General features: G+C 33.8%; 45 protein-coding genes and 1 tRNA gene (1 of these 46 cut by a window edge). 25 read left to right on the top strand and 21 right to left on the bottom strand.

The genetic code is table 11. From position 1 onward, the window contains the following. Positions 1-299 precede the first annotated feature (299 nt). Positions 300-671: a tetratricopeptide repeat protein gene (locus AAGV28_RS07545; protein ID WP_373406208.1), complete on the top strand. Its 372-nt coding sequence runs from the start codon at positions 300-302 to the stop codon at positions 669-671. 463 nt (positions 672-1,134) lie between these two features. Here AAGV28_RS07545 and AAGV28_RS07540 read toward each other — a convergent pair whose 3' ends face one another. From AAGV28_RS07540 to pyrR, 6 genes are all read right to left on the bottom strand, one after another. Continuing rightward, the gene (locus tag AAGV28_RS07540; protein ID WP_373406207.1) at positions 1,135-1,641 is read right to left on the bottom strand and encodes a CAP domain-containing protein; all 507 of its coding nucleotides are present in this window, start codon (positions 1,639-1,641) and stop codon (positions 1,135-1,137) included. A 160-nt stretch (positions 1,642-1,801) separates the two neighbouring features. Next, positions 1,802-2,446, bottom strand: coding sequence for a pyridoxamine 5'-phosphate oxidase (gene pdxH / locus AAGV28_RS07535; RefSeq protein ID WP_373406206.1), 645 nt, complete (start codon positions 2,444-2,446; stop codon positions 1,802-1,804). Positions 2,447-2,479: 33 nt separating this feature from the next. Beyond that, positions 2,480-3,385, bottom strand: a complete 906-nt coding sequence (locus AAGV28_RS07530; RefSeq protein WP_373406205.1) for a ribonuclease Z — start codon at positions 3,383-3,385, stop codon at positions 2,480-2,482. Positions 3,386-3,471: 86 nt separating this feature from the next. Beyond that, positions 3,472-3,807: a ribonuclease Z gene (locus AAGV28_RS07525; protein WP_373406204.1), complete on the bottom strand. Its 336-nt coding sequence runs from the start codon at positions 3,805-3,807 to the stop codon at positions 3,472-3,474. 51 nt (positions 3,808-3,858) lie between these two features. Further along, positions 3,859-4,785 (bottom strand): aspartate carbamoyltransferase catalytic subunit, encoded by a 927-nt coding sequence (locus AAGV28_RS07520; RefSeq protein ID WP_373406203.1) that lies wholly within the window; start codon positions 4,783-4,785, stop codon positions 3,859-3,861. 86 nt (positions 4,786-4,871) lie between these two features. Continuing rightward, positions 4,872-5,411 (bottom strand): bifunctional pyr operon transcriptional regulator/uracil phosphoribosyltransferase PyrR, encoded by a 540-nt coding sequence (pyrR, locus tag AAGV28_RS07515; RefSeq protein WP_373406202.1) that lies wholly within the window; start codon positions 5,409-5,411, stop codon positions 4,872-4,874. Positions 5,412-5,612: 201 nt separating this feature from the next. On the opposite strand from pyrR, the gene AAGV28_RS07510 reads away from it, so the two are divergent. Continuing rightward, a complete protein-coding gene (locus AAGV28_RS07510; protein ID WP_373406201.1) occupies positions 5,613-5,786 on the top strand; it encodes a hypothetical protein in 174 nt (57 codons plus the stop codon). A gap of 76 nt (positions 5,787-5,862) precedes the next feature. On the opposite strand, the gene AAGV28_RS07505 is transcribed toward AAGV28_RS07510, so the two are convergent. The 3 genes from AAGV28_RS07505 to dnaK all read right to left on the bottom strand — a co-directional run bounded on the left by AAGV28_RS07505 (position 5,863) and on the right by dnaK (position 9,444). After that, entirely contained in the window at positions 5,863-6,300 is a 438-nt protein-coding gene (locus tag AAGV28_RS07505; protein ID WP_373406200.1) for a hypothetical protein, read from the bottom strand. Further along, entirely contained in the window at positions 6,290-7,420 is a 1,131-nt protein-coding gene (locus AAGV28_RS07500) for an AAA family ATPase (protein ID WP_373406199.1), read from the bottom strand. The genes AAGV28_RS07505 and AAGV28_RS07500 overlap by 11 nt, the downstream gene beginning before the upstream one ends. 146 nt (positions 7,421-7,566) lie before the next feature. After that, positions 7,567-9,444: a molecular chaperone DnaK gene (dnaK, locus tag AAGV28_RS07495; protein WP_373395341.1), complete on the bottom strand. Its 1,878-nt coding sequence runs from the start codon at positions 9,442-9,444 to the stop codon at positions 7,567-7,569. A gap of 485 nt (positions 9,445-9,929) precedes the next feature. Here dnaK and AAGV28_RS07490 point away from each other — a divergent pair, with 485 nt between their 5' ends. From AAGV28_RS07490 to AAGV28_RS07475, 4 genes are all read left to right on the top strand, one after another. After that, positions 9,930-10,319 (top strand): DUF1398 domain-containing protein, encoded by a 390-nt coding sequence (locus AAGV28_RS07490; protein WP_373406198.1) that lies wholly within the window; start codon positions 9,930-9,932, stop codon positions 10,317-10,319. A gap of 156 nt (positions 10,320-10,475) precedes the next feature. Then, on the top strand, positions 10,476-10,718 hold the full coding sequence (locus AAGV28_RS07485) for a hypothetical protein (RefSeq protein WP_373390573.1): 243 nt from the start codon (positions 10,476-10,478) through the stop codon (positions 10,716-10,718). Beyond that, complete coding sequence (locus AAGV28_RS07480) at positions 10,700-11,008, top strand: type II toxin-antitoxin system RelE/ParE family toxin (protein ID WP_373406197.1); 309 nt, start codon at positions 10,700-10,702, stop codon at positions 11,006-11,008. Before AAGV28_RS07485 ends, AAGV28_RS07480 begins: the two co-directional genes overlap by 19 nt. Before the next feature lie 146 nt (positions 11,009-11,154). Then, positions 11,155-12,438 carry a serine hydrolase domain-containing protein gene (locus tag AAGV28_RS07475; RefSeq protein ID WP_373406196.1) on the top strand — a complete coding sequence of 428 codons (1,284 nt, stop codon included), beginning with the start codon at positions 11,155-11,157 and terminating at the stop codon, positions 12,436-12,438. A 24-nt stretch (positions 12,439-12,462) separates the two neighbouring features. Here AAGV28_RS07475 and AAGV28_RS07470 read toward each other — a convergent pair whose 3' ends face one another. Further along, positions 12,463-13,305: a transglutaminase-like domain-containing protein gene (locus tag AAGV28_RS07470; RefSeq protein ID WP_373406195.1), complete on the bottom strand. Its 843-nt coding sequence runs from the start codon at positions 13,303-13,305 to the stop codon at positions 12,463-12,465. A gap of 391 nt (positions 13,306-13,696) precedes the next feature. Here AAGV28_RS07470 and AAGV28_RS07465 point away from each other — a divergent pair, with 391 nt between their 5' ends. Beyond that, positions 13,697-14,134 carry an acyl-CoA thioesterase gene (locus tag AAGV28_RS07465; protein ID WP_373406194.1) on the top strand — a complete coding sequence of 146 codons (438 nt, stop codon included), beginning with the start codon at positions 13,697-13,699 and terminating at the stop codon, positions 14,132-14,134. Positions 14,135-14,174: 40 nt separating this feature from the next. Further along, entirely contained in the window at positions 14,175-14,945 is a 771-nt protein-coding gene (locus AAGV28_RS07460; protein WP_373406193.1) for a patatin-like phospholipase family protein, read from the top strand. A 158-nt stretch (positions 14,946-15,103) separates the two neighbouring features. Here AAGV28_RS07460 and AAGV28_RS07455 read toward each other — a convergent pair. Further along, positions 15,104-15,178 (bottom strand) — tRNA-Val (locus AAGV28_RS07455). A 210-nt stretch (positions 15,179-15,388) separates the two neighbouring features. Between AAGV28_RS07455 and AAGV28_RS07450 the strand changes: the two genes are divergently transcribed. Then, the gene (locus AAGV28_RS07450) at positions 15,389-17,176 is read left to right on the top strand and encodes an ABC transporter ATP-binding protein (protein WP_373406192.1); all 1,788 of its coding nucleotides are present in this window, start codon (positions 15,389-15,391) and stop codon (positions 17,174-17,176) included. A gap of 70 nt (positions 17,177-17,246) precedes the next feature. On the opposite strand, the gene ettA is transcribed toward AAGV28_RS07450, so the two are convergent. Genes ettA through holA form a run of 4 tightly spaced genes read right to left on the bottom strand, consistent with a single transcriptional unit; the run spans position 17,247 to position 20,667 of the window. Next, entirely contained in the window at positions 17,247-18,941 is a 1,695-nt protein-coding gene (gene ettA, locus AAGV28_RS07445) for an energy-dependent translational throttle protein EttA (protein ID WP_373406191.1), read from the bottom strand. A gap of 60 nt (positions 18,942-19,001) precedes the next feature. Beyond that, entirely contained in the window at positions 19,002-19,394 is a 393-nt protein-coding gene (locus AAGV28_RS07440; protein WP_373406190.1) for a four helix bundle protein, read from the bottom strand. 36 nt (positions 19,395-19,430) lie between these two features. Continuing rightward, the gene (locus AAGV28_RS07435; RefSeq protein WP_373406189.1) at positions 19,431-19,613 is read right to left on the bottom strand and encodes a CAL67264 family membrane protein; all 183 of its coding nucleotides are present in this window, start codon (positions 19,611-19,613) and stop codon (positions 19,431-19,433) included. A 49-nt stretch (positions 19,614-19,662) separates the two neighbouring features. Next, positions 19,663-20,667, bottom strand: a complete 1,005-nt coding sequence (gene holA, locus AAGV28_RS07430) for a DNA polymerase III subunit delta (protein WP_373406188.1) — start codon at positions 20,665-20,667, stop codon at positions 19,663-19,665. A gap of 145 nt (positions 20,668-20,812) precedes the next feature. On the opposite strand from holA, the gene AAGV28_RS07425 reads away from it, so the two are divergent. The 10 genes from AAGV28_RS07425 to AAGV28_RS07380 all read left to right on the top strand — a co-directional run bounded on the left by AAGV28_RS07425 (position 20,813) and on the right by AAGV28_RS07380 (position 30,843). Continuing rightward, positions 20,813-21,277 (top strand): type I restriction enzyme HsdR N-terminal domain-containing protein, encoded by a 465-nt coding sequence (locus tag AAGV28_RS07425; protein ID WP_373406187.1) that lies wholly within the window; start codon positions 20,813-20,815, stop codon positions 21,275-21,277. Continuing rightward, on the top strand, positions 21,274-22,263 hold the full coding sequence (locus AAGV28_RS07420; RefSeq protein ID WP_373406186.1) for a glycosyltransferase family 2 protein: 990 nt from the start codon (positions 21,274-21,276) through the stop codon (positions 22,261-22,263). The genes AAGV28_RS07425 and AAGV28_RS07420 overlap by 4 nt, the downstream gene beginning before the upstream one ends. A gap of 73 nt (positions 22,264-22,336) precedes the next feature. Further along, positions 22,337-23,167, top strand: coding sequence for an OmpA/MotB family protein (locus tag AAGV28_RS07415; RefSeq protein ID WP_373406185.1), 831 nt, complete (start codon positions 22,337-22,339; stop codon positions 23,165-23,167). 242 nt (positions 23,168-23,409) lie between these two features. Then, on the top strand, positions 23,410-23,607 hold the full coding sequence (locus AAGV28_RS07410; protein WP_373406184.1) for a bile acid:sodium symporter: 198 nt from the start codon (positions 23,410-23,412) through the stop codon (positions 23,605-23,607). A gap of 868 nt (positions 23,608-24,475) precedes the next feature. After that, entirely contained in the window at positions 24,476-25,873 is a 1,398-nt protein-coding gene (locus AAGV28_RS07405; protein ID WP_373406183.1) for a Gfo/Idh/MocA family protein, read from the top strand. 11 nt (positions 25,874-25,884) lie between these two features. Continuing rightward, on the top strand, positions 25,885-27,435 hold the full coding sequence (locus AAGV28_RS07400) for a glycoside hydrolase family 43 protein (RefSeq protein ID WP_373406182.1): 1,551 nt from the start codon (positions 25,885-25,887) through the stop codon (positions 27,433-27,435). A gap of 50 nt (positions 27,436-27,485) precedes the next feature. Next, on the top strand, positions 27,486-28,844 hold the full coding sequence (locus AAGV28_RS07395; RefSeq protein ID WP_373406181.1) for a glycoside hydrolase family 28 protein: 1,359 nt from the start codon (positions 27,486-27,488) through the stop codon (positions 28,842-28,844). Between the two features lie 61 nt (positions 28,845-28,905). Further along, on the top strand, positions 28,906-29,241 hold the full coding sequence (locus AAGV28_RS07390) for a cupin domain-containing protein (RefSeq protein ID WP_373406180.1): 336 nt from the start codon (positions 28,906-28,908) through the stop codon (positions 29,239-29,241). A 36-nt stretch (positions 29,242-29,277) separates the two neighbouring features. Further along, positions 29,278-29,949, top strand: coding sequence for a 3-keto-disaccharide hydrolase (locus AAGV28_RS07385; protein WP_373406179.1), 672 nt, complete (start codon positions 29,278-29,280; stop codon positions 29,947-29,949). Between the two features lie 90 nt (positions 29,950-30,039). Next, positions 30,040-30,843, top strand: coding sequence for an O-methyltransferase (locus AAGV28_RS07380; RefSeq protein WP_373406211.1), 804 nt, complete (start codon positions 30,040-30,042; stop codon positions 30,841-30,843). A 64-nt stretch (positions 30,844-30,907) separates the two neighbouring features. Here the strand turns inward: AAGV28_RS07380 and AAGV28_RS07375 are convergent, their stop codons facing one another. After that, positions 30,908-31,573 (bottom strand): hypothetical protein, encoded by a 666-nt coding sequence (locus tag AAGV28_RS07375; RefSeq protein ID WP_373406178.1) that lies wholly within the window; start codon positions 31,571-31,573, stop codon positions 30,908-30,910. 274 nt (positions 31,574-31,847) lie between these two features. Here AAGV28_RS07375 and AAGV28_RS07370 point away from each other — a divergent pair, with 274 nt between their 5' ends. The 4 genes from AAGV28_RS07370 to secA all read left to right on the top strand — a co-directional run bounded on the left by AAGV28_RS07370 (position 31,848) and on the right by secA (position 37,022). Further along, a complete protein-coding gene (locus AAGV28_RS07370) occupies positions 31,848-32,534 on the top strand; it encodes an ABC transporter ATP-binding protein (RefSeq protein WP_373406177.1) in 687 nt (228 codons plus the stop codon). A gap of 107 nt (positions 32,535-32,641) precedes the next feature. After that, a complete protein-coding gene (locus tag AAGV28_RS07365) occupies positions 32,642-33,211 on the top strand; it encodes a cob(I)yrinic acid a,c-diamide adenosyltransferase (protein WP_373406176.1) in 570 nt (189 codons plus the stop codon). 161 nt (positions 33,212-33,372) lie between these two features. Beyond that, positions 33,373-33,594 carry a DUF2795 domain-containing protein gene (locus tag AAGV28_RS07360; RefSeq protein ID WP_007138072.1) on the top strand — a complete coding sequence of 74 codons (222 nt, stop codon included), beginning with the start codon at positions 33,373-33,375 and terminating at the stop codon, positions 33,592-33,594. Positions 33,595-33,674: 80 nt separating this feature from the next. Then, positions 33,675-37,022, top strand: a complete 3,348-nt coding sequence (gene secA / locus AAGV28_RS07355) for a preprotein translocase subunit SecA (RefSeq protein WP_373406175.1) — start codon at positions 33,675-33,677, stop codon at positions 37,020-37,022. Positions 37,023-37,480: 458 nt separating this feature from the next. Here the strand turns inward: secA and ytxJ are convergent, their stop codons facing one another. Next, entirely contained in the window at positions 37,481-37,870 is a 390-nt protein-coding gene (gene ytxJ / locus AAGV28_RS07350) for a bacillithiol system redox-active protein YtxJ (RefSeq protein ID WP_373406174.1), read from the bottom strand. A gap of 147 nt (positions 37,871-38,017) precedes the next feature. On the opposite strand from ytxJ, the gene clpB reads away from it, so the two are divergent. After that, a complete protein-coding gene (gene clpB / locus AAGV28_RS07345) occupies positions 38,018-40,636 on the top strand; it encodes an ATP-dependent chaperone ClpB (protein ID WP_373406173.1) in 2,619 nt (872 codons plus the stop codon). A 787-nt stretch (positions 40,637-41,423) separates the two neighbouring features. Here the strand turns inward: clpB and AAGV28_RS07340 are convergent. Then, positions 41,424-41,672, bottom strand: coding sequence for a hypothetical protein (locus AAGV28_RS07340; RefSeq protein ID WP_373406172.1), 249 nt, complete (start codon positions 41,670-41,672; stop codon positions 41,424-41,426). A gap of 1,241 nt (positions 41,673-42,913) precedes the next feature. Further along, positions 42,914-43,117 carry a hypothetical protein gene (locus tag AAGV28_RS07335; RefSeq protein ID WP_373406171.1) on the bottom strand — a complete coding sequence of 68 codons (204 nt, stop codon included), beginning with the start codon at positions 43,115-43,117 and terminating at the stop codon, positions 42,914-42,916. 102 nt (positions 43,118-43,219) lie between these two features. Here AAGV28_RS07335 and AAGV28_RS07330 point away from each other — a divergent pair, with 102 nt between their 5' ends. Beyond that, the gene (locus AAGV28_RS07330) at positions 43,220-43,408 is read left to right on the top strand and encodes a hypothetical protein (RefSeq protein ID WP_373406170.1); all 189 of its coding nucleotides are present in this window, start codon (positions 43,220-43,222) and stop codon (positions 43,406-43,408) included. Between the two features lie 669 nt (positions 43,409-44,077). Here the strand turns inward: AAGV28_RS07330 and AAGV28_RS07325 are convergent. Together AAGV28_RS07325 and AAGV28_RS07320 are read right to left on the bottom strand one after the other, a co-directional pair. Beyond that, on the bottom strand, positions 44,078-45,802 hold the full coding sequence (locus AAGV28_RS07325) for a sodium:solute symporter family protein (RefSeq protein ID WP_373406169.1): 1,725 nt from the start codon (positions 45,800-45,802) through the stop codon (positions 44,078-44,080). Positions 45,803-45,937: 135 nt separating this feature from the next. Continuing rightward, positions 45,938-46,645, bottom strand: the end of a protein-coding gene (locus AAGV28_RS07320; RefSeq protein ID WP_373406168.1) for a PIG-L family deacetylase. Its footprint extends 1,803 nt past the window's final position; only the last 708 of its 2,511 coding nucleotides appear in the window; the start codon falls outside the window, past its right edge — the gene reads right to left on this strand; its stop codon occupies positions 45,938-45,940.

The following is a 46,645-nucleotide window of genomic DNA, read 5'->3' as shown; positions in this document are numbered from 1 at the left end:
CCCTAACTATAATTTCTAAAATTAACAAACCTCGAATGTTTATTCTTTCGAGGTTTTTTTTATACAGATAAGTTTCGATATTAAAACTAAACAATCATACTTTTTCCAAATTCTACTTATCGATTGAAAACAGACCGCAAAATCTTATAAAAACAACAACTATTACACATTTAGACTAAAAAAGAGCTTACTTTATATAGTTTTTAAAAATTTAATTTAAATTTATCATACATTATTTTTTTATTACTTGTAAAAATTAACAATTAATAAACCAAATAAGACTCTACTAAATTTATAATATGAAAGTAACCCCAATCTTTTTTTTTGTTTTTGCAAGTCTATCATCATATAATGGTTTTTCCCAAAATTCAAAAACAAGTACTACTACTAAAGTTGGCGAAAAATACGCTTATGTAAATGTCATTAAAACCTATGAAAGAGTGGCTGAAAAAGGATACAAATCAATTGATCTATTCGAAACATTAGGAAACGCATTCTATGCCGATATGAATATGGAAAAAGCGGCAAAATGGTATGGAGAATTATTTGCTATTACTTCAGATGTAAAAACAATACATTACGATCAATATGCAAAATCTTTGTACGCTATTGGTGAAGTTGAAAAAGCCAATGGCATTATAGAGAAATTAAACAAAAAGTTAAATAAGTAAGTCGAAAGTTTTAAAGTCGTAAAGTCAAAAGAGGCTATATTGACTTAAACAGCTACAAGTTAATATTTTAAACAACATTGTATCGTTTCAAAATACGACATTATATAGTTTTTACTACTCACTAGTACAACAAACAAGTAATAATCTTATCTTTTTTTTTAATATCAAAATAATACCAATTAGATATATAAAAAAGTTGGATTGTTTTTTGTCACATTGAACGCAGTCCAGATGCAATAATCGTTCTCGACTGCGCTCAAACTGACAATTGAGACCGATTTATATTTCTAAACGGTATAAAATGAATAAAAGAATTTGATAAAAAACACACACTGACTATTTTGACCATATTGCAAAAAAAAGAGTCTATAATTGGGGGATTATAAACTCTTTTTTATTTAATACTTTAGAGAATAGATTTGGGGCAAATACTCTCCTTTGTACTTATTTAAAAACCAAAAAACTAATCAATTCTTGCAAAAATATTAGTGTAATATTTTTTACCATCTGCATTTTTTCTAATTGAAATTCCAAAATGAGTATAATTACCTTCAATATTTTTCTTGTGAGCTGGGCTATTTAACCAAGCTGTAACAGCTCCTTGAGCATTATTATAATTGTAAGCAACATTCTCTCCTACAGTTTTAGCATCAAGTAATTTCATGATATTATTTGAACGTTCTACAAAACCATCATGACTTGGTACTTTTTTATCAATCATATAATAATCATGCTCTTCTGATTTATAAGAGATGTGATTAATCTTTTCTAATGGATTTAAACCAATACTTACTCGGTACTCATTAATCAATTTCATAGTTTCTAACTCATCCTCACTATATGAATAATTCTCAACAATTAAAGAACTTGTAGAATTTGCAGTTATTTCTTCAGAAGAATCAGAAGAGCAGGAATTCATTGTAAATATTACTGTCAAAAGCAACATTAAATTGAGTAAATTTACTTTCATAAGCTTGTAGTTTAAGTTTAAAGTAGATTGGGGACAAACTCTTTAAAAGGTGTTAATTTTTGTTTTTTTGCTTATTCAAACATACAACACTTTACCGTTAAACTACAAAAAAAATCGACGAACTACATCATTTTGTTTTAAAAAGAACAATTATCTTACATTAAGGAGACAATCTATCTATTTTCCAAGTAAAATCATTTAGAATAAAATAACGAATTCTATCGTGTAATCGATTTGTTCTTCCTTGCCAAAATTCTACTTCTACAGGACGAACGAGGTATCCACCCCAATGTTTAGGTCTTGGAATTGACTTATTATCAAAAACAGCCTCAAGCACTTTTAAATTTTCATCTAAAAACTCTCTAGACGGTATTATTTCACTTTGGTTAGAAACAATAGCACCTAACTTACTTCCATCAGGTCTGGAATCAAAATAATTATCCGAAATGGTTTCGTCCGTTTTTTCGGCTATTCCTTTAATAATAACTTGACGTTCGGCTGAATGCCAAAAAAAGGAAAGACACACATTGGGATTTTGTTCGATGGCTTTTCCTTTCTCCGAATTATAATTAGTATAAAAGATAAAACCTTCATCATTGTATTTTTTTAATAACACAACTCTGGACTTTGGAAAACCATCCAAACCTAAAGTTGAAACGGTCATGGCGTTTACCTCATCATTTCCTCCAAAATCTTCTACTTCGTGAAACCAACGATGAAAAAGATTAATTGGGTCTTCGGGAATATTAGATTCTAATAATTCACTTTTTTCATAAGATCTTCTGTAATTACTTAAATCTTCCATGGTATTTAAAATTATAAAATAGTTATGTAAAAACTAAAAATCAAAACTTTTCCCATCATCTGCTAACAGCACATTCGGAAAAACAGTTTCAGCTTCTTCTTTAAACAAAGAAATGGCATCATAGCGCGTTGAATAATGTCCTAAGATCAGTTTACCTACTTGAGCTTTTTTAGCAATGGTAGCCGCCTCTATGGCTGTAGAATGCATAGTTTTAGTTGCCAAGCTTGCTTCCGATTGTAAAAAAGTAGCTTCGTGATACAACACATCTACATTTTCTATTAATGTAATGATAGCTTCGTTATAAATAGTATCTGAACAAAAAGCATAACTTTTGGGTTTTTCAGGATCAAATGTTAATTTTTCATTGGAAATCAAAGTTCCATCATCCAGAAAAATATCTTTTCCATTTTTTATGTTTTGGAAATAACATTTCTCAATTTGATATTCTCGAACAGCATCTACGTTTAACTTTCGTTCGGCAATTTTTTCTTCAAATAAAAATCCATTGGTATACACACGATGTTTTAACGGAATGGTTTTCACAATGACTTTATCGTCTTCAAAAATTAACTCGCTTTGGTTTGAAGTTAATTCGTGAAAATGCAAACCAAAATTGGGCCATGAATTAGACAATCGCAATTGTAATAAAATAATTTCTTTTATTCCTTTTGGACCATAAACAGCCAAATCGTTATTTCTATTCAATAACGAAAAAGTAGAAATCAAACCAATTAATCCATAAAAATGATCTCCGTGTAAGTGCGAGATAAAAATATGATTGATCTTAGAAAATTTGATTTTGTTTTTGCGCAGTTGTACTTGTGTTCCTTCGCCACAATCAACAAGAAAAAGTCGGTTTTTTATTTCTAATAACTGCGAAGTAGGATTTGTAAATGTACGTGGAGTGGCCGCATAACAGCCCAGAATAGTTAATTTCAAAGTGTATTTTGTTAACTGGTTATTTGTTTAATCGTTATATAAAAATCATTCGATTAAACTTTTAAACGAATAAACAATTAAACGTTCTAAAATCCTAAGTCTCTTTCTATTTCTTCCATCTCAATAATATCATGAGCTTCTAATAAAGACGGAACTACAGTAAATTTTTCAGGCAAAGCATTATAATCAAAATCAGCCACTACAACAATAAATGATTGCTTTGCTTTTTTATGTTTTTTAGACATAGGTAAAAACAGTTTTAAATCGCTTACAGGTAATTCTTCTTTATACCCTAAAAGATCAATTATTATATTATGTTTTTCGTAACTTTTATATTGGTGTGTAACCTTCATTAAAAAAGAAGTAAAATCACCCTGAGTATCTTTAATTGTAATAGTATGTCCTTTTTGATCTACTTTCATAAAATTTAATTTTGAAATTACTAAAATCTAAAGTTAGTAAGAATTTTTAACTTACTGAATTTTTGAAGCCAAAAGATAAATAACAGCCATTCTAATCGCTACTCCATTTTCGACTTGGTTTAAAATAACGGATTGTCCCGAATCGGCTACTTCAGATGTAATCTCTACTCCTCTATTAATAGGTCCTGGATGCATGATTACAATTTCTTTATTCAATGATTCTAATAAAGTTTTATCTACTCCATATTGTTGTGCATATTCTCTAGTTGATGGAAAATAATTCACATCCATTCTTTCGTTTTGAACACGCAGCATATTGGCCACATCACACCACTCTAAGGCTTTTCGTAAATTAGGTTCTACTTTTACACCTAATGATTCAATGTGTTTTGGAATTAAAGTTTTAGGACCACAAACTTTTACTTCGGCACCTTGCATTTGCAACGCATAAATATTAGACAAAGCCACTCTTGAATGCAAAATATCACCTACAATAACTACTTTTTTTCCTGCTACATCTCCTAATTTTTCTCTTATCGAATAACTATCTAATAAAGCCTGTGTAGGATGTTCATGAGCGCCATCGCCAGCATTTACAATACTTGCTTTTACATTTTGCGATAAAAAATGGGCTGCTCCAGGATTAGCATGGCGCATGACCACCATATCTACTTTCATTGAAAGAATATTGTTTACGGTATCAATAAGCGTTTCACCTTTTTTAACCGAAGATTGTGCTGCCGAAAAACTAATTACATCTGCCGATAATCGTTTTTGAGCCAATTCGAATGAAAGTTTAGTTCGGGTACTATTTTCGAAAAAAATATTGGCAATGGTAATATCTCGTAACGAAGGCACTTTCTTTATAGGACGATTAATGACTTCTTTAAAATGATCCGCTGTTTCAAAAATAAGCTCTATATCATTCTTGTTAATATATTTGATGCCTAATAAATGATTTACGCTTAATTCTTTCATTTTTTATTTACTGTTTATTTGTTTATTGTTTAATCGTTTATCTTTCTTTTGCGATTAAACAATTAAACGACTTAACGATTAATCTATTAATTGGTAACTAAATATACGGCATCTTCTCCATCATTTTCTTTCCAACTCACTTTTACCTTTTCATTGTTAATAGCATCTACTTGTCTTCCTCTATAATCTGGTTGAATAGGTAAATTGCGACTAAAACGTCTGTCAATCAACACTAGTAATTCTATTTCTGAAGGTCTACCAAAAGATTGCACTGCAGTCAATGCTGCTCTGATACTTCTTCCAGTAAACAATACATCATCAATAAAAATGACTTTTTTATTTTCTACAATAAAACTTATTTTAGTTTTATTAGCTTCCAATGGTTTTTCGGTTCTTCTAAAATCATCTCTAAAAAAAGTGATATCTAAATAACCTAATTTTATTTCGGGAGTGTTGTATTCTTTTTCCAACACCTCTTTTAGCCGTTCTGCTAAAAAGGTTCCTCTTGGCTGAATACCAATTAAAATAGTATCTTTAAAATCGAGATGTTTTTCAATTAGCTGACAAGCCAAACGATGAAGAATGATATTGACTTCTTTGGAATTAAGCAAAACTTTTTGAGTCATAGTAAAGAGTTGTATTGGATTGCGCAAATATACAAAATCAGATTTATAACCTTTAAGAATATCAATATTTAAAATTTGAGTTAAAAGATTCTTATAAGATTTGAATAATACAACAAAACAGTAAAATTATATAAAATAGGATATATATTTAAAATGTACTTTTAAACCAACATTATTAACTAATTTAAAATTCTAGAAATCATGAAAAACACAGTAAAAAGAGTACTTCTACTTCTAATCGTTATGTTCACCTTTTCAAGTTGTGAAATCATTGGAGATATTTTTAAAGCAGGAATGAGCGTGGGAATATTCCTTGTTATAGCTGTTATTGTTTTTATCATTTTCATCATTAGCAAAATAGGCGGAAAGAAATAATTACTTTAATAATCAGGAGATTTTTTATTTGAATTTCCGAATAGACATAAAAAAACCGAGCCATTATTGACTCGGTTTATTTAGGATATTTACATTGCCTACTTTGAATTTCTAAAAGCCGACCATATCTTTTTGCAAAAGCTTGCTTTAAATTATTAGTTTCAGTACTTGATAAAGGGTTTCTTGAACTGACAATAAATCCAAATCTTTTAACTTGGGGAATTTTAATGAATGTCGATTCAAAAATTAAAATAGTATTGATAATTTGGCTTAAAGCCTTCTTAACATCTTTTCCTTTTAATTCTACAAAATAAAATTCATTATTTGAATGTCTGACAAATCCAAAATCACATTTTTCTACTTGCTGTGAAGGAATTAAACAATCATCGATTCTGATTCTTGTAAAACTCTCAATCGAGTTGATTTCAAATCGTTTTCCATTTTCAGAAGCTATATTGCTTTTCGAACAACAATTTTGATGTGCTACAATAAAATCATCAAAATTAGTGTGCATATCGTAACTCTGTTAGTTTGTCAAATTCTTCAGAAATAATATCCGAAACTCCATCAATTGCATTAGTATCAATACTTTTAAATTCTTCATTTTTGATGGAATACACTCTTCCATCATTTCGAACTTCATAAACAGAAATATCATCGTAATCTATCCATTTATCTTCCGAAACAATTTTGCTAATTTCTTCCTTCAAATCAGGATGTTCATCAAAAGTGTTTTTGGCAAGCATTAAGGTGTCGAGAGATGAGAGAATATAAGGGCTGTGGGTTGTGAACACAACTTTATATTTAGTTTTATTGACACCTTTTACTATATAATCTATTAGCTTTTTTTGCTTAATAGGAAATAAATTTAATTCAGGTTCTTCAATTAAAAAAGACAACCTTGGCTCAATTCTACCACCTAATAATTCAAAATCTAAAACCAATAATAAAGGAACAATCGACTGGATCCCACTAGATGCCTGAACAAGAGAAATTTCTGTACCTCCTATTCTAATTAAATCTTGAGCATTACTGTATGAATAGTTAAAATCAAAATCAGGATATTTTATTGTTCGTATCCTTTTTCTTGCTACTTCAAATTTTCCTGCAAAATCCTTAAAACAATTTGGAAGTGCAACATTATTTGCCCAAAGACCAGAAATTGAAGCTCCTACTAAAGAAGTTAGTATTCTTTCTGCTGGAAAATAAATATTTTGTCCTTTCATAGACAGAGAACGAAATGCAACTTGCATTTCATCAGTTGGATCTAAAACATTATTGCCTTTTATGAATTGCTCAAATTCATCCGTTGTCATTTTCTCTCTATCATCTTTGACAACAGAAATTTCATTTCTTAATAATTTAATATGTAAATTATCGTCCAAATAGTCTATCTGGCTGTCTTCATAATTAAAATCTATATTGTAATTTTCCAATTGATTTTTAAAAGATAATATGAATTCCAAATTGTCAACTTTATTGTTTAAAACATTTGAAAATTCCCTAAAAATAGAAATCAACTTTGCTAAAACACTTTTCCCTGTTGAAGTATCACCTATAAACACAACATATTTAGTCAGGTCTATTTCAGCTTCATTAATTGGTCCAAAATTTTTAACTATTAATTTTTCCATTTCTTATTTGTAATTATAGTGTAAATATAACAAAAAAACCGAGCCATTATTGACTCGGTTTTTCCTTATTTATATTCTTCAAAAGATCCCGATAAAAATCGGGATAAGCGATTCAAACAATTTTTCTTCAAAAATTGGTTCTCTGCTTATTTTACTTCTTCGTAATCTACGTCTTGAACGTTATCACCTTCAGCTTGTGGTTCAGCAGCAGCTTGACCTTGCTCTCCTTGAGCGTACATAGCTTCAGTAGCAGTTTTCCAAGCAGCATTTACATTATCTAAACCTTTTTGGATAGCAGCAATATCTTGAGATTGGTGTGCCATTCTCAATTCAGTTAAAGCAAATTCGATAGCTGTTTTGTTCTCGTCTGAAATTTTATCTCCCAATTCTTTCAATTGACTTTCAGTTTGGAAAATAGTACTATCAGCTTCGTTTAATTTTTCAGCTCTTTCTTTTGCAGCTTTATCAGCATCAGCGTTAGCTTCAGCATCTTTTTTCATTTGTTCGATTTCGTCAGCTGTTAAACCTGAAGAAGCTTCGATACGAATATCGTGAGATTTTCCAGTTCCTTTATCAGTTGCAGTTACTTTAATGATACCATTAGCATCAATATCAAAAGAAACCTCAATTTGAGGAACTCCTCTTGGTGCTGGTGGAATACCATCTAAGTGGAAACGACCGATAGTTTTGTTATCAGCAGCCATTGCTCTAGCTCCTTGCAATACGTGAAGTTCAACTGTTGGTTGAGAATCAGCAGCAGTAGAGAATACTTGAGATTTTTTAGTTGGGATAGTAGTGTTAGCTTCGATAAGAACAGTCATTACACCACCCATAGTTTCGATACCTAAAGATAATGGAGTTACGTCAAGTAACAATACATCTTTTACATCTCCAGAAAGTACACCACCTTGAATAGCTGCTCCAATTGCAACAACCTCATCAGGGTTAACTCCTTTAGACGCTTTTTTTCCAAAGAATTTCTCCACTTCTTCAACGATTCTTGGGATACGAGTCGAACCTCCTACCAAGATTACTTCGTCGATATCAGAAACTGATAAACCAGCATTTTTCAACGCTTTAGCAACTGGTTCCATAGAACGTTTTACTAATGAATCAGTTAATTTCTCAAATTGAGAACGAGATAATTTTTTAACTAAGTGTTTTGGTCCTGAAGCCGTAGCCGTTACGTATGGCAAGTTGATTTCAGTTTCAGCAGAAGAAGACAATTCAATCTTAGCTTTCTCTGCAGCTTCTTTGATACGTTGTAATGACATTGGGTCTAAACGCAAGTCAATTCCTTCTTCAGCTTTAAATTCGTCAGCTAACCAGTCAATAATTACGTGGTCAAAATCATCTCCTCCAAGGTGAGTATCACCATCAGTAGACAATACTTCGAAAACTCCGTCTCCTAATTCAAGAACAGAGATATCAAAAGTACCTCCACCTAAATCGTAAACAGCAATTTTTTGATCTGTTCCTTTTTTATCTAAACCATAAGCTAATGCAGCAGCAGTAGGCTCATTGATGATACGCATCACTTTAAGACCTGCAATTTCACCAGCTTCTTTAGTAGCTTGACGTTGTGCATCGTTAAAGTAAGCAGGAACAGTAATAACTGCTTCAGTAACTGTTTGACCTAAATAGTCTTCAGCAGTTTTTTTCATTTTTTGAAGAGTCATTGCTGACAATTCTTGAGCAGTGTATAAACGACCGTCAATATCCACACGTGGCGTATTGTTGTCACCTTTTACAACACTGTAAGGAACTCTTTTTGCTTCTTCAGTAGTTTCAGCAAATGAATGTCCCATAAAACGTTTGATAGAAGCAATAGTCTTAGTTGGATTAGTTACCGCTTGTCTTTTTGCAGGATCCCCTACTTTAATTTCTCCACCTTCTACAAAAGCGATGATAGATGGCGTTGTTCTTTTTCCTTCTGCATTAGGAATAACAACTGCTTCGCTACCTTCCATTACAGAAACACAAGAGTTCGTCGTACCTAAATCAATTCCGATTATTTTACCCATTTTTAATATATTTAATTTTTATTATATACTCGATTTAATAACTCAAGGTGCTTAAGTCAATCTTTGTGCCAATATTAAAGCCTTATATAATTTGTCATAAAATCTTAAAACTGTCGTAATATTAGCTGACAATATGACATTTCAAACTGACTGACAGATTTACGGAAACGGGAAATTAGGGCCGTCACGTTACTCAATAATAATTCCAACTAAAATAGAATCAGTATTAATATAACTCGTTGGGTGAAATTGTTTTTGGATATTAAATTTTCGTCAGTTCGAGTGAATTTTCAGAAAACGCGACAGCTTTTTCGGAAAATTTGTATCGAGAACAAGAAAATATTGAATAGAAAACGGTTCTCGATACATTTTTCGCTTCATTTCATTACGCAAAAAACACTCGAACTGACGTTTTTGATAATTTCACCCAACGGGTTAATATAATTTGATTTTAAACTATATTTGAAAACCTAAAAATTTAAAAAATGTTTACCATAGATCAAATCAAAACAGCGCACGAAAAAGTAAAATCGGGTGCTGATTTTCCCAATTACATTAAAGATTTAATTGAGCTGGGCGTTCTAGGCTACGATGCCTTTGTTAATGACGGTCATGTAGAATATTTTGGTGAAAATAATTTTAGAGCATCCGAAAATAAAACCTACGATAGCCTTAACATTGCTCCTTCTGCAAACAAAGAACGACTCATCGAGTTCTTAGTAATGCATCAAGACGGTCAAACCGATTATATGACTTTTTGCAACCATGCTGCTCAATGTGGTATTGCCAAATGGCGTGTGGACATTATCGAAATGACTTGTACTTATTATGATAGTATCGAAAACCCAATTCTGATTGAGAAAATCCCAGAATAATACAATTCATTTTAAACAAACGGAGCACAGACAAAAGAAATCTAACACATTACCGCTAATTATCAATACCATACAACCAAAACACTACCAATTAGTTGTGTGTAATTATTGGAAATCTACTATAAATTCACAACCTTTGTGTAAATAATTAAAATTATGACTGGAGCCGACAATATTAGAAATAGCATCATAGATAAGTTACTTACAATATCTAACAAAGATTATTTATTAGCTCTTTATAAGTTAGTTAGTACAAGTAACATTAACGAAGAAACAATACAGCTTTCAGAAGCTCAAATTTTAATGCTAAATATGAGTGAAGAAGACATTAAAAATAATCGAATTGTATCGCAAGAAGAGTTAGATAAAATGGATTTGGAATGGCTAAAAAGTCTGTAGTTTGGACCGAGACTGCGATAAAGCAGCGACGTGAAATTTTAAAATATTGGACAATTCGCAACAAATCAACTAAGTATGCAGAAAAGCTCATTGGCTTGATTAACGAGCGTATTAAACTGATTTCACAAAATCCAGATGTTGGCAAACCTACAAATCACTTAGATACTAGAGAAGCTGCAATGGGAAATTTCAGTATTTATTATAAAAGTGATGATACTCAAATCATAATTACTGCTTTTTGGGATAATCGTCAAGATCCAAAAAAATTATTGAAACTACTCAAAAAATAAAACACTATCCTGCAGTTTTGGAAAATTAGATTTTTTGTTAGACATAGAACTCTTTGTTTATCCAAAAATTTACAACAAACCATAAAAAAGCAATTTTACATAGATAAATAATCCACAGCTATGCCACTAAAAACAAAAAACCAACCATGAAAAAAATCTTTATCACCCTTTTTGCAATATGGAATTGCAGCACTTTTGCTCAAACCCATTCCGTAAAAAACTCGCCAAAACTTTCAGAAGCAACTCCAAGCAGTGTAGGAATGTCTAGCGAACGACTGGCTCGAATTGACAATATGTTAACCAAAGCCGTTGCCGATTCGGAAATTCCGGGAGCTATAGCCTTAGTGGCTCGCAAAGGAAAGATTGTCTATCTAAAAGCTTTTGGAATGGCGGATAATGCCAGTTCAAAAATCTTAAAACCCGATGCTATTTTCAGAATTGCATCGCAAACAAAAGCCATAACTACTACTGCAGTCATGATGCTTTGGGAAGAAGGAAAATTCAAACTAGACGATCCTATTGCAAAATACATTCCTGAATTTAAAAACGCTCAAGTTTTAGATTCAGTTTATCCCGATGGAAAATACACAACGAAAACAGCCAAAAGAGAAATTACCATTCGTGATTTAATTACACATACTTCCGGAATTGGCTACGGCCAAATTGATAGCGATCCTCGTTTCAAAAAAATATATCAGGACGCTGGCGTAACCGATTTATTTACGACCAACAAAATTACCATTGCCGAAAGTGTCAAAAAACTAGCAAAACTGCCTTTGCACCACAATCCTGGAGAAAAATTCATTTACAGTGAAGGATTAGACGTTATTGGGTATTTTATCGAAATCATGTCGGGCATGCCAATGGATGAATTTTACAGAACCCGCATTTTTGAACCATTAGAAATGAATGATACGTATTTCTATTTGCCGGAATCAAAATACAACCGATTAGTAAGCGTTCAAACCAAAGAAAATGGAAAATGGATTCCGTTCCCAAATACGTTTTACGATACTAATTATCCAAAATCAGGAGCAAAAAGCTTTTTCTCTGGTGGCGCCGGACTTTCAAGCACCGCAAAAGATTATGCTACTTTCTTGCAAATGTTCCTAAATAAAGGTGAATTAAACGGTATTCGCTTATTAAGCAGAACCACAGTCCAATTTATGTTGACAAACCAAATTGGTGCTATTTGGAGCAATAGCGATGCTGGACATGGTTTGGGTTTTAGAGTTTTAAACCAAAAAGGCGAAGATTTAGGCGGTCAAGGTAGTGCAGGAACATTCAATTGGGGCGGTTATTTTAATACTCAGTATTTTGCTGATCCAAAAGAAGAACTCATTGGAATTATCTTAAAACAGACTCAAAAAACGAGTGACAATACAGGCTGGAAATTTCAAATACTAGCAGAACAAGCCATTGATGACTAATACATTCGAGAAAATGAAGCCGTATCAACCATAAGAAACGGCTTCATTTTCTTTTGTATCGAAAGGAATAAAATCAACTGAAACAGGATGACATTCAATTTTCATAAAAGCACAATTCACTTCTCCAAAAAAACTAGCCACAGCTACTTCGCTGGCATCTTTTCCATTAGCAATTTTGACCAATCCGTTAAGAACACTTAATTTTGTTGGATCAAAAAAGAGCCACTTCCCTCCTGCATAGGCTTCAAAACAAGCATGAAAATCTGGTGGTTCAAGTGCGTAAGCATAACCTGTAAAATAACGCGCTGGAATATCTAAAGCGCGACACAAAGCAATGGCAAGGTGAGCAAAATCTTTACAAACACCTTCTTTTAAATTTAGAACATCGCAAGCTGATCTACTAGAATCACTAGTTCCTGCTTTGTACGCTATCGAATTATAAACCCATTCGTTGACTGCTTTGGCTTTAGTAAATTCATTCAGTAAATGTCCAAATTGCTGATTAGCAAAACCTAATAATTTATCGGATTCACAATACCTGCTTGGCGAAATAAAAGGTAAAACTTCGTTGTCTAAATCAATAATTGGAATAGATTCAAAAAGCTTCTCATCTGTAATTAACTCATACAAAACATCAACTTCAGCTTCATAACTAATCGAGAAATTAGTTCCTTTTTCGACCTCCATTTTAATAAAACGAGTCGCTGAATTTTGCAATACAAACTCTTCGTATTTAATTTCAGGAATAATAGTAAGCGATTCTGAAATAATTAGTTGCGTTGCCAAGTTAGCAACCTGAATATTAAAAATAAAGGTTGTTGTAGAAAAAACTTCGTAGGATAAAAAACTGCTTACTTTAAATCTCATTTTGTAAAGATATTAATTATCAGTTAGATTACTTAAGAAACTTAACTGTCCTTAACTTCTGCAGTCGAGTGTCAAATGTTTGAAGAATGCGTAAAAAGAAAAGCTGTTTGAGCGTTAGCGAGTTCTTTTCTTTTAGCATTCGAAAACTAATTTGACCGACGAGGAAGTGTAAGACTTGATTTTTTTGTTTCTTTTTTGATCAAGCAAAAAAGAAAAATGATAACTCTTAATTTTTCACTTTCAATAAAAACGTAAATTCAAAATGAAACAAATAAATCTTGATAACCTTTTTAACAGTAAATTTATCCAAAACTATAAAGAATCTATTTCTTTCTTTTTGGCTTATTTTTTTTAAATTTACGAGAACTTACAATAATAAAAAGCAAACAGCATGAGTTTTTTCAGCAAACAATTATCTTTTCGTTGGGCCGATTTAGATCCTAATTTTCATCTTCGTCATAGTGTGTATTATGATTGTGCTGCACAACATCGTTTAGAAATATTAGAAAATCTAGGCTTGACCATGAAAGCATTTCAAACACAGCATTTTGGTCCCGTACTTTTTAGAGAAGAATGTATTTTCAGAAAAGAAGTAAAATTGAATGATTCGATTTTTATCCATACCAAAGTAGCTAAAATGAAAGCCGATGCTTCCCGCTGGTCCATTACTCATGAATTTAGAAACGAAGAAGACCAACTTTGTGCCGCTTTAACAGTAGATGGTGCCTGGATGGATACTAAATTGCGTAAATTAGTCAATCCAGTTCCTGAAATTGCCTTTCAAGCTTTGGTAAGTATTCCAAAATCCAAAGATTTTATCGAATCCTAAAAACAAAAATTCTATTTGAATTTCAACAACAAAAACACAAATGAAAACTAAAATAGGAATTGTATTATCCGGAGGAGGCGCTCGAGGAATTGGACATCTAGGTATGCTAAAAGCCTTAGAGGAATTTGGTATCAAAGCTTCGCACGTTTCAGGAACAAGTGCTGGAGCTATTGCGGCTGCTTTTTATGCTGCGGGTTATTCGGCAAATGAAATTTTAACCATTTTAAAAAAAGGACAAATTTTTAATTTTTCTAATCTTTTAATAAAAAGACAAGGCTTGTTTGCCATGAAAGGATTTCATGATATTTATTCCGAATGTTTCCCAACCAACTCTTTTGACGATTTAAAAATCCCATTATATATCGCTGCAACTGATATTCTTAAGGGCGAATTGGTTTACTTTTCGTCAGGTAATTTATCTCAGGCCATTATGGCTTCCTCTTGCCTACCTTTATTATTTCAACCTGTAAATTACAACAATACTTTGTATGTTGATGGCGGTGTAATGAACAATTTCCCTATTGAACCTTTAATGGGACAATGCGATATTATTATTGGTAGTTACGTTAATTCTATCAAAAAAGAAGTGGATAAAGTAGGCATGAACAACATTTTGGATCGCTGTTTTCATCTGGCTATGAAAAGTTCAGTCGAACAAAAAACGCACAGCTGCAACTTGTACTTTGAACCACCTAATATGAGCCAATTTAGTCTTTACAATCTTAAAAATGCCGATGAAATTTTCGAATACAGTTACCAGCATGCCCTTACTTTTGAAAACCAAATCAAAGCGCTAAATATTCATTTTTAAACTGAATCTTTTATTTTTCTTACCTCAAAAGTCATACGAGCTTTTGTTTAATCTCTTTTCAATAATGATTGAATGAATAATTTAGTATATGTCACAAAGCAAAAACCCTATAAATCATAAGATTTATAGGGTTTTGAAACCATTTGTTATTAAACTTGTGGGCGATGAGGGGTTCGAACCCCCGACCCCCTCGGTGTAAACGAGGTGCTCTGAACCAGCTGAGCTAATCGCCCTATTTTATTAGGTTGCAATCGTTGCTTATTGCGAGTGCAAATATACAGCTAGATTTTATATTTGCAAGCAAAATTTAAAAATAAATAAATAAAAAAACAAGCCTATTTTATTTCTTGCTCAAAAACAGTGTTTTAACCAGACTGAGATCTCGCAGTTTTTTTTGTAATGACTAGCTTATAGTAGTACATTTGCATTCTAAAATTGAAAAAATGGGAAGATTCAAAGACAATGATTTACCAAAATCAAAAATAACGGCAAGCTCGCTTAATAAAGCAAAAATCATCTTTAAATACGCAGGCAATAATAGTTGGAAATTTTATGTTGGTTTAATTTTTTTATTACTTACCAGTGTCACAGCCTTAGCATTTCCTAAATTCATGGGAATGTTAGTAGATTGTGTCAATAAAAAAGATTCGGCCTTAGCCAACCAAATTGCTTTAGGATTAGGATTGGTTTTAATATTACAATCGGTATTTTCTTTTTTTAGATTGTCTTTGTTTGTCAACTTTACCGAAAATACGTTAGCCAATGTTCGATTGGCATTATACACTAATTTAGTAAAACTCCCTATGACGTTCTTTTCGCAAAAACGTGTGGGAGAACTAAACAGTAGAATCAGTAATGATATTACCCAAATTCAGGATACTTTAACTACTACAATTGCTGAATTTCTTCGTCAGTTTATATTGATTATTGGAAGTTTTGTAATGCTTGCCAGTATCAATATCAAGTTAACGATTATGATGGTTTCTATCGTTCCATTGGTTGGAGTTGCAGCGGTTCTTTTTGGTCGTTTTATTCGAAAATATTCCAAAAAAGTGCAAGATCAGGTTGCCGAAAGTCAGGTGGTTGTTGAAGAAACCATGCAAGGAATTAGCATTGTAAAAGCCTTTGCTAACGAATGGTACGAAATTGCACGCTATCAAGGCAAAATTAAAGAAGTAGTTAAAATTGCTATCAAAGGTGGTCAGTTAAGAGGGTATTTTGCATCCTTTATTATTATCTGTTTGTTTGGAACTATTGTAGCAGTAGTGTGGTACGGTGTTCATTTGAGTATTGGTGGAGAAATATCTGTGGGTGAATTGTTTACATTTATTTTATATTCGAGTTATGTAGGGGCATCTTCGGGAGGAATTGCCGAATTGTATGCTCAGGTTCAAAAAGCAATTGGAGCAACCGAACGTGTTTTTGAATTATTAGATGAAACTCCTGAAAAAATTGATGCTACTCCAAATTCAGCTACAATCGAAAAAATAAAAGGAAATGTAACTTTTAAAAATGTTGCTTTTAGTTATCCGTCCCGAAAAGAAATTCAGGTGTTGAAAGATGTGAATTTTACGGCTAGTTTTGGTCAAAAAATTGCCATCGTAGGACCAAGTGGTGCCGGAAAATCAACTATTGCTTCTTTGTTGTTGCGTTTTTATGATATTGATAAAGGAGAAATTTTAATTGATAATAAAAATATTCATGATTTTGATTTAGAAAATCTTCGTGGCAACATGAGTATTGTTCCTCAGGATGTGATTTTATTTGGAGGAACTATCAAAGAAAACATCGCTTACGGAAAACCAAATGCCACAGATGAAGAAATTCTATTAGCAGCAAAACAAGCTAATGCTTTCAACTTTATCGAAAGTTTTCCTGAAAAAATGGAAACTGTTGTTGGCGAAAGAGGAATTAAACTTTCTGGTGGTCAAAGACAGCGTATTGCCATTGCTCGTGCTTTGCTTAAAAACCCTAGTATTTTAATCTTAGATGAAGCTACTTCATCCTTAGATAGCGAAAGCGAAAAATTAGTTCAAGAAGCGCTGGAAATTTTAATGGAAGGAAGAACAAGTATTATTATTGCGCACCGATTATCAACGATTCGTTCAGCAGATCAAATTTTAGTAATTGATAACGGAAGGATTAGCGAACAAGGAACACACCTGGAATTGATAGGTTTAGAAAACGGAATTTATAAAAACCTAAGCAATCTACAGTTTAGTAATTCATAGTAAGAAATATACACAAATAAAAAAGGGATGATTTATCAAAATCATCCCTTTTTTAGTATCAATCAAAAAATTAGTTTCTAATTAATTTTCTGTATTTCAAACGTTTTGGAGTTAAATCACCACCTAAACGTTTTTTCTTGTTTTCTTCATAATCAGAAAAACTTCCTTCGAAGAAATAGACTTCAGAATCTCCTTCAAAAGCTAAAATGTGCGTACAAATACGATCTAAGAACCATCTGTCATGCGAAATTACCACAGCACATCCAGCGAAATTTTCTAAACCTTCTTCCAGCGCACGAAGCGTGTTTACGTCCAAATCATTCGTAGGCTCATCCAGTAACAATACGTTTCCTTCTTCTTTCAATGTCATTGCCAGGTGTAAACGGTTACGTTCTCCTCCAGAAAGCATTGAAACTTTTTTATTTTGTTCTCCTCCACCAAAGTTGAAACGCGATAAATAAGCTCTTGAATTTACTTGTTTTCCGCCCATCATAACCAATTCCTGACCATCAGCAAAGTTTTCCCAAATGGATTTATTGGGATCAATATTAGAATGCGATTGATCTACATAAGCGATTTTAACCGTTTCACCGACAGAAAATTCTCCGCTGTCGGTTTGTTGTTCGCCCATAATCATTTTGAAAATAGTCGATTTACCAGCACCATTTGGCCCAATAATCCCAACAATTCCAGCCTGTGGCAAAGTGAAGTTCAAATTATCATACAATAATTTTTCTCCAAAAGCTTTGGCTACATTCTTAGCTTCAATAACATTAGTTCCTAAACGTGGACCATTTGGAATATAGATTTCCAAGTTTTCATCCAATTGTTTTTGGTCTTCATTCAATAATTTATCGTAGTTCTGTAAACGTGCTTTTTGTTTCGTTTGACGACCTTTCGCTCCTTGACGAACCCAGTCCAACTCACGTTCCAGGGTTTTTCTACGTTTAGAAGCTACTTTTTCTTCTTGTGCCATACGGCTTGATTTTTGGTCTAACCAAGAAGAATAATTCCCTTTCCAAGGAATACCTTCTCCTCTATCCAACTCTAAAATCCAACCCGCAACATTATCCAAGAAATACCTGTCGTGCGTTACAGCGATTACTGTTCCTGAATATTGTGCCAAGTGTTGTTCTAACCAAAGTACCGATTCTGCATCCAGGTGATTTGTAGGTTCATCTAAAAGCAAAACGTCTGGTTGTTGCAACAATAAACGACACAAAGCTACACGACGACGCTCACCTCCAGAAAGATTTTTGATTGGCGTATCTCCTTCTGGTGTACGCAAAGCATCCATTGCGATTTCTAATTTCGTGTCAATTTCCCAAGCGCCAAGAGCATCAATTTTGTCCTGCAAAGCCGCTTGGCGATCCATCAATTTATCCATTTTGTCTGGATCAGAATAGTTTTCTTCAAGACCAAACAAATCATTGATTTGGTTGTACTCTTCCAAAACTGCCATAGTTTCAGCAGCTCCTTCACGAACAATTTCGATTACAGTTTTCGAATCATCAAGAATCGGTTCCTGCTCTAGATAACCAACAGTGTAACCCGGTTGAAAAACAACATCTCCCTGATAGTTTTTATCAACTCCAGCAATAATCTTCAAAAGTGAAGATTTTCCAGAACCATTAAGACCTAAAATACCAATTTTAGCCCCGTAAAAGAAACTCAAATAAATATTTTTAAGTACAGGTTTATCTGCTCCCGGATAGGTTTTACTCAATTTTTGCATTGAGAAAATTACTTTCTTATCGTCTGACATAATTTTAAGTTTTTTGTTAGTTGTTAGTTGTTTATAGTTTGCCAATTACAAACTCCTCTTTTATTTTTTAAATTTTAATCCTTTAATTTCACAATTATTCAAATAGTTCATCATCGAACCTATTTTATTTTTTTCAATTTCAATCATTTCATTTAGTTTTGAATGTTGCTCTTCTGAAATTAGTTTTTTATCAAAAGCTCTATAAGATTGTGACTTGGCTTCACCCGCAGAACCTTTTGCTATACTTAAAAATTGAATAAATTCTCTATTTCCATTTCTTTCAAATCCCTCGGCTATATTGTCCATTATAAAACCTGAACTTCTGTCGATTTGATTTTTTAATGAATAGTTTGTTTGTAAAGTTGTTGTTTGAATTAATAATTCGACATATTGACATATCTCTCTGGCTTTTTGCCAAATCTCTAATTCTTCAAATTTTGATATTGTTGCCATAACTACAAACGATTAACTTCCAACCAAAAACTACTATTATACCCTTCCTTTAAGCGAACTAAAAACCCAGGCAATAGCAAAAAATCCGATTCCAACGGCAGCAAAACCAATACCTGAAATATCTCTATATTTGAATAATCCAAGACCTATTAAGATTAATCCCATTACAATCATTATAAACGTAGCCCATCCTAAGATGCTATTTTTATTCATTCCCATTTCTTCTGGTATATCGTTTTAGAAATGCAAATATCGCTAAATTTAATGGCTAATTAAAAATATGATAAAGCATTTCTTTTAATAAATCGGCGTTAGACAAGGCGTTAGCCCCCACTCCTTTGCTTTTGACATCAATCTCTCTCAGCGAAGCCACAACCTGACTTACTTTTCGCATCGGATAATTTTTTAAAGCCACATCGTATTCTTTTAAGAAAAACGGATTTACTCCTAAAACAGATGCCACATTTTTTGGGTTCTTATCTTTCAATCCGTGGTATTTTAATAATTGCACAAAGAATCCAAAAACCAAACTTGTGGTAACCACCATCGGATTGTCTTTTGGATTATTGGCAAAATTTTCAGCAATGGTGTACGCTCTCAATTGATTGCGTTCTCCAATGGCTTTTCGTAATTCGAAAACATTAAAATCTTTACTAAAACCTATATTTTCTTCAATATCCTTAGGCGAAATGGTACTTCCTTTGGGTAAAATAATTTGTAATTTCTCCAGTTCATTATTTATTTTACTCAAATCGGTTCCTAAAAATTCCACTAACATTGCCGAAGCTTTAGGCTCAATAGCATATTTTTTTCCAGCTAAAACGCGCTTAATCCAATCGCCAACCTGATTTTCGTATAATTTTTTACTTTCGAAAATCACTCCTGATTTGGCAATCATCTTAGTCACTTTTTTCCTTTTATCCAGGGTTTTGTATTTGTAACAAAGTACCAAAACAGTTGATGGCATTGGGTTTTCGGCATAACTTTCTAATCGGTCAATTGTTTTTGTTAAATCCTGAGCTTCTTTTACAATCACGACTTGACGTTCGGCCATCATCGGATAGCGTTTGGATGTCGAAACAATATCTTCAACCGATACATCCCTGCCATACATCACCGTCTGATTGAAACCTTTTTCGTCTTCTGATAAAATATTTTCTTCTATATAATCCGATAACTTATCAATATAATAAGGTTCTTCGCCCATCAAAAAATAAATGGGTTTAATATTTCCACTTTTTATATCGTTTACAATTTTTATGACTTCGTCCATTGAGATTTTAGATTATAGATTAACGATTTTAGATTTCTGATCTCTAAAAAGCTCACATTCTATTTTTTCTTTTCTAAATTTTTTTATCTCTTCGTCTAACATCTATTCTCTTTTTTCTCTATTCTAAAAGTCTTACTTTTGCACCATGCAAAAACTCAATTTTCAGTTGTATAACTTTCGATTCAAAAATAGCGAAAATAAAGTGGCTATTTTTGATGAAATCAGAAAAAAATTTATCATTCTTACTCCCGAGGAATGGGTTCGTCAGCATGTGGTTCGGTTTTTATTGGAAGAAAAAAAATATCCAAAATCCTTAATTAATGTCGAAAAAGTGCTTTTGGTGAACGGATTAAGAAAAAGATATGATGTGGTGGTATTCAATCCTGATGGATCTATTCATATTTTAGTGGAATGCAAAGCGCCTGAAGTAAAAATTACGCAAGGAACTTTTGACCAAATTGCACGCTACAACATGACAATGAAATCTAATTTTTTGATGGTGAGCAATGGATTGAATCATTATTTTTGCCAAATGGATTATGAGAATGAAAAATATGAATTTCAGTCTGAACTTCCCGATTATAATATAGCAAATACACAGAAACTTTGAAAAAAATAGCCGTTGTCATTCTCAATTGGAATGGAGTACAATTATTAGAACAATTTTTGCCTTCCATCATTCAATATTCCTCAGAAGCTGAAATTTATGTGGCCGATAATGCTTCGACTGATGATTCTATTTCTTTTATAAAGAAAAATTTCCCTACCATAAAAGTGGTGAAAAACAATGGTAATTATGGTTTTGCCAAAGGTTATAATGAAGCGTTGCAACATATTGATGCCGAAATTTATGCTTTAGTCAATTCAGATATTGAAGTGACTGAAAACTGGTTGAGTCCTATTTTAGACACATTCGAAAACGAACCTAAAACAGCTATTATTCAACCGAAAATATTGGATTTTAAAAACAAAGAATACTTTGAATATGCTGGTGCAGCTGGCGGATTTATAGACAAATACGGTTATCCTTATTGTCGTGGTCGTATTTTTGAAACTATCGAAAAAGATAACGGACAATATAATGACACTTGCGAAATAACATGGGCTTCAGGAGCTTGTTTTTTTATTCGAAGTAAAATATATCATGAATTAAAAGGTTTTGATAATGATTTTTTTGCACATCAGGAAGAAATAGACTTGTGTTGGCGTGCAAAAAACAACGGTCATATTATAAAATACAATCCAAATTCGGTTGTATATCATGTAGGTGGTGCTACTTTGAAACAAGGAAACCCAAAGAAAACATTTTTGAATTTCAGAAATTCTTTATTAATGCTGGTAAAAAACTTACCGAAAGAAAATTTATATTCGGTTTTATTTATTCGAATGTTGTTAGATGGTGTTGCAGGAGTTCATTTTATTTCTAAAGGAAAATTCAGTCATTTTTTCGCTATTTTAAAAGCACATTTTGCTTTTTACGCTTTATTTTCAAAAACTTACAAAAAAAGAGGAATTTTTCAATCAAAAAGATACTATAATGTTAAAAGCATCGTTATTGATTACTATATAAATAATGGCAAGGTCTTTGCTAAATAATTTTAACATTAATTTATCTTTAATTTGTAAACATTAAAAACTAAATTTGTAAAAACTCAAACTAATAAAATTTATGAAAAAAGTTGTTATGGCCCTTTCGGTACTTGCTCTTTTAACTTCATGTGTGTCTAAAAAGAAATACACTGAACTAGAAGCAAGAAATAAAGAAACTCAAGATTTATTGAATACTGCTACAGTAAAATTAAATTCTTGTCTTGAAGAAAAAGCAGGACTTGCTGCTAGAGTTGAAGGTTTGAAAGAACACAATCAAACATTAATCAACACGTCTAAAGACATGACTATTTTGACATCAAAAGGTGCTGAAAATATTGAAAAAGCTTTAGAATCTATCAAAGAAAAAGATTTAAAAATTAGTAGAATGCAAGATGCATTAACTAAGAAAGATAGTGTTACTCTTGCTGTTGTTACTAGTTTAAAAAGCGTAGTAGGATTAAACGATGAAGACATCGAAATCAATGTTGAAAAAGGAGTGGTATTCATCTCTATTTCTGACAAAATGCTATTCAAAACGGGAAGTTACAACGTAAGTGACAGAGCAAAAAGTGTTTTAGCTAAAGTGGCTAAAGTAGTAAATGACAAACCAGATTTCGAATGTATGGTTGAAGGTCATACTGATAGTGTTCCTTATATTGGAAACGGTGTTTTATTAGACAACTGGGATTTAAGTGTGAAACGTTCTACTTCTATTATCCGTGTATTAACAAACGAATTAGGTGTTAAGCCAGAGCAATTAATCGCTGCGGGTAGAAGTTCTTATGTTCCTTTAGTTGGAAATACTTCAGCTGAAAATAGAGCTAAAAATAGAAGAACTCGTATTCTTGTTTTACCTAAAATTGACCAGTTCTACGATATGGTGGAAAAAGAAATGAAAAAACAAAAATAATTTTTGTCTTTCAATATAGTAAAAACGTCCCGAAATTTTCGGGACGTTTTTTTTTATACCATTTTCTATGCGTAATTTTTTTCTTTGGGCTTGTTCTGTCTTATTTATCCTTGCTGCTGCGGGTTGGGTTTTTACATTTGGAAAATTAGTTTAATTACTGTTTTTTCCTGTTTAACCATTGGTAGTGGACATAGCAAACTTATGAGTGGTCACCAATATACTTTTTGGATTATCACTACCGTATGAGCAGGATTGATTTACCCCAAACCTTTTTACATATTGGTTCTTGTAGTAGTGGTTTAGCTTCGAATGTAATGACTTATATCGCCAAAGGAAATTCGGCTTTATCGGTTACAGTAACTGCTATTTCTAGCTTAGCTGCGCCAATTATGACACCATTTTTAATAAAAATATTTGCTGAAGCTATGGTCGAAGTGTAGTTTTTCAACATGAAGATGAAAATTATCAAAATAGTTTTAGTTTCAATAACAGCAGCCATGGTTCATGATATCCTTAAAAACTACGGAAAAACTACCCGAAAAAGAATTGATATCTAAAGTATTTTATCCGCTATTTGGCTAGGAATATTATTTTTCTTTAACAGCTATTTCACTTACGAAAACAATAGCACTATAGCTCATTTAATCGAAATCAGCGGTTTTGTTGCTGGAGCTTTCCTGATTCATTTTTTACAAAGGGCATCCAAAAATTGATAGTTTAATGCCTTATTTTTCGATGTTTGGAATTATACATTTCACTTTGGTAACAACCGCAGCTGGTAGGGACAATTTATTGAAAAAAAGGTTTTTCACTTTTCATAGTGGCAATTCTTCATAATGGGTTGGTTATTTCTTTGGCTATTATCTAAGTCGTGATTGTGCTTTGGGTAAAAATAGCAGTCGTACCATAGCTTTTGAAGTGGTTTACAAAACGGAAGAATGGCTTCGGGTCTAGCAGGATCCACGGGTAAATTAACCACTCTTGGTTTAGCGTAAGCAATTTTTAGTCCCTGTATGATGTTTCTTGTTCTTTACTAGCCAATTATTGGAGAAAAAAAGCAGAACTTGAAGAAAAGAAGAAGCAAGATTGTCTAGTTCATGACACATTATCATTGTTACTTCACACAAAATTATCATCTGTTACTATTTAAAAAATATCAGATGATTTTTTTAAATTTTATTTAACCAAAAATTATTCTGTCAAAAAAATGTTTATTTTCAATAAAAAAAAATCTAGACATACCAAGTTATCAATAAATTAATTACATTTAAAAAACCAATCATTATTAATTAACCAAAACCACAATTTATGGAAATTACAAGAAGAAAATTTTTAACATCTGTAAGCATGCTAGCCGCTTATACGGCATTTCCTCTTAGTTCTTTTGATTTTGATAACACTAAAAAACTCAGGATTGTCCTTGTTGGAACAGGGGTCAGGGGAATCAGTTTTTGGGGAAAAAGATTAGTTCAGGAATATTCAGATATTCTTGAATTTGTAGGCCTTAGCGACATCAATCCAGGAAGATTAGAATATGCCAAAAAATTCATTGGCGTTAACTGCCCTACATTTGTGAATTTTGACGACATGTTAAAAAAGACAAAGCCTGACTTAATTATTGTTACCACAAAAGATTCTACACACCACCAATTCATTATTAAAGGATTAGAATCAGGTTATGATGTACTTACTGAAAAACCACTTACTACCGACGAAAATAAATGTCAAGATATCCTAAATGCTGAAAGAAAATCAGGTAAAAATTTGATTGTGGGTTTTAACTACAGATGGAGTCCGTATAGTACAAAAATCAAAGAATTATTAGCTAATAATACGATTGGAAAAATTACTTCTGTTGATTTTCATTGGTATTTAAACACCTATCATGGTGCTTCTTATTTTAGAAGATGGCACGGACAAAAAGACAGCGGAGGCTCACTTTGGGTACACAAAGCTACCCATCATTTTGATCTTATTAATTGGTGGCTTGATTCAGATCCTTTAGAAGTTTTTGCCTTGGGCGATTTAGAACATTATGGAAAAAATAATCCTTTTAGAGGTGAAAATTGTAGAAGTTGCGATCATAAAACTACTTGCGATTACTATTATGACATAACTAAAGACAAGCACTCCATGGATCTTTATGTTGCCAATGAAAAACACGATGGCTACATTAGAGACAACTGTCTTTTTAGAGAAGAAATTGATATTTATGATAAAATGTCGGCTCAAATAAAATATGCTAATAACACCATTGTAAACTATTCACTTACAACCTATTCTCCTTTTGAAGGATGGAGATTAGCATTCAACGGTACCGAAGGACGTATTGAAGCTTCATTAGATATTCCGTACGATAAAAGAACAAAGGTGGATCAAGCTGAAATGCATGCCAAAGAAATGGAACAATCTGCTTTAGAAGAAGCGAATCATGAAACAATTATAGTTCATAAACTTTGGAAAGATTTCGAAAAAGTAACGGTTCCAACTGAAAAAGGAGGACACGGAGGAGGCGATCAACGACTTCATGATAAAATATTTAAAACTGCTGATACTGTTGACCCTTATGGAAGATCAGCAGGAAGTAGAGACGGGGCTATGTCTGTCTTAATCGGTATTGCTGCCCGCAATAGTATTGAAACGGGAAATCCCATAAAAATTGCTAATTTAACCGATTTAACACCAATGCCTAAGAGAGGAAAATAGCGTTCTAATAAATGAAAAAAAACATACTTGTTTTATATTTTATTGTACTTATTTCAGCACTAACCTACAGTCAAAAAAGAGGTTCCTGGGCAGATCAAGGAAATGAGACTTATATAAATCCAATTATAAATGCCGATTATTCTGACCCGGATATCATTCGATTTGGAAATAAATATTATATGATTTGCTCTGAATTTCATTATATGGGTATGACTATTCAGGAATCAGAGGATATGGTTAATTGGAAAATTATTGGTCGAATATACAATCGTCTGGATTTTCCAGCTTATGATGCTTTCAAAAGATATGCTGGAGGCAGTTGGGCTCCAGCAATTCGTTATCACGATAATAAATTTTGGGTTTATTTTTGTACTATCAATGAAGGTTTATTTATGACCAGTGCAAGCAATCCTGAAGGGCCTTGGTCTCCACTTCTACTTGTAAAAGATATTGAAAAATGGGAAGATCCCTGTCCTTTTTGGGATGACGATGGTCAAGCCTATCTGGGACATAGTGTACATGGTGCTGGCCCCATCATTATTCACAAAATGAGTGCTGATGGAACAAAATTGCTGAATGAAGGCAAAACAGTTTATACAGGCCCTGTAGCCGAAGGAACTAAAATCTACAAACGCAATAACTATTATTACATAAGTATTCCGGAAGGTGGAGTTTCAGAAGGATGGCAAACTATTTTACGTTCAAGAAACATTTATGGCCCTTATGAAAAAAGAGTCGTTTTAGAAAAAGGAAGCACTACTATTAATGGTCCACATCAAGGAGCAATTGTTGACACCCCAAATGGTGAATGGTGGTTTTATCATTTTCAATCAGCAGGCGCTTTAGGTCGTGTATTACATTTACAGCCTATGTTTTGGTATGACGACTGGCCTGTTATAGGAATTGACATTGACCGAAATGGTATTGGTGAACCTGTATCCGTATGGAAAAAACCTAATATTGGTGGCCATTTTCCAATAATCGCTCCACAATCGGATGATGAATTTAATACAAAAGAATTAGGCCTTCAATGGCAATGGAATCATAATCCAATAGATTCACATTGGTCGTTAACAGACAAAAAAGGATGGTTAGTATTAAAAGCTAAAAAAGCCGCAAACATCATGGAAGCTTATAATACCTTAACTCAAAAAGTAATGGGAAATACTGGAGAAGTTACGGTTCAAATGGATGTTAATAACATGATTTCAGGACAAAAAGCAGGTTTAAGCAGCATGTCTAAAACTTATAATTCCATTGGAGTTAAAAATCATAAAGGAAAATTATATGTGTTTTTTGAAGGAAAAGACAAAAAACAGGAAGAAGTGATCATTACACACAAAACTGTTTACTTTAAATTGAAACTCGATTATATACAGCAAAAAAATCATTTCTTTTATAGTATGGATAATAAAAATTTCAAAGCTATTGGACCCGATTTCAATGCCGAATTTGGTTATTGGAAAGGCAGTCGCATAGCATTATTTAGTTATAATGAATTAAGCGATGGAGGTTCTGCAGCATTTAATTTTTTTCATTACAATTATGACGGTCCTAAATAACTTGATCCCTTTTTTTACTTTCTCATAATCATTAGCACTATTTCTAAACCATGAAAAAAAACAGCATAATACTTTTCTTTTTACTCTCTTTCATATTCATCAATGCACAAAGCAACAAATCAGTTTATAATGTTTATGCTTTTGGTGCAAAAGGAGACGGAATAACAAATGACCAAGCTGCCATTCAAAAAGCTATTGATGCTTGTAAAAAAACAGGGGGCACCGTACTTTTAGAAAAAGGTGTCTTTCTAACTGGACAATTGCTATTAGTAAACGATTTAACCTTAAAAATTGATACTTCAGCAACTATTTTAGGTATAAAATCAGATGATGAAAAAGATTATCCACACCATCTTATTGATACAAAATATCCTAATAGAATGCTACAAGATTGTCAAAGAAGATTAATTTATGGTAATAAAGTTAAAAATGTAACCATAACTGGAGGAGGAAGTATTAACGGACAAGGTGATTTTGAACCCTGGATGCATGTAAAAGAAATTGGTACCGAAAAAGACCGTCCTTCTATCCTAGCCTTTGTAGGTTGTAATACCATTACTGTATCTGATATAACTCTTATTAAACCTGCTTGTTGGACTCAAGTTTATATTGAATCGGAAAATATTATTATTCAAAAGATAAAAGTTAACACAGGACAGCTTACACCAAATCGTGATGGTATTGACATTGTTGATTGTCATAAAGTACTCATCGAAGACAGCTATATTGAATCAGAAGACGATGGTATTTGTTTTAAAAGCGGTAGCGAATACGGCTGTAAAGACATTATTATAAGAAGATGTACCTTGGACAAATTAAATGTAAAAGCTGGAAACTGCTTCAAACTCGGTACCGATGGCTTAGGAAGTTTTATGAATTTTGATGTTTCTGAACTTACACTGAAAAACGCCTATCAAAATTCAGCTTTCTGTATAGAATCCATGGATGGAGCAGTAATTGATAATTTAAATTTTCGTGATTGCCAAATTTCAAATTGTGGACAAGCCATTTTTATCCTTTTGGCCGATAGAAAAAGAACAGTTCCTAATAGAAAAACCCGCATTGGAGCTATTTCAAATATTCATTTTAAAAATATAACGGGAACTGATTTCACCCAACAATATCCTTCGATAATTACAGGAATAAAAGGGCATAACATTCAGAATGTGACTTTTGAAAATCTAAATTTCGAATTGAAAGGAGGAATTCAAACGACCAATCAAACGGTTATGGAATACGATGGAAAATATCCCGAAGGCAGTTATTTTGGGAATACGAATGCATTTGGCTTTTTTGTAAGACATACCGATACTGTTACTTTTAAAAATTGTAAAATAACTGCAAAATTAGAAGATAAAAGACCTTGGCTAGTTCAGGAAGACACTAAAAATGTTTATCAACTAAATTAACTGAACATTAGAATATCCAAAAAATATTTTAGTACTTTGAGCCTCCTATTTACAAAAACTTATGGAAGTAATAAAAAACAACGAAGGTTTTGAAGCGGTAAATTCAAATCCGTCCTTATTGCGAAAAGTGGTTCATTTGGATCATTTAATGGTAACAATCATTGAATTCCTCAACGGGCCAATGGAAGTTCAAGATCCACCGCACCAACATGTTCACGAACAAATTACTTATGTAGCATCAGGTTCGTTGAAATTGTTTGTGGAAGACAGAGAATACCTTTTGAACGAAGGAGATGTTTTTAAAATTAAATCCAATTTGAATCACAGCATTCAAACCTTGACCGAATATGTAAAACTGGTAGATAGCTTCACTCCACTTCGAAAAGATTTTATTTAGTTGTATTTCCAATTTTCGAAAATAAAAAACATCATTATGAATGCTACATATCGTTTCCTTTTTATTCTCTTATTAGTATTTACACAAAACAGTAATGCTCAAAAACGCATCGCACTTTTTAACCAAAAAGACTTAAAAGGCTGGTATGCTTTTGGCGAAGAAAAAGGCAAACAAACTAATGCTGCTGATCTTTTTTCGGTAGAAAACTATTGGATTCGAATGTATGGCCCTAAAGCGGGTTATCTAATGTCCGAGCAATCTTTTCGAAATTTTGGACTAACAGTAGAATACCGTTGGAATACTGACACTAGTTTTACTAAAAAAAACAATAGCAAAAACAGCGGTGTAATGTATCTTGTTCCATCTGAAACTCCTGATGTTTTATGGCCAAAAGGAATTCAGTTCCAGATAAAAGAAGGAGCAACCGGAGATTTTGTTTTGCTGCAAGAAGTCACTTTAAACATCAACGGAACTAAAACCACTCCAGGAAAAAGTGTGGTTGCCAAACGATTTGCTGAAGCCGAAAAAACTATTGGAGAATGGAACACATTAGTTGTTATTTCAAAAAATGGCAAAATCACTCAAAAGCTAAATGGTAAATTAGTAAATAAAGGCAACGAATCTTCGGTTACTGAAGGTAGAATTTTATTGCAATATGAAGGTTTCCCTATTGATTTTAGAAAAGTGAATATTAAAAATTATAAATAAAAATTAACCGCAAATTTTCACAAATCAGTTTGCGTTATTTTGTGAAAATTGAGGTTTCTATTTTTGCTAAATCTAATGTCAAATTATTCAATGCTATTCCAAATTAAATCCTATCTAAAATTCCTTTGGTATTCTAAAAATGAGCATGCGGTGCACTCCCCTTTTGTTTTCAGTTTGATTACTAAATGTTTTTATGATAAAAAAATAAAGAAGGAATACGCTATTTTACAAGAATACCGCAACACACTTTTAAAAAACAAAAACAGCATTGAAGTCACTGATTTTGGAGCTGGTTCTAGAATATTTAATTCGAATACCCGAATTATTGCCCAGATAGCCAAAACAGCAGGAATCTCTCCAAAACGTGCGGAATTATTATATCGAATTACACATTATTTTCAGCCAGAGAACATTTTAGAATTAGGAACTTCCTTAGGATTAGCTACTTCTGCCTTAGCCTTAGGATCCCGAATCCCGACGCTTCGGGACGGGACAAAAGCTTCAATTGTAACATTAGAAGGCTGTTCAAATACAATGGCAATCGCAAAAAAACAATTGCAAAAATTGAACGTCAATAATGTAGCATTTATTACGACTGAATTTTCAGCATACCTCACAACTCACAACTCACAACTCACAACTCACAACCTGATTTACTTCGACGGCAATCATTCGAAAAAAGCTACTTTAGAGTATTTCGAACTTTTATTACCCACAATTACAAATGACAGCGTTTGGATTTTTGATGATATTCATTGGTCAGTTGAAATGGAAGCAGCTTGGAAAATTATCAAAGAACACCCGAAAGTTACCGTAACCATTGATACTTTTCAGTGGGGATTAGTTTTCTTTAGACAAGAACAACCCAAAGAGCATTTTATCATTCGTATCTAAAAAAAAATGACAGCCATTACTGACTGTCATTTCCTGAATTAATAACTAAAGTTATATAAATCAATTATTCTTTAGCTTTAGCCATTTCTTCAGATTTAGCTCCCATTCTATTTATCTTAAACATTGGACCAAACTTTAATTTTATAGAAGCAATTTTAGCATTGTCATCAGAAGACAACCCTTCATTTTCAACTGTATTTTTTCTACTATCTAATCCTTCATACATCATTTTAATCTCATCATAATCTTCTCTAGAAAAATTCTCTTTATTGTCTTTATATGACTGAAAAAAAGCTTCGTAAACACTTAAGATATTATCTTTATTTACCCAAGTAAAACTCATGTCTTCTCCCATTTTTCCATCTCCAAACAAAGTATTTCTCAATTTTTGTTTAGAATTTACAACTGGATTAGCTGTTGCATTCGCTGCTTGAATTTTAGCTTTCAAAGCTTCATATTTAGCTCTACTTGCATTAATATCATCTTGTTCTTTAGCGCTCTCTTTTAGATTTCCCAAAGCAGTTTCAGCCTCAGATACCCTTAATTGATACACTGCATCAATTGATTCCCAATTTGTTTGAGCATCTTCAGTAGAAACATTTTCTAAAGAATCTACATATACTACATATGTTTCAACTGTTTTTTTCGCCTGAACTTCTTTCTCATCTTTACAAGACGTAAATCCTAAAGCGATCAACGCAACTCCTAATAATAATGCACTTCTTTTCATAATATTTTATTTAATTTTCAACAAAACTATACTGAATTGCATCATATTCAATTTTAATCCAATAATTATACAACTAATCAAAAAAATTATGATAGAGCTACAAAAAAACTGAATTACTCAAAAAAAGACTCAAATTACATGAATATCACAATTCATTTTTACAGTATATTTTAAAAGAATTAGTACTAACTAATAATTCAAAAGTCTTTTGTACTTTTAAACCAAAACTTAAATATCTGGCTAAGTCCATCAAAGCATTAAATCTTATATAAAAATGTCAAAACCATTAATTAAAATAACTAATATTAAACGAGATTTTGTACTAGGAAACGAAATCGTTTATGTCTTAAAAGGTATTGATTTAGAAATTAATAAAGGGGAATATGTTGCACTTATGGGACCTTCCGGTTCTGGAAAATCAACATTAATGAATCTTCTGGGCTGTTTAGACACTCCTACTTCGGGGAGTTATATTTTAAACGGAAAAGATGTCAGTAAAATGAAAGACGACGAATTAGCTGGAATTCGAAACAAAGAAATTGGTTTTGTATTCCAAACTTTTAATTTACTGCCTCGAACTACTGCACTGGACAATGTGGCATTACCCATGATTTATGCCGGATATTCAAAATCAGAACGCAATAAAAGAGCGACGGAAGTTTTAGAACAAGTAAATCTGGCTGACCGAATGGATCACCAACCCAACCAACTTTCGGGTGGACAACGCCAACGTGTGGCTGTTGCTCGGGCTTTGGTCAACAAACCTTCCATTATTCTTGCTGACGAACCTACAGGAAATTTAGACAGTAAAACATCTCTTGAAATCATGAAACTCTTTGGCGACATTCATGCGCAAGGAAATACAGTAATTTTAGTAACACACGAAGAAGAAATTGCCGCTTATGCACACCGAATTATTCGTTTACGTGATGGATTGATTGAAAGCGATAATAGGAAGTAAGCAGTGCTCAGAAGGCAGTAATCAGTTAGCAGAATTTAGAAAGCAGTTGAACAGAAGACAAAAAACTTAGTTTCTCAGCAACTTAGAAACTTAGCATCTTAAATAAAATGAAAATATACACTAAAACGGGAGACAAAGGCAGTACTTCGCTTTTTGGCGGAACTCGAGTTCTTAAAGATCATATTCGAATAGAAAGCTACGGAACAATCGATGAGCTAAATTCTTACATCGGATTAATTCGGGATCAGGATATAGATGTGCATTATAAATCAATTTTAATCGAAATTCAAGACCGTCTTTTTACCGTTGGGGCTATTTTGGCAACGCCAGCGGAAAAAGAAACTTTAAAAAATGGTACTCCCCGTTTACAAAAATTAGGAATTATACCTTCGGATATTGAACTATTAGAAAAAGAAATTGATGCTATGGAAACCGAACTGCCGCAAATGACTCATTTTGTCTTACCAGGCGGACATTCTACTGTGTCACATTGTCATATTGCACGCTGTATTTGTCGCCGTGCCGAACGCTTAACAGTACACTTAAGTCACAATGAAACCGTTCCTGAAATAGTTATTAGCTATTTAAACCGACTTTCTGACTATCTTTTTGTGTTGGCACGAAAGTTGACCTTTGATTTAAACGCCGAGGAAGTAAAATGGATTCCGAGAAAGTAATCAGTTTGCAGAAGGCAGTAAACAGTACAAGTCTGAACACTAAAAACTGAATACTGAACACTTAAAAAAACACGTTCTTAAATTTAACTAAAAATAAATGGTTTTTTACTTGTCTTTTTCAGTAAAAAATTTATTTTTGCACAAAACTAAATCGACAAAAGATGTATTGGACACTAGAATTAGCATCCTATCTAAGTGATGCCCCTTGGCCTGCTAACAAAGACGAACTTATTGATTACGCTATACGTGCAGGAGCTCCATTAGAAGTAGTAGAAAATCTACAGTCTATTGAAGATGAAGGCGAGATATATGAGTCAATGGAAGAAATTTGGCCAGATTATCCAACTGACGAAGATTATCTTTGGAACGAGGATGAATATTAAAAAACTAAGAAAAAGTCTCAAAAGAGGCTTTTTTTTTGGTTCAACAAAGAGATACAATTAATTAGAAATACAAATATATTATGAGTTTCATAAACAGCATTCTTAAAGTTTTTGTAGGAGACAAATCGGAGAAAGATGTAAAATCTTTACAGCCCTACTTAAGCAAAATAAAAACTTTTGAAAGTAACTTACAAACGCTATCTCATGATGAGTTAAGAGAGCGAACTACTTTCTTTAAACAAAAAATTAAAGATGCACGTGCTGGAATTGATGCTAAAATTACTGCACTTAAAGCCGAAGTGGAGAAAATTGAAGACATTGATAAAAGAGAAGATCTCTACACCGAAATTGATAATCTGGAGAAAGAAGCTTATACTGAATCAGAAAAAACCTTAATGGATATTCTTCCTGAAGCTTTTGCGGTAGTAAAAGAAACAGCAAGACGTTTCAAAGACAATAATGAAATCACTGTTACTGCCACTGCAAAAGACCGTGAATTTTCAGCAACAAAATCGTATGTTAGTATTGAAGGAGACAAAGCTGTTTGGTTAAACAAATGGAATGCTGCTGGTAAAGAAATCACCTGGGACATGATTCACTATGATGTTCAGTTGATTGGTGGAATGGTTTTGCACCAAGGTAAAGTTGCCGAAATGCAAACAGGAGAAGGAAAAACATTGGTAGCGACCTTGCCTCTTTATCTAAATGCGTTGACTGGAAACGGAGTGCATTTAGTAACCGTGAATGACTACTTAGCAAAACGTGATAGTACCTGGAAAGCACCTTTATTTGAATTCCACGGAATGACTGTAGATTGTATCGACAACCACCAACCGAATTCTGAAGGTAGAAAAAAAGCGTACGATGCTGATATTACTTATGGGACTAACAACGAATTTGGTTTTGATTACCTAAGAGACAACATGGCACATTCGCCAACGGATTTGGTTCAAAGAAAACACAACTTTGCTATTGTTGATGAGGTGGATTCGGTATTAATTGATGACGCCAGAACGCCATTGATTATTTCTGGTCCAGTTCCACAAGGAGATCGTCACGAATTCAATGAGTTGAAACCAAAAATCGAAACACTTGTTGGATTGCAACGTCAGTTAGCAACAGGTTTCCTTACTGAAGCTAAAAAATTAATCAAAGAAGGAAACACCAAAGAAGGCGGTTTCTTACTTTTAAGAGCTTACAGAAGTTTACCTAAAAATAAAGCGTTGATTAAATTCTTAAGTGAAGAGGGAATCAAACAATTGCTTCAAAAAACCGAAAACCAATACATGCAAGACAACAACCGCGAAATGCCAAAGGTTGATGAAGCATTGTATTTTGTTATCGAAGAAAAAAACAATCAGGTAGAATTGACTGATAACGGAATCAAATTCCTTTCAGGAGATACTGATGCTGACTTTTTCGTTTTACCAGACATTGGAACTGAAATTGCCAATATCGAAAAGAAAAAATTAGACAAAGACGCTGAAGCTGAAGAAAAAGAAAGATTGTTTCAAGATTTTAGTATCAAAAGCGAACGTATTCATACTTTAACACAGCTTTTAAAAGCTTATGCTTTATTCGAAAAAGATGTAGAATACGTGATCATGGACAACAAAATTATGATTGTCGATGAGCAAACAGGTCGTATCATGGATGGTCGTCGTTATTCAGACGGATTACACCAAGCAATTGAAGCTAAAGAAAACGTAAAAATCGAGGCTGCGACACAAACTTTTGCAACGGTAACTTTGCAAAACTACTTTAGAATGTACAACAAACTAGCTGGTATGACTGGTACTGCAGTTACTGAAGCTGGAGAGTTATGGCAAATCTACAAATTAGATGTTGTTGAAATCCCTACAAACAGAGGTATTGCAAGAATTGACAAAGAAGATTTTATCTATAAAACTACTCGTGAAAAATTCAACGCCGTTATCGAAGACGTAACTCAATTATCTAATGCAGGTCGTCCCGTTCTTATTGGTACAACTTCTGTAGAGATTTCTGAATTATTGAGCCGAATGCTAAAAATGCGCGGTGTAACGCACAACGTTTTGAATGCTAAAATGCACAAGCAAGAAGCACAAATTGTTGAAGAAGCTGGAAAAGCCGGAGTAGTAACTATTGCAACAAATATGGCTGGTCGTGGTACCGATATTAAATTATCTCCAGAAGTAAAAGCGGCTGGTGGTTTAGCAATCGTTGGTACTGAGCGTCATGATTCGCGTCGTGTGGATCGTCAGTTACGTGGTCGTGCGGGTCGTCAGGGAGATCCAGGAAGTTCTCAGTTTTATGTTTCTTTGGAAGACAACCTGATGCGTTTATTTGGTTCTGAAAGAGTAGCTAAAGTTATGGACAGAATGGGATTGGAAGAAGGTGAAGTAATCCAACATTCGATGATGACTAAATCTATCGAACGTGCTCAGAAAAAAGTAGAAGAAAACAATTTTGGTGTTCGTAAACGTTTATTAGAATATGATGACGTAATGAACGCGCAACGTGAAGTAGTTTACAAACGTCGTCGTCACGCTTTGTTTGGCGAACGTTTGAAACTGGATATCGCTAATATGTTGTACGATACTTGCGAACTTTTTGTTCAAAACACTAAAGCAACGAATGATTATAAAACTTTCGAATTCGATTTGATTCGTTATTTCTCCATAACTTCTCCTGTAACGGAAGCTGAATTTACAAGATTAAACGAAATTGAATTAACTGGAAAAGTATATAAAGAAGCCTTAAACTATTACACTGAAAAATGTGATCGTAGTGCCAGAGAAGCATTCCCAATTGTAAAAAATATTTTTGAAGACCCAAGTAATCAATTTGAGCGCATTGTAGTTCCTTTTACTGATGGTGTAAAATCATTAAGTGTAGTAACTGATTTGAAAAAAGCCTACGAAACAGAAGGAAAACAATTAATAGCTGATTTCGAGAAAAACATCACGCTTTCTATTGTTGATGAAGCCTGGAAAAAACACTTGCGTAAAATGGACGAATTGAAACAATCGGTTCAATTAGCCGTTCATGAGCAAAAAGATCCATTGCTTATCTATAAATTCGAAGCTTTCAATTTATTCAACAGCATGTTGAACGGAATCAACAAAGAAGTAATTTCATTCTTATTCAAAGGAGATTTACCGCAACAATCGGCTCCAGAAATTGAAGAAGCAAGAGAAGTAGTTCGTCCAAAAGAAAAATTACAATTGAGTAAAGACGAAATTCCAAATAGCGAAAACATGAACCGTGAAGCTGGGGAAACGCAACAACGCCAGGTAACAGAAACTATCGTAAGAGAGATGCCAAAAATCAATCGCAACGATACTGTAACGGTACAACAAATAGCTACCGGAAAAACGGAATCTATGAAATTCAAAAAAGCAGAAGCTTTATTAGCAACTGGCGAATGGGTTATTGTTAACGAGTAATCAGTTTGCAGTATTCAGTCGGCAGTTTGCAGACCGCATAAATTTAGAAATCCCCGATGAAAGTCGGGGATTTTTTTGTTTTAGGAGCAGAACTTTTTGTGTTTTCAATGAGCATCCCTCCCGCTATTCGTTGCAATCTTTTTTTCGGAAAGAACTTCAAAAAAGGATTTTCACTGCTACTTGCCTGTCGGCAGACAGATCGGGACTAGTAAGCATGAGTAATTTTCTCGATAGTAAGACCCTCCATCCAGTAATTGCGAGGAACGAAGCAATCACATTAGCCAAAACAATTATTTATAAGATATATTTTAAATTTATTTTAAATTTATTTTAAATTTATTTTAAAAGTATATATACAATGAAAACTTCACAAAGAAGAAAAACTGCACTTATATTGATATCAATGTCGATTCCCATGTTCACTCTGTTATTAATGCAGATGATGGGATATAGATTAGTTATAACCTTCCCTTCAAATCTCCTGCTATAATATCAGAATGCGAAGCATCATAAACCGATTTTCCGTCTTTTATTAAAAGAATTTGTGGCGATTCGTGATACACATTAAAACGATTGGCTATTTCATTCGAAACTTCGCGGTAAGCGATTAAGTCTAAAAAATAAGGCGTAACCTCCTCTTGTAAATCAAAATCGTTTTCAAATTGTTTTAGAGCCATTCTACTCACACTGCAACGGGTACTGTGTTTAAAAATAACCGCTGGTTTCTCATTCGAATTGAAAATAATCTCACCCAACTGATCAATATCAGTAAGCAGTACCCAGTTCATTTTACTTTCTGGTTGTTTAGGAGTTTCATCACTCCCAAAAATATCTTTAAAAAAACTCATGTTTTGACTAGTTTTAGGTCATTTTGACATTTTATTATGATAAAAATCATCATTATAATGTCATTTTGACTGTAAATTTACGATGGAATACAAATTGAATGTTGTTCAGCAAAGATAAATAAATAGCAACTCAAAAATATACGAATCATGAATATAAATAAATTCACCATTAAATCGCAGGAAGCCATTCAGCTTTCGCAAAAACTCGCACAAAGTTACGGACAACAACAAATAGAAAACGAACACATTTTTAAAGCCATATTTGAAGTCGATGAAAATGTAGCGCCTTTTATTTTGAAAAAATTGAACGTGAATGTGCCTTTATTTTTGCAAATTCTGGACAGCACCATTCAAAACTTCCCTAAAGTTTCGGGTGGCGATGTGATGCTTTCCAGAGATGCCAACAAAGCGCTAAACGAAGCCGAAATTATCGCTAAAAAAATGAACGATGAATATGTTTCTATCGAACATTTAATCTTAGCTATTTTCGATTCTAAAAGCAAAGTGGCGCAAATTTTAAAAGATCAGGGCGTTACTGGAAAAGCACTGAAAGCCGCTATTGAAGAATTGCGCAAAGGCGAAAGAGTAACCTCAGCATCTGCCGAAGAAACCTATAATTCGTTAAATAAATACGCTAAAAACCTGAACGAATTAGCCAAATCAGGAAAACTAGATCCGGTAATTGGTCGTGACGAAGAAATCCGACGCGTATTGCAAATTCTTACCCGAAGAACAAAAAACAACCCCATGCTTGTGGGAGAACCTGGTGTGGGGAAAACCGCCATTGCCGAAGGTTTAGCACACCGAATTGTAGATGGCGACGTGCCTGAAAACCTGAAAGACAAAATTGTTTTTTCACTGGATATGGGCGCTTTGATTGCCGGAGCCAAATACAAAGGTGAATTTGAAGAGCGCTTAAAATCGGTAGTGAAAGAAGTCACTGCAGCCGAGGGAGACATTGTATTGTTTATTGACGAAATCCATACTTTGGTTGGTGCCGGAGGTGGCGAAGGTGCTATGGATGCAGCCAATATCCTGAAACCAGCCTTGGCTCGTGGAGAATTGCGTGCCATTGGTGCAACCACTCTCGACGAATACCAAAAATATTTCGAAAAAGACAAAGCCCTTGAAAGACGTTTCCAAAAAGTAATTATCGAAGAACCCGATACGGAGAGTGCGGTTTCCATCCTTCGTGGAATCAAAGAAAAATATGAAACGCACCATAAAGTACAAATCAAGGATGAGGCCATTATTGCTGCGGTGGAATTATCGCAACGTTATATTACCAATCGTTTTTTACCCGATAAAGCCATCGATTTAATGGACGAGGCGGCTTCTAAAATCCGAATGGAAATCAATTCCAAACCCGAAGAACTGGATGTTCTGGATCGAAAAGTAATGCAATTGGAAATCGAAATTGAAGCCATCAAACGCGAAAAAGACGAGAGCAAACTCAAGATTTTAGGAATGGAACTAGCCAACCTGAAAGAAGATCGAAACAAAATTTTCGCCAAATGGAAATCAGAAAAAGATGTGGTGGATAACATTCAGGCGGTAAAAACAGAAATCGAAGACTTTAAATACGAAGCCGAACGTGCCGAACGCGATGGGGATTACGGAAAAGTAGCCGAAATAAGATACGGAAGAATCAAAGAAGCTCAGGAACGATTAGACGTTTTACACAAAGAATTACAAGAAAATCAAGCAGGCGGAAGTTCGCTAATCAAAGAAGAAGTAACCCGCGAAGACATTGCCGAAGTAGTAGCCAAATGGACTGGAATTCCTGTGGTAAAAATGCTTCAGGGCGAAAGAGAAAAACTACTGCATCTGGAAGAAGAATTACACCGCCGTGTGGTAGGTCAAGAAGAAGCCAATGAAGCCGTGAGTGATGCCGTACGCCGCAGCCGTGCCGGATTACAAGACATGAAAAAACCTGTGGGTACCTTCTTGTTTCTGGGAACAACGGGTGTGGGGAAAACCGAATTGGCAAAAGCCTTAGCCGAATATTTATTTGACGATGAAAATGCCATGACCCGAATTGATATGAGTGAGTACCAGGAACGCCACAGCGTGAGCCGTTTAGTAGGTGCACCTCCGGGATATGTGGGCTATGACGAAGGCGGACAATTGACCGAAGCCGTGCGCCGCAAACCGTATTCAGTGATCTTACTGGATGAGATCGAAAAAGCGCATCCTGATACCTTTAACATCTTGTTGCAGGTGCTGGACGAAGGACGTTTAACAGACAATAAAGGTCGCCTTGCCGATTTTAAAAACACCATAATCATCATGACTTCTAATATGGGAAGCCAGATTATACAAGAGAAATTTGAGTCCCGAGACTTCGGGATAAAAGGTGGTGTCGAAGCCGCAACCGAAGCTGCTAAAGTGGAAGTTTTAGGATTATTGAAACAAACTGTTCGCCCAGAATTTATCAACCGTATTGACGAAATTGTGATGTTTACACCGTTGACCAATGCTAATATTGCTCAAATTGTGGGCCTCCAACTCAAATCGGTGACTAAAATGCTGGCACAACAAGGCATCACTATGGACGCCACACCGCAAGCTATCGCTTATTTATCTGATAAAGGCTATGATCCGCAGTTTGGAGCCCGTCCCGTAAAACGTGTCATTCAAAGAGAGGTACTGAACCAGTTGTCTAAAGAAATTCTGGCTGGCAAAATCACCACCGATAGCATCATCCTTTTGGACGCTTTTGATGGGCAATTGGTTTTTAGAAACCAGAGTGAGTTGATCAATTAGTAGTCATTGCACGCGTAGCGTGGCACCCGAGCGAAGAGAACGGAGCGTAGCTAATCTCACTAAGTTGCTCAACTTGCTCTTAGTAAATATGATTGCCACGCTATCGATCGCTCAATGTCATTGAGTTAAGGATTCGTCTGTTCGAGTTGGTTTACAATTTGCGACAGAAAATTGTAAACCCGTATCGAGAACTCTAGTTTGTATAAAGCTTCTCGATACAATTTTAAATAATTAAGCTATCGCAATATTATTTAAAATTACTCGAAGCGACGAATGAAAAAGCTTAACTTAAAGACATTGATCGCTCGCTATGATATACAATAACCCAAAACACCAGTCAAATGACTGGTGTTTTTTTTATTTAGGAGCATAATAACTATGCTAAGAGAAATGAGTAGTTAGAACTATATAATGTCGTATTTTGAAACGATATATTTTTGTTTAAAACATTAATTTGTAGTTATTTAAGCTAATAAAGCCTCTTTTGACTTTACGCCTTTAAAACTTTCGACTTATTTAATGTGTATAATTTGTTGCAATGTAAAAAAACCGCCATACCTTATATTTTATAATTATACCAATTAGATATATGATAAATTCCAATTATTTTTTGTCACATCGATAGCAATCCAGTTGCAATAATGGTTCTCGACTGTTTTAGAACTGACAATAAGATCAATTTATATTCAAAACGGTATCTGTATTAATAAGAATAAGATAAAAAAATTTATATAATTTGTGAGGTAAAAACCAACACTATTTTATTTCAACTATCTATAAAGGAATACTAATTTCCTATTTTTACATCTACTTTTTCAGCTTCAACTTTTAAACCTTTATTATCTAGCGTGATACTTGTAGTGTTAGTAGTATCAGCTGGAGAAGCTTCTTTTTCAATAATTGTTGTACTTTCTGTTGTTGAAGCAGGCATCACAATTACCTCTTTTTCTACAGCTTTGTCTTTACATCCCACCATTGTTACAAGAATGGTTAATGTTAAGAAACCAATACTCTTTTTTGTTTTAAAATTTTTCATGATAATTGTTTTATTAAATTAATACTGTAGTAACTGCGTACAGCTCAATACAAAGATGATATTAATAATTCAACAAAATTTATAAAATTATTTCAATAATTTACATTATTCCTTGTTTACATAAACATCAGCTAACTTTGCGTACAAATTGAGTAAGCCTACATTCTGTGTTTTTCTGAAAATGTTTTAATTCCCCCTGAACAGCTATTTTTTTAAAGGAGCATAACGAGAGTATTCCATAAGTACTTCCCTCCTGCTGTTCGCTCTATCTCTTGTGTTCGCTATCGCTTCCACAAGAGGATGCCGCTACCATCAGGGCTATTTAGAACGTTTGTTTTCCATAATATCATTCAAAAATTACTAATCCCCCAGCTCCACTAAGTCTCTGACTTTGTGGCTGTGAGTATCGGTTTTTAACCCGATAGCTCGCACATACGTAACCGTTAGCAGAATTGTATTCTGTGCCCGCAACAGTAAGCAAAAAATCTAACTATCGTGAGTTTCTTGCGGAGATGCTTCCTTCGTCAGCAGGACAAGTTTGTGGGGAGTTGGGCTGCTAAAAAATTATCCAGCTCCGCTAAGTCTCTGACTTTGTGGCTGTGAGTATCGGTTTTTAACCCGATAAAATAACTATAGCTATACAGCTGTAAGAGATAGCTTTACACTTCCTCAAAGTCAGAGACTTTGCGGAGCTATAAGTTCAACAAATAATCTAACTATCGTGAGTTTCTTTCGGAGATGCTTCCTTCGTCAGCAGGACAAGTTTGTGGGAAGTTGGGCTGCTAAAAAATTATCCAGCTCCGCTAAGTCTTTGACTTTGTGGCTGTGAGTATCGGTTTTTAACCGATAAAATAACTATAGCTATACAGCTGTAAGAGACAGCTTTACACTTCCTCAAAGTCAGAGACTTTGCGGAGCTATAAGTTCAACAAATAATCTAACTATCGTGAGTTTCTTACGGAGATGCTTCCTTCGTCAGCAGGACAAGTTTGTGGGTAGTTGGGCTGCTAAAAAATTATCCAGTTCCGCTAAGTCTCTGACTTTGTGGCTGTGAGTATCGGCTTTTAACCCGATAGCTCGCATATACGTAACCGTTAGCAGAATTGTATTCTGTGCCCGCAACAGTAAGCAAAAAATCTAACTATCGTGAGTTTCTTACGGAGATGCTTCCTTCGTCAGCAGGACAAGTTTGTGGGGAGTTTGGGCTATTAAATGAATTCTAGCAGTATGGCGCACTGTCTTTATTTCCTATAACCAGGAATCCCTACCTCAACTATAGGCGCGCCTACCAAAACTATAGGCGAGCCTACTAAAACTATAGGCGCGCCTACAAAAATCATAGGCACGCCTACTAAAACTGTAGGCGTGCCTACTAAAACCATAGGCGTGCCTACTAAAACTATAGGCACGCCTACCAAAACCATAGGCACGCCTACCAAAAGCATAGGCGCGCCATACTAAAACTATAGCGTGCCTAAACCTTTTTTAGGCAATACCTACTAAATGGTTAGGCGTGCCTATCAAAAACATAGGCAAGCCTAGCTAAAATGAAGGCTTCGCCTATAAAAACTATAGGCGCACCTACCAAAACTACAGGCGAGCCTACTAAAACTATAGGCGCGCCTACCAAAATCATAGGCACGCCTACCAAAACTATAGGCGAGCCTACTAAAACTGTAGGCGTGCCTACTAAAACCATAGGCGTGCCTACTAAAACTATAGGCGCGCCATACTAAAACTATAGCGTGCCTAAACCTTTTTTGGGCAATACCTACTAAATGGTTAGGCGTGCCTATCAAAAACGTAGGCAAGCCTAGCTAAAATGAAGGCTTCGCCTATAAAAACTATAGGCGCACCGACCAATATTATAGGCGCGTCTAGCCAAAACAGAGGTGTCGCCTACAAAATCGAAAGGAGCGCCTCGCTATTAGTATGGCAAAGTTTCTAGTAAAAAAAAAGCTGTTTTTAGTCCGATTGGGTTTAAAAATCAGTATTATATATTATATAAAATCTGCTCCCGATCGGAGAGTAACAGGATGATATCCCACTCCCTTGGAATGACAATTTTACAAATGAAAAAATGGTGTTTGCAACACAAATCAGTGTAGCTACGAAGGTAAACCCAATTGTATTTCCACGGCTTAGTTTAGAAAGCAGTAAATATTAAAAAATATTCTTATAAGTTTAACTCGTTGGGTGAAATTGTTTTTGGATATTAAATTTTCGTCAGTTCGAGTGAATTTTCAGAAAACGCGACAGCTTTTTCTGAAAATTTGTATCGAGAACAAGAAAATATTGAATAGAAAACGGTTCTCGATACATTTTTAGCTTCATTTCATTACGCAAAAAATACTACCATTGACATTTTTGATAATTTCACCCAACGGGTAATAAGTTTATTATTTTTATACCATTACATTTTTATCACTCTTAAAAATAGTTGCTTGAAGCAAAGCCGAAAGAACGATTGTCATTAAAGCTCCAATAAAATTCAGCCATAAATAACCTAGTTTTTCTTCGCCACTTGGATAAATGAAAATAGCAAAATAATAAATAATAAGAATCGTCACTTGGGTAATAAAAGCACTGTAAAAAATAGCTTTGGCTTTAATGAATTTGATATAAAAACCAACTAAAAATATTCCCAAAACGGTTCCGTAAAATATAGAACCAATAATATTTACTAATTGGATTAAATTTTCGAAAAGTGTTCCAACACAAGCAAAGAGAATCGCTATAATTCCCCAAAAGAAGGTAAAAAATTTGGTCGCATTCAAATAGTGTTTTTCTGTTTTTTCCTCTTTTAAATTTCGTTTATAAATATCGATAGCCGTTGTTGAAGCTAAGGCATTAAGTCCCGAAGCGGTGGAAGACATGGCTGCCGAAATGATTACTGCAAGCAATAAACCAATTAAACCTTTGGGTAAATAATTTAGGATAAAATGAAAGAAAACATAATCTTTATCATTGGTTTCACTATCATTATCGGCTTTTAGAATAATTTCCTTGGCATGATCTCTTAAATCTTTTTCTTTCGTCGAAATGGCCACCAATTCTTTTCTAAGAATAGGATTATCATAATCCTGATTCAATTGATCGATGTATAAAAGGTTGATTACTTTCTTGTCTTCGGAAAGGGTTTCGAGCTTTTCTTCTAATGCGTGGTATTCATTTTTATATATTGATTTTTCAATCGCTATTTTATTATTGGGATTGAAATTTAAAGGAACAGGATTGAATTGAAAAAAAACAAAAACCATAACTCCCGTTAATAAAATAAAAAACTGCATCGGAACTTTTAGAATTCCATTCATGATTAATCCCATTTGACTTTCACGAACTGATTTTCCAGATAAATATCGTCCTACCTGTGATTGATCGGTCCCAAAATAAGCCAAAGCCAGGAAAAAACCACCTGTTATTCCGCTCCAAAAAGTGTATTTTTCCTCAGGATCGGTAGAAAAATCGACAATATTCATTTTTCCATTGGCACCAGCAATATGCAGTGCATTAGTAAAAGTCATATCATTAGGTAGAAAGTGAAGAATAAGAAAAAAAGTAATAAACATCCCCGACATAATTACAAACATCTGTTGTTTTTGGGTTACGTTAACTGCTTTTGTTCCGCCTGTAACGGTATAAATAATTACCAGAATCCCAATTATAATATTCATATACGTTAAGTTCCAACCTAATAATGCCGATAAAATAATAGCTGGAGCATAAATGGTTAATCCGGTTCCTAGACCTCTTTGAAATAAAAATAAGATAGCAGCTAGGGAACGTGTTTTTAAATCAAAGCGTTTTTCAAGGTATTCGTAAGCGGTAAAAACTTTGTATTTATGATATATAGGAATAAAAGTCAAACAAATCACAATCATGGCTATTGGGAGTCCGAAATAAAATTGCACAAAACCCATTCCGTCATGATAGGCTTGTCCCGGAGTCGAAAGGAAAGTAATGGCACTAGCCTGAGTTGCCATTACCGAAAGTCCTACGGTATGCCAGGGAGTTTCGTTGCTTCCAAGGATAAAATCCTCTACGTTTTTACTTCCTTTAGTTTTCCAAGCACCATAAATTACTATAAAAAGCAAGGTGATAATCAATACAATCCAATCAAATAGTTGCATGGTCTAAGAGTATAAATTCATAATTAAATAAAATACTGTGATGTAAATAATATTTGCAACCAGCACCCAAGTATAGCTTGATTTCCAGTTTCTTTCTTTTTTTGATTCCATTTTAGCTGTCTTTTATTTTTCTGTTTATTCAGTATCAGTTGTTTTTAAAGCAATCATATTCGCTATCAGTCGGTAAGCGCCTGAAACACCCATAGGTAATTCTCTAAACAAACTCAAACCTGTGTAAATATAGTGTCCTGCTCCATAATTTGCTACTAATAAAGCTCCTTTTTTAGGACTTTCTCCTTTATCATTCGATGATAAAATAGGAGTAAATGCTGCGTCATATTGTTTTGGATAATACAAACCTTGTTCTTGTGTCCAATCTTTAAAATCGGCATTGGTTATTTTATTTGGATAATTCAAAATAGGATGATTCGGTGCAAGAAATTCCACTGCGGCATTTTCATCAGTAACTCTATCGCTAGAAATAGTTATTGGATAAGGTGCAATATTTGCAGGAATTGATCGATCTGGCGTGTTGTATTGTACGATCAAAGTTTTTCCTTTTTTCACGAATTCTAGTAGTAAATGCTGTTTGGTTTTTAAGGTGGGCAAAGTGTTATAAGCACGGATACCTGTGATAATTACATCAAAATTATTTAAATTCCTAGCATTGATTTCTTCGGGAGTTATCATTGTAACTGCATATCCCATTTGAGTTAAGCATTGTGGAACATCATCGCCAGCGCCCATAATGTAACCAATTCTCTCATTAGTAATTTTTAAATCTAATTTTTTAAATTTCGCTTCAGATGGAAGTAAGATTTGTTGTTTCGAAATGTGTTCGTA

This window comes from Flavobacterium zubiriense (genome assembly GCF_041729725.1).
GTDB classification, from domain to species: domain Bacteria; phylum Bacteroidota; class Bacteroidia; order Flavobacteriales; family Flavobacteriaceae; genus Flavobacterium; species Flavobacterium zubiriense.
The sequence above is the reverse complement of the archived record's forward strand: the minus strand, read 5'-3'. Positions and strand labels throughout refer to the sequence as shown.

Coding starts and splice junctions, on each gene's coding strand:
- ettA (WP_373406191.1), bottom strand. CDS start 18,941: ATGTCAGACGATAAGAAAGTAATTTTCTCAATGCAAAAATTGAGTAAA.
- AAGV28_RS07475 (WP_373406196.1), top strand. CDS start 11,155: ATGAAAAAAATCTTTATCACCCTTTTTGCAATATGGAATTGCAGCACT.
- holA (WP_373406188.1), bottom strand. CDS start 20,667: ATGGACGAAGTCATAAAAATTGTAAACGATATAAAAAGTGGAAATATT.
- AAGV28_RS07360 (WP_007138072.1), top strand. CDS start 33,373: ATGTATTGGACACTAGAATTAGCATCCTATCTAAGTGATGCCCCTTGG.
- AAGV28_RS07520 (WP_373406203.1), bottom strand. CDS start 4,785: ATGAAAGAATTAAGCGTAAATCATTTATTAGGCATCAAATATATTAAC.
- AAGV28_RS07435 (WP_373406189.1), bottom strand. CDS start 19,613: ATGGGAATGAATAAAAATAGCATCTTAGGATGGGCTACGTTTATAATG.
- AAGV28_RS07545 (WP_373406208.1), top strand. CDS start 300: ATGAAAGTAACCCCAATCTTTTTTTTTGTTTTTGCAAGTCTATCATCA.
- AAGV28_RS07505 (WP_373406200.1), bottom strand. CDS start 6,300: ATGCACACTAATTTTGATGATTTTATTGTAGCACATCAAAATTGTTGT.
- AAGV28_RS07340 (WP_373406172.1), bottom strand. CDS start 41,672: ATGAAAAATTTTAAAACAAAAAAGAGTATTGGTTTCTTAACATTAACC.
- clpB (WP_373406173.1), top strand. CDS start 38,018: ATGAATATAAATAAATTCACCATTAAATCGCAGGAAGCCATTCAGCTT.
- AAGV28_RS07400 (WP_373406182.1), top strand. CDS start 25,885: ATGAAAAAAAACATACTTGTTTTATATTTTATTGTACTTATTTCAGCA.
- AAGV28_RS07415 (WP_373406185.1), top strand. CDS start 22,337: ATGAAAAAAGTTGTTATGGCCCTTTCGGTACTTGCTCTTTTAACTTCA.
- AAGV28_RS07380 (WP_373406211.1), top strand. CDS start 30,040: ATGCTATTCCAAATTAAATCCTATCTAAAATTCCTTTGGTATTCTAAA.
- AAGV28_RS07440 (WP_373406190.1), bottom strand. CDS start 19,394: ATGGCAACAATATCAAAATTTGAAGAATTAGAGATTTGGCAAAAAGCC.
- AAGV28_RS07365 (WP_373406176.1), top strand. CDS start 32,642: ATGAAAATATACACTAAAACGGGAGACAAAGGCAGTACTTCGCTTTTT.
- AAGV28_RS07325 (WP_373406169.1), bottom strand. CDS start 45,802: ATGCAACTATTTGATTGGATTGTATTGATTATCACCTTGCTTTTTATA.
- ytxJ (WP_373406174.1), bottom strand. CDS start 37,870: ATGAGTTTTTTTAAAGATATTTTTGGGAGTGATGAAACTCCTAAACAA.
- AAGV28_RS07485 (WP_373390573.1), top strand. CDS start 10,476: ATGACTGGAGCCGACAATATTAGAAATAGCATCATAGATAAGTTACTT.
- AAGV28_RS07330 (WP_373406170.1), top strand. CDS start 43,220: ATGAAGGCTTCGCCTATAAAAACTATAGGCGCACCTACCAAAACTACA.
- AAGV28_RS07500 (WP_373406199.1), bottom strand. CDS start 7,420: ATGGAAAAATTAATAGTTAAAAATTTTGGACCAATTAATGAAGCTGAA.
- AAGV28_RS07480 (WP_373406197.1), top strand. CDS start 10,700: ATGGCTAAAAAGTCTGTAGTTTGGACCGAGACTGCGATAAAGCAGCGA.
- AAGV28_RS07540 (WP_373406207.1), bottom strand. CDS start 1,641: ATGAAAGTAAATTTACTCAATTTAATGTTGCTTTTGACAGTAATATTT.
- pyrR (WP_373406202.1), bottom strand. CDS start 5,411: ATGACTCAAAAAGTTTTGCTTAATTCCAAAGAAGTCAATATCATTCTT.
- AAGV28_RS07510 (WP_373406201.1), top strand. CDS start 5,613: ATGAAAAACACAGTAAAAAGAGTACTTCTACTTCTAATCGTTATGTTC.
- secA (WP_373406175.1), top strand. CDS start 33,675: ATGAGTTTCATAAACAGCATTCTTAAAGTTTTTGTAGGAGACAAATCG.
- AAGV28_RS07395 (WP_373406181.1), top strand. CDS start 27,486: ATGAAAAAAAACAGCATAATACTTTTCTTTTTACTCTCTTTCATATTC.
- AAGV28_RS07375 (WP_373406178.1), bottom strand. CDS start 31,573: ATGAAAAGAAGTGCATTATTATTAGGAGTTGCGTTGATCGCTTTAGGA.
- AAGV28_RS07335 (WP_373406171.1), bottom strand. CDS start 43,117: ATGCTTTTGGTAGGCGTGCCTATGGTTTTGGTAGGCGTGCCTATAGTT.
- AAGV28_RS07470 (WP_373406195.1), bottom strand. CDS start 13,305: ATGAGATTTAAAGTAAGCAGTTTTTTATCCTACGAAGTTTTTTCTACA.
- dnaK (WP_373395341.1), bottom strand. CDS start 9,444: ATGGGTAAAATAATCGGAATTGATTTAGGTACGACGAACTCTTGTGTT.
- AAGV28_RS07460 (WP_373406193.1), top strand. CDS start 14,175: ATGAAAACTAAAATAGGAATTGTATTATCCGGAGGAGGCGCTCGAGGA.
- AAGV28_RS07390 (WP_373406180.1), top strand. CDS start 28,906: ATGGAAGTAATAAAAAACAACGAAGGTTTTGAAGCGGTAAATTCAAAT.
- AAGV28_RS07385 (WP_373406179.1), top strand. CDS start 29,278: ATGAATGCTACATATCGTTTCCTTTTTATTCTCTTATTAGTATTTACA.
- AAGV28_RS07450 (WP_373406192.1), top strand. CDS start 15,389: ATGGGAAGATTCAAAGACAATGATTTACCAAAATCAAAAATAACGGCA.
- AAGV28_RS07370 (WP_373406177.1), top strand. CDS start 31,848: ATGTCAAAACCATTAATTAAAATAACTAATATTAAACGAGATTTTGTA.
- AAGV28_RS07490 (WP_373406198.1), top strand. CDS start 9,930: ATGTTTACCATAGATCAAATCAAAACAGCGCACGAAAAAGTAAAATCG.
- AAGV28_RS07525 (WP_373406204.1), bottom strand. CDS start 3,807: ATGAAAGTAGATCAAAAAGGACATACTATTACAATTAAAGATACTCAG.
- AAGV28_RS07465 (WP_373406194.1), top strand. CDS start 13,697: ATGAGTTTTTTCAGCAAACAATTATCTTTTCGTTGGGCCGATTTAGAT.
- pdxH (WP_373406206.1), bottom strand. CDS start 2,446: ATGGAAGATTTAAGTAATTACAGAAGATCTTATGAAAAAAGTGAATTA.
- AAGV28_RS07425 (WP_373406187.1), top strand. CDS start 20,813: ATGCAAAAACTCAATTTTCAGTTGTATAACTTTCGATTCAAAAATAGC.
- AAGV28_RS07410 (WP_373406184.1), top strand. CDS start 23,410: ATGAGCAGGATTGATTTACCCCAAACCTTTTTACATATTGGTTCTTGT.
- AAGV28_RS07405 (WP_373406183.1), top strand. CDS start 24,476: ATGGAAATTACAAGAAGAAAATTTTTAACATCTGTAAGCATGCTAGCC.